This window comes from Cedecea sp. P7760 (genome assembly GCF_013386425.1).
Lineage (GTDB): Bacteria > Pseudomonadota > Gammaproteobacteria > Enterobacterales > Enterobacteriaceae > Cedecea > Cedecea selenatireducens.
The window spans coordinates 1-57,671 of sequence record NZ_JACARU010000010.1; the positions used below are offsets into that span (position 1 = coordinate 1).

General features: G+C 54.8%; 45 protein-coding genes (1 of these 45 running past the window's edge). 28 read left to right on the plus strand and 17 right to left on the minus strand.

All coding sequences use genetic code 11. The annotated features are described in order from the left end of the window. Positions 1-392: 392 nt before the first annotated feature. Positions 393-2,156 (minus strand): 30S ribosomal protein S12 methylthiotransferase accessory factor YcaO, encoded by a 1,764-nt coding sequence (gene ycaO, locus HX778_RS03875; RefSeq protein WP_038482815.1) that lies wholly within the window; start codon positions 2,154-2,156, stop codon positions 393-395. 307 nt (positions 2,157-2,463) lie between these two features. Between ycaO and serC the strand changes: the two genes are divergently transcribed. The 12 genes from serC to HX778_RS03935 all read left to right on the plus strand — a co-directional run bounded on the left by serC (position 2,464) and on the right by HX778_RS03935 (position 16,498). Then, complete coding sequence (serC, locus tag HX778_RS03880; protein WP_038474040.1) at positions 2,464-3,549, plus strand: 3-phosphoserine/phosphohydroxythreonine transaminase; 1,086 nt, start codon at positions 2,464-2,466, stop codon at positions 3,547-3,549. Between the two features lie 77 nt (positions 3,550-3,626). Further along, positions 3,627-4,910: a 3-phosphoshikimate 1-carboxyvinyltransferase gene (gene aroA / locus HX778_RS03885; protein WP_176981376.1), complete on the plus strand. Its 1,284-nt coding sequence runs from the start codon at positions 3,627-3,629 to the stop codon at positions 4,908-4,910. Between the two features lie 192 nt (positions 4,911-5,102). Then, complete coding sequence (cmk, locus tag HX778_RS03890) at positions 5,103-5,786, plus strand: (d)CMP kinase (protein ID WP_038474038.1); 684 nt, start codon at positions 5,103-5,105, stop codon at positions 5,784-5,786. Between the two features lie 123 nt (positions 5,787-5,909). Further along, positions 5,910-7,583, plus strand: a complete 1,674-nt coding sequence (rpsA, locus tag HX778_RS03895; RefSeq protein ID WP_038474035.1) for a 30S ribosomal protein S1 — start codon at positions 5,910-5,912, stop codon at positions 7,581-7,583. A gap of 115 nt (positions 7,584-7,698) precedes the next feature. Then, positions 7,699-7,983 (plus strand): integration host factor subunit beta, encoded by a 285-nt coding sequence (gene ihfB / locus HX778_RS03900; RefSeq protein ID WP_008461182.1) that lies wholly within the window; start codon positions 7,699-7,701, stop codon positions 7,981-7,983. A gap of 201 nt (positions 7,984-8,184) precedes the next feature. Continuing rightward, a complete protein-coding gene (locus tag HX778_RS03905; protein ID WP_176981331.1) occupies positions 8,185-10,452 on the plus strand; it encodes a ComEC family protein in 2,268 nt (755 codons plus the stop codon). Between the two features lie 37 nt (positions 10,453-10,489). Then, positions 10,490-12,238 (plus strand): lipid A ABC transporter ATP-binding protein/permease MsbA, encoded by a 1,749-nt coding sequence (gene msbA, locus HX778_RS03910; RefSeq protein WP_176981332.1) that lies wholly within the window; start codon positions 10,490-10,492, stop codon positions 12,236-12,238. Continuing rightward, positions 12,235-13,218 carry a tetraacyldisaccharide 4'-kinase gene (lpxK, locus tag HX778_RS03915; RefSeq protein WP_176981333.1) on the plus strand — a complete coding sequence of 328 codons (984 nt, stop codon included), beginning with the start codon at positions 12,235-12,237 and terminating at the stop codon, positions 13,216-13,218. The genes msbA and lpxK overlap by 4 nt, the downstream gene beginning before the upstream one ends. A 42-nt stretch (positions 13,219-13,260) precedes the next feature. Continuing rightward, positions 13,261-14,493, plus strand: coding sequence for a winged helix-turn-helix domain-containing protein (locus HX778_RS03920; RefSeq protein WP_176981334.1), 1,233 nt, complete (start codon positions 13,261-13,263; stop codon positions 14,491-14,493). Positions 14,494-14,541: 48 nt separating this feature from the next. Beyond that, a complete protein-coding gene (ycaR, locus tag HX778_RS03925; protein ID WP_008461191.1) occupies positions 14,542-14,724 on the plus strand; it encodes a protein YcaR in 183 nt (60 codons plus the stop codon). Further along, a complete protein-coding gene (gene kdsB / locus HX778_RS03930) occupies positions 14,721-15,467 on the plus strand; it encodes a 3-deoxy-manno-octulosonate cytidylyltransferase (RefSeq protein WP_176981335.1) in 747 nt (248 codons plus the stop codon). Before ycaR ends, kdsB begins: the two co-directional genes overlap by 4 nt. Positions 15,468-15,604: 137 nt before the next feature. Further along, positions 15,605-16,498 carry a YcbJ family phosphotransferase gene (locus HX778_RS03935; protein ID WP_038474019.1) on the plus strand — a complete coding sequence of 298 codons (894 nt, stop codon included), beginning with the start codon at positions 15,605-15,607 and terminating at the stop codon, positions 16,496-16,498. Here the strand turns inward: HX778_RS03935 and elyC are convergent. Further along, positions 16,478-17,254, minus strand: coding sequence for an envelope biogenesis factor ElyC (gene elyC, locus HX778_RS03940; protein WP_176981336.1), 777 nt, complete (start codon positions 17,252-17,254; stop codon positions 16,478-16,480). The genes HX778_RS03935 and elyC overlap by 21 nt on opposite strands. A 132-nt stretch (positions 17,255-17,386) precedes the next feature. Here elyC and cmoM point away from each other — a divergent pair, with 132 nt between their 5' ends. From cmoM to HX778_RS03975, 7 genes are all read left to right on the plus strand, one after another. Continuing rightward, positions 17,387-18,163 (plus strand): tRNA uridine 5-oxyacetic acid(34) methyltransferase CmoM, encoded by a 777-nt coding sequence (cmoM, locus tag HX778_RS03945; RefSeq protein ID WP_038474017.1) that lies wholly within the window; start codon positions 17,387-17,389, stop codon positions 18,161-18,163. Positions 18,164-18,166: 3 nt separating this feature from the next. Continuing rightward, on the plus strand, positions 18,167-19,489 hold the full coding sequence (gene mukF / locus HX778_RS03950; RefSeq protein WP_038474015.1) for a chromosome partition protein MukF: 1,323 nt from the start codon (positions 18,167-18,169) through the stop codon (positions 19,487-19,489). Further along, a complete protein-coding gene (gene mukE, locus HX778_RS03955) occupies positions 19,470-20,186 on the plus strand; it encodes a chromosome partition protein MukE (protein WP_038474013.1) in 717 nt (238 codons plus the stop codon). Before mukF ends, mukE begins: the two co-directional genes overlap by 20 nt. Next, positions 20,183-24,640 carry a chromosome partition protein MukB gene (gene mukB / locus HX778_RS03960; protein ID WP_176981337.1) on the plus strand — a complete coding sequence of 1,486 codons (4,458 nt, stop codon included), beginning with the start codon at positions 20,183-20,185 and terminating at the stop codon, positions 24,638-24,640. The genes mukE and mukB overlap by 4 nt, the downstream gene beginning before the upstream one ends. A gap of 184 nt (positions 24,641-24,824) precedes the next feature. Continuing rightward, on the plus strand, positions 24,825-26,660 hold the full coding sequence (gene ldtD, locus HX778_RS03965; protein WP_038474008.1) for a L,D-transpeptidase: 1,836 nt from the start codon (positions 24,825-24,827) through the stop codon (positions 26,658-26,660). 184 nt (positions 26,661-26,844) lie between these two features. After that, positions 26,845-27,393 (plus strand): YcbK family protein, encoded by a 549-nt coding sequence (locus HX778_RS03970; RefSeq protein WP_038474005.1) that lies wholly within the window; start codon positions 26,845-26,847, stop codon positions 27,391-27,393. Between the two features lie 39 nt (positions 27,394-27,432). Continuing rightward, a complete protein-coding gene (locus HX778_RS03975; RefSeq protein ID WP_176981338.1) occupies positions 27,433-28,080 on the plus strand; it encodes an MBL fold metallo-hydrolase in 648 nt (215 codons plus the stop codon). A gap of 64 nt (positions 28,081-28,144) precedes the next feature. Here HX778_RS03975 and HX778_RS03980 read toward each other — a convergent pair whose 3' ends face one another. From HX778_RS03980 to pncB, 4 genes are all read right to left on the minus strand, one after another. Beyond that, on the minus strand, positions 28,145-29,335 hold the full coding sequence (locus tag HX778_RS03980; RefSeq protein ID WP_038474000.1) for an amino acid aminotransferase: 1,191 nt from the start codon (positions 29,333-29,335) through the stop codon (positions 28,145-28,147). A 185-nt stretch (positions 29,336-29,520) separates the two neighbouring features. Then, positions 29,521-30,603, minus strand: a complete 1,083-nt coding sequence (ompF, locus tag HX778_RS03985) for a porin OmpF (protein WP_038473998.1) — start codon at positions 30,601-30,603, stop codon at positions 29,521-29,523. Positions 30,604-31,200: 597 nt separating this feature from the next. Continuing rightward, the gene (asnS, locus tag HX778_RS03990) at positions 31,201-32,601 is read right to left on the minus strand and encodes an asparagine--tRNA ligase (protein ID WP_176981339.1); all 1,401 of its coding nucleotides are present in this window, start codon (positions 32,599-32,601) and stop codon (positions 31,201-31,203) included. A gap of 177 nt (positions 32,602-32,778) precedes the next feature. Continuing rightward, positions 32,779-33,981: a nicotinate phosphoribosyltransferase gene (gene pncB / locus HX778_RS03995; RefSeq protein ID WP_038482803.1), complete on the minus strand. Its 1,203-nt coding sequence runs from the start codon at positions 33,979-33,981 to the stop codon at positions 32,779-32,781. Positions 33,982-34,360: 379 nt separating this feature from the next. On the opposite strand from pncB, the gene pepN reads away from it, so the two are divergent. Continuing rightward, a complete protein-coding gene (pepN, locus tag HX778_RS04000; protein ID WP_038473991.1) occupies positions 34,361-36,973 on the plus strand; it encodes an aminopeptidase N in 2,613 nt (870 codons plus the stop codon). Positions 36,974-37,009: 36 nt separating this feature from the next. Here the strand turns inward: pepN and ssuB are convergent, their stop codons facing one another. Genes ssuB through ssuE form a run of 5 tightly spaced genes read right to left on the minus strand, consistent with a single transcriptional unit; the run spans position 37,010 to position 41,265 of the window. Beyond that, positions 37,010-37,780: an aliphatic sulfonates ABC transporter ATP-binding protein gene (gene ssuB / locus HX778_RS04005; RefSeq protein WP_038473988.1), complete on the minus strand. Its 771-nt coding sequence runs from the start codon at positions 37,778-37,780 to the stop codon at positions 37,010-37,012. Next, on the minus strand, positions 37,777-38,568 hold the full coding sequence (ssuC, locus tag HX778_RS04010; RefSeq protein ID WP_038473986.1) for an aliphatic sulfonate ABC transporter permease SsuC: 792 nt from the start codon (positions 38,566-38,568) through the stop codon (positions 37,777-37,779). The genes ssuB and ssuC overlap by 4 nt, the downstream gene beginning before the upstream one ends. Positions 38,569-38,577: 9 nt before the next feature. Further along, positions 38,578-39,723 carry an FMNH2-dependent alkanesulfonate monooxygenase gene (gene ssuD / locus HX778_RS04015; RefSeq protein ID WP_038473983.1) on the minus strand — a complete coding sequence of 382 codons (1,146 nt, stop codon included), beginning with the start codon at positions 39,721-39,723 and terminating at the stop codon, positions 38,578-38,580. Continuing rightward, positions 39,720-40,697 carry a sulfonate ABC transporter substrate-binding protein gene (locus tag HX778_RS04020; RefSeq protein ID WP_038473980.1) on the minus strand — a complete coding sequence of 326 codons (978 nt, stop codon included), beginning with the start codon at positions 40,695-40,697 and terminating at the stop codon, positions 39,720-39,722. Before HX778_RS04020 ends, ssuD begins: the two co-directional genes overlap by 4 nt. Continuing rightward, positions 40,690-41,265 (minus strand): NADPH-dependent FMN reductase, encoded by a 576-nt coding sequence (gene ssuE, locus HX778_RS04025; RefSeq protein ID WP_038473977.1) that lies wholly within the window; start codon positions 41,263-41,265, stop codon positions 40,690-40,692. Before ssuE ends, HX778_RS04020 begins: the two co-directional genes overlap by 8 nt. A 248-nt stretch (positions 41,266-41,513) precedes the next feature. On the opposite strand from ssuE, the gene pyrD reads away from it, so the two are divergent. Continuing rightward, the gene (pyrD, locus tag HX778_RS04030; RefSeq protein WP_038473971.1) at positions 41,514-42,524 is read left to right on the plus strand and encodes a quinone-dependent dihydroorotate dehydrogenase; all 1,011 of its coding nucleotides are present in this window, start codon (positions 41,514-41,516) and stop codon (positions 42,522-42,524) included. Positions 42,525-42,677: 153 nt separating this feature from the next. Further along, a complete protein-coding gene (gene zapC / locus HX778_RS04035; RefSeq protein ID WP_038473969.1) occupies positions 42,678-43,220 on the plus strand; it encodes a cell division protein ZapC in 543 nt (180 codons plus the stop codon). Here the strand turns inward: zapC and HX778_RS04040 are convergent. Next, positions 43,217-44,332: a YcbX family protein gene (locus tag HX778_RS04040; protein WP_038473966.1), complete on the minus strand. Its 1,116-nt coding sequence runs from the start codon at positions 44,330-44,332 to the stop codon at positions 43,217-43,219. The genes zapC and HX778_RS04040 overlap by 4 nt on opposite strands. Before the next feature lie 102 nt (positions 44,333-44,434). Between HX778_RS04040 and rlmKL the strand changes: the two genes are divergently transcribed. From rlmKL to rmf, 6 genes are all read left to right on the plus strand, one after another. Continuing rightward, positions 44,435-46,558, plus strand: coding sequence for a bifunctional 23S rRNA (guanine(2069)-N(7))-methyltransferase RlmK/23S rRNA (guanine(2445)-N(2))-methyltransferase RlmL (rlmKL, locus tag HX778_RS04045; protein ID WP_038473963.1), 2,124 nt, complete (start codon positions 44,435-44,437; stop codon positions 46,556-46,558). A 5-nt stretch (positions 46,559-46,563) separates the two neighbouring features. Continuing rightward, positions 46,564-48,471, plus strand: a complete 1,908-nt coding sequence (locus HX778_RS04050; RefSeq protein WP_176981340.1) for an ABC transporter ATP-binding protein — start codon at positions 46,564-46,566, stop codon at positions 48,469-48,471. Between the two features lie 16 nt (positions 48,472-48,487). Next, positions 48,488-49,756: a membrane integrity-associated transporter subunit PqiA gene (gene pqiA, locus HX778_RS04055; protein WP_038473957.1), complete on the plus strand. Its 1,269-nt coding sequence runs from the start codon at positions 48,488-48,490 to the stop codon at positions 49,754-49,756. Beyond that, entirely contained in the window at positions 49,746-51,386 is a 1,641-nt protein-coding gene (gene pqiB / locus HX778_RS04060) for an intermembrane transport protein PqiB (RefSeq protein WP_038473954.1), read from the plus strand. The genes pqiA and pqiB overlap by 11 nt, the downstream gene beginning before the upstream one ends. Then, positions 51,383-51,949 carry a membrane integrity-associated transporter subunit PqiC gene (pqiC, locus tag HX778_RS04065; RefSeq protein ID WP_176981341.1) on the plus strand — a complete coding sequence of 189 codons (567 nt, stop codon included), beginning with the start codon at positions 51,383-51,385 and terminating at the stop codon, positions 51,947-51,949. Before pqiB ends, pqiC begins: the two co-directional genes overlap by 4 nt. Positions 51,950-52,208: 259 nt before the next feature. Then, a complete protein-coding gene (rmf, locus tag HX778_RS04070) occupies positions 52,209-52,376 on the plus strand; it encodes a ribosome modulation factor (protein ID WP_008461244.1) in 168 nt (55 codons plus the stop codon). A gap of 71 nt (positions 52,377-52,447) precedes the next feature. Here rmf and HX778_RS04075 read toward each other — a convergent pair whose 3' ends face one another. The 5 genes from HX778_RS04075 to HX778_RS04095 all read right to left on the minus strand — a co-directional run. Further along, positions 52,448-53,518: an ABC transporter ATP-binding protein gene (locus tag HX778_RS04075; protein ID WP_176981342.1), complete on the minus strand. Its 1,071-nt coding sequence runs from the start codon at positions 53,516-53,518 to the stop codon at positions 52,448-52,450. Then, the gene (locus tag HX778_RS04080; protein WP_176981343.1) at positions 53,511-55,280 is read right to left on the minus strand and encodes an iron ABC transporter permease; all 1,770 of its coding nucleotides are present in this window, start codon (positions 55,278-55,280) and stop codon (positions 53,511-53,513) included. The genes HX778_RS04075 and HX778_RS04080 overlap by 8 nt, the downstream gene beginning before the upstream one ends. Positions 55,281-55,368: 88 nt before the next feature. Next, positions 55,369-56,457 carry an ABC transporter substrate-binding protein gene (locus tag HX778_RS04085; RefSeq protein WP_176981344.1) on the minus strand — a complete coding sequence of 363 codons (1,089 nt, stop codon included), beginning with the start codon at positions 56,455-56,457 and terminating at the stop codon, positions 55,369-55,371. Between the two features lie 231 nt (positions 56,458-56,688). Then, positions 56,689-57,207: a bifunctional 3-hydroxydecanoyl-ACP dehydratase/trans-2-decenoyl-ACP isomerase gene (gene fabA / locus HX778_RS04090; protein WP_016535664.1), complete on the minus strand. Its 519-nt coding sequence runs from the start codon at positions 57,205-57,207 to the stop codon at positions 56,689-56,691. 68 nt (positions 57,208-57,275) lie between these two features. Then, a protein-coding gene (locus HX778_RS04095) for a Lon protease family protein (protein ID WP_176981345.1) crosses the window boundary here: on the minus strand, positions 57,276-57,671 show its final stretch. 1,359 nt of this gene lie beyond the right edge of the window; only the last 396 of its 1,755 coding nucleotides appear in the window; the start codon falls outside the window, past its right edge; it ends in the stop codon at positions 57,276-57,278.

Genomic DNA, 57,671 nt, shown 5'->3' on the forward strand with positions numbered 1-57,671 from the left:
CTCTTATTTAATTCGGCGAGGAGATACTAACAAAGCATTATAGAGTAAAAATTGATGTGGATCATATCTCGCCAAGCTAATAGGCACTGAAAAAGCAGGTCTTTATCTGTTTTTCAGCATAACTAATTGATTATACATGAAAAAATAAATTTTAATATTTATAGATAAAATTGAATCCAGCCCGTTCCTCGCACAAAAATGGTTAATTACAATGGGGTATTTTTATATTTCGATAACATTATTTCCGTTGTCGATAAATAATCATTTACCCTAAATTAACCAAAAGATTACATAGTAAAATATTATTGTTGCAATAATAAAATGGGGCGCAAAAAGCGCCCCACAATATAGCTCAGACCCGGTGCAGTGCGCACCTGTAAGTTGTCAGTAAATCACTTTACCTGCCAATATTTGGCTTTGGCACGCTGTAATTTTTCGTAAGCCTGCAACAAAGCCTGATGCGCCGGGAAGGCTTTCAGGTCTTTGTCGACCGGCTGCAGGCCGTAGAACGCTGCTTCACCGCTCAGCGCTGCGCTTGCGGCATCCACGGCTTCTGCACCGTACATGCGTACAAATGCGTTCAGGTATTGCAGTGGCTGGCGTTCTTCTTCCTGCGACAGCAGCAGCAGAGTCTGCAGGCAGCGGTAGTAGTTAGCGCGCTCCGGGCTAAAGATGGAGGCGTTAAACTCCATGGTCCACTCGGTCCAGATCAGCGCCTGCTCAAGGTCACCGCCGGCGAGCGCCAGCATGGCTTTCAGCTCGCCAATACGCAGCGTGTACCAGCCGTTATCTTTCCCGGTTGCCAGACCAAGTAATTCGCGCACGCGGGTGAAGTCATCGTGGCCTTCATCGTCCAGTTGAGAAATCAGATCCAGGTAGTCCTGCTGTTCCCATTCGCTGTCCGGCAGGGCAAGTATAGTTTCACGCAGGTGGCTGCCCATGCTGTTGTTGGCCAGCAGCAGGTCTTCTGCCGGATAAATATCTGACATGCCCGGGACGATAATACGGCAAGCGTAGACATCCAGGTGTTCGTAATCGGCGATATACACTTCTTTATCTTCAGACTTGAAGATAGCCATCAGCGTGGCGAATTCTTCTTCTGTTGTGCCGGCGAAGCTCCAGTCAGCAAACGGATAGTCCGCATCCTGCTTGAACATGTCCCAGGAGATCAGGCCGCTGGAATCAATGAAGTGAGTTTCCAGGTTAGCGTGTTCGGCCACCTCTTCATCATCGAAGGTTGGAGGCGTAAAGACATCCAGATCTTTCAGGCCACGGCCCTGCAGCAGCTCGGTAACGGTACGCTCCAGCGCTACGCCAAAATCAGGGTGTGCGCCAAATGAAGCAAAACAGGTTCCGTTTGCCGGGTTAAACAGCACCACGCAGATAACAGGGTATTTGCCGCCCAGAGAGCCGTCGTAAGCGAAGATAGGGAAACCTTCGTCTTCAAGCGTCTTAATGGATTCCACGACGCCAGGGTAGCGCGCCAGCACCTCTTGCGGGATTTCCGGCAGGCTGATGCTTTCGGCGATGATGCGGTTCTTAATATGACGCTCAAAGACCTCAGAGAGACCCTGGACGCGAGCTTCATTCGCCGTGTTACCCGCGGACATGCCGTTGGAAACATACAGATTGCCAATGATGTTCATTGGGATATAAACGGTTTGCAGATCTGACTGGCGGGTAAACGGCAGGGCACAGATACCGCGCTCTTCATTGCCGGACTGCAGATCGATAAGCATCCCCGCACCAACTTCATTCTCCGGATCGTAGAAAGCACGCAGGCGATCGTCGAGGATACCTTCAGGGAGTTGATCGTCTTCCGGCAGTGGGAACCACTTCTCATTCGGGTAATGAACGAATGGGCCGTTAGCGATGGTGTCGCCCAACCAGAAGTCCGCGAAGAAATAGTTAGTCGACAGACGTTCAAAATATTCACCCAGCGCGGATGCCAGCGCGGCTTTTTTGGTCGCGCCTTTGCCGTTGGTGAAGCACAGAGCGCTGTCTTTGTCGCGAATATGCACTGACCAAACGTTCGGTACCGGGTTAAGCCAGGAGGCTTCTTCGATATTGAAACCGAGGTCGGTCAGCTTTTTCTGGAAGCGGGCGATGGAGTCTTCCAGGGCGGCATCTTTGCCGGGGATAAATGTCTGGGTCATGGGGTTCACTTTAATGGTACGCGAAACGCGCAATGATACGGGTTTTACCGGTAGGACGCTATCTTCCGCCCGGCGCAGGCGACGCTAGCATAGCAGGCTCTGTGGCATTGCTGTAACCCGGTGAGGATGTGGTTTTTGGGTCTTACCGCCGGAAATCGGGCAATTTTTTCACCTGCCGGGAGATTGTGTTGTGTGATTTTGCGCACATTACTTCCCCGCACGGGATTAACCGTTGCAACACTGCGCCGCTGAATGATAAAACCGATAATGTAATAAAAACTTATTGCTCGAGGCGTGGTGAGGGGAAATGACACAGGTATACAATTTTAGTTCTGGTCCGGCAATGTTACCGGCTGAAGTACTTCGTCGTGCACAACAGGAGCTGTGCGACTGGCACGGTCTGGGCACTTCCGTAATGGAAATTAGCCACCGTGGCAAAGAGTTTATTCAGGTCGCGGAAGAGGCGGAAAAAGATTTTCGCGATCTGCTGCAAATCCCCTCCAACTATAAAGTTTTATTCTGCCACGGCGGCGGCCGCGGTCAGTTTGCTGGCGTACCGTTGAATATCCTCGGGGACAAAACCAGCGCGGATTACATCGACGGCGGCTACTGGGCGAACAGCGCGATAAAAGAAGCGAAAAAATACTGTCAGCCTGTTGCTCACGACGTGAAAATCACCGTGGACGGCAAGCGCGCCATCAAGCCGATGAGCGAGTGGCAGGTTTCTGACAACAGCGCGTTTCTGCACTATTGCCCGAATGAGACCATCGACGGCATCTCCATCGACGAAACGCCTGATTTTGGCGATACCGTAGTTGCCGCTGACTTCTCTTCCACCATTCTTTCTCGTCCTATCGACGTTAGCCGCTTCGGCGTGATTTATGCCGGTGCGCAGAAAAACATTGGTCCGGCTGGCCTGACGCTGGTTGTGGTGCGTGAAGACCTGCTGGGTAAAGCGCATAAAGCATGCCCGTCAATCATCGATTACACCGTGCTGAACGACAACGATTCCATGTTCAACACACCGCCAACCTTCGCATGGTATCTCGCGGGGCTGGTCTTCAAATGGCTGAAAGAGCAGGGTGGCGTGGCCGCAATGGATCGTATTAATCAGGCCAAAGCCGAGCTGCTGTATGGCGTGATTGATAACAGCGATTTCTATCGTAACGACGTGGCCGCTTCTAACCGTTCCCGGATGAACGTGCCGTTCCAGCTGGCAGATAGCGCGCTGGATAAAGTGTTCCTCGAAGAGTCCTTTGCGGCAGGCCTGCATTCGCTGAAAGGCCATCGTGTCGTAGGCGGCATGCGTGCCTCTATCTATAACGCCATGCCGCTTGATGGCGTAAAAGCGCTGACGGACTTCATGGTTGAGTTCGAACGCCGCCACGGTTAATGATTGCACTAGTATTTCGCCCCGCGGCTCGCCTGCGGGGTTTTTATTCTGTTTGAGTTGAGAGTATTTTTCCCATGCTGGAATCCCTGACGTTACAACCCATCGCGCTGGTCGACGGCACCATTAATCTGCCTGGTTCAAAAAGCGTTTCTAACCGTGCTCTGCTGTTGGCCGCGCTAGCCAAAGGGACGACGGTGCTGACCAATCTGCTGGATAGCGATGATGTCCGCCATATGCTTAACGCGCTGAAGGCGCTGGGCGTTAGCTATACGCTTTCGGCGGATCGCACCCGTTGTGAAGTCACCGGCGTGGCTGGGCCTTTGCAGGCAGAAGGCGAGCTTGAGCTCTTTTTAGGCAATGCGGGTACGGCAATGCGTCCTCTGGCCGCAGCGCTGTGCCTCGGCAGCAATAACATTGTGCTGACCGGCGAGCCGCGCATGAAAGAGCGTCCGATTGGTCACCTTGTTGATGCGCTGCGTCAGGGCGGGGCGGAGATTGATTATCTCGAGCAAGAGAATTACCCGCCGCTGCGCCTGCGTGGGGGCTTCAACGGCGGCAAGGTTGAGGTCGATGGCAGCGTGTCCAGCCAGTTCCTGACCGCGCTGCTGATGACGGCTCCTCTGGCGCCAAACGACACCGAAATCACTATTAAAGGCGAGCTGGTATCTAAACCTTATATTGATATCACGCTGCACCTGATGAAAACCTTTGGCGTCGAGGTGGAAAACCGCGACTACCGCAGCTTTGTCATCCGTGGTGCGCAGGAATATCAGTCGCCGGGAGCTTACCTGGTTGAAGGCGATGCCTCATCTGCCTCTTACTTCCTGGCTGCAGGTGCGGTTAAAGGCGGCGTGGTGAAGGTGACCGGCATTGGCCGTAACAGCGTTCAGGGCGATATCCGTTTTGCCGACGTACTGGAAAAGATGGGGGCGAAAGTGACCTGGGGCGATGACTTCATTAGCTGCGAGCGCGGCGAGCTGAACGCCATCGATATGGACATGAACCATATCCCTGATGCGGCAATGACTATTGCGACAGCGGCGCTGTTTGCTAAGGGCACGACCACGTTACGTAATATCTATAACTGGCGAGTAAAAGAGACCGATCGTCTTAGCGCGATGGCTACTGAACTACGAAAAGTGGGCGCAGAAGTCGAAGAGGGTGAGGATTATATTACCGTTACGCCTCCGGCTAAGCTGACGTTTGCTGAGATAGGTACCTATAACGATCACCGTATGGCGATGTGTTTCTCGCTGGTGGCTCTGTCCGATACGCCGGTGACTATCCTTGATCCTGGCTGTACGGCAAAAACTTTCCCTGACTACTTCGAGCAGCTGGCGCGTATCAGTACTCCGGCATAATCCCCTAAGAAACCGCATCACCTGATGCGGTTTTTCCGATCTCTACGATTCCTTACAACGCACGTTGCGCAATTCTTCTACACTCAGCCTGATTCCCGAGGATATTTGCCCGGAAAGATAACAGTCCTGGCGGTTGCGGCGTATAATGCGCGGCGTTTACAACCCGCGAATCCAGCGATAGAGGAGAAAACGATGACGGCATCCGCCCCGGTAATAACGATTGATGGCCCAAGTGGCGCCGGTAAAGGCACGCTTTGTAAGGCGATGGCCGAAGCGTTGCAGTGGCATCTGCTGGACTCTGGTGCGATTTATCGCGTCCTGGCGCTGGCCGCGCTGCATCACCATGTTGATGTCGCTTCCGAAGATGCGCTGGTTCCTCTTGCTGCACATCTGGACGTTCGTTTTGTCTCCACCGACGGCAATCTGGAAGTGATCCTTGAAGGGGAAGATGTGAGCGGTGAAATCCGCACTCAGGAAGTGGCAAACGCCGCCTCTCAGGTCGCCGCGTTCCCGCGCGTCCGCGAAGCTCTGCTGCGCCGCCAGCGCGCTTTCCGCGAAGCGCCGGGCCTGATTGCCGATGGCCGTGATATGGGCACCGTGGTGTTCCCGGATGCGCCAGTGAAAATTTTCCTTGATGCTTCCTCCGAAGAGCGTGCCCACAGGCGCATGCTACAGTTGCAGGAGAAGGGCTTTAGTGTTAACTTTGACCGCCTTTTGGCCGAGATAAAGGAACGCGACGATCGCGACCGCAATCGCTCTGTAGCGCCGCTGGTACCCGCTGCCGATGCTTTAGTACTGGATTCCACCAGTATGAGTATTGAGCAAGTGATTGAAAAAGCGCTACAATACGCCCGCCAAAAGCTGGCTGTTGCCTGATAAAGGCAGACAAGCCTCAGAATTAGTAGTACCCCCGCTGCAACGGAGTGTGAGCGGGTATGTAAAACAACCCCATCCGGCATGAGGCCAGATGGACGTTAATCTAACTTTTGAAGATTAAACATGACTGAATCTTTTGCTCAACTATTTGAAGAATCCCTTAAAACAATCGAAACCCGTCCGGGTTCCATCGTTCGTGGTGTTGTTGTTGCTATCGACAAAGACGTCGTTCTGGTTGATGCGGGCCTGAAATCTGAATCTGCAATCCCTGCAGAGCAGTTCAAAAACGCAGCCGGCGAACTGGAAATTCAGGTTGGCGACGAAGTTGACGTTGCACTGGACGCAGTAGAAGACGGCTTCGGTGAAACCCTGCTGTCCCGTGAGAAAGCTAAACGTCACGAAGCTTGGATCACGCTGGAAAAAGCTTACGAAGAAGCTGAAACTGTGGTCGGTGTTATTAACGGCAAAGTTAAAGGTGGCTTCACTGTTGAGCTGAACGGTATTCGTGCGTTCCTGCCAGGTTCCCTGGTTGACGTGCGTCCAGTTCGCGACACGCTGCACCTGGAAGGCAAAGAGCTTGAGTTCAAAGTTATCAAGCTTGACCAGAAGCGCAACAACGTTGTTGTTTCCCGTCGTGCGGTAATCGAGTCTGAGAACAGCGCAGAGCGCGATCAGCTGCTTGAAAACCTGCAAGAAGGCATGGAAGTTAAAGGTATCGTTAAGAACCTCACTGACTACGGCGCATTCGTTGACCTGGGTGGCGTTGATGGCCTGCTGCACATCACCGATATGGCATGGAAACGCGTTAAGCATCCAAGCGAAATCGTGAATGTTGGCGACGAAATCACCGTTAAAGTGCTGAAGTTCGACCGCGAGCGTACTCGTGTTTCCCTCGGCCTGAAACAGCTGGGCGAAGATCCATGGGTCGCTATCGCTAAGCGTTATCCAGAAGGTACCAAACTGACTGGTCGCGTGACCAACCTGACCGACTACGGCTGCTTCGTTGAAATCGAAGAAGGCGTTGAAGGCCTGGTTCACGTTTCCGAAATGGATTGGACCAACAAAAACATCCACCCATCCAAAGTTGTTAACGTTGGTGATGTAGTGGAAGTTATGGTTCTGGATATCGACGAAGAACGTCGTCGTATCTCCCTGGGTCTGAAGCAGTGCAAAAACAACCCATGGCAGCAGTTCGCTGAGACCCACAACAAAGGCGATCGCGTTGAAGGTAAAATCAAGTCTATCACTGACTTCGGTATCTTCATCGGCCTGGACGGCGGCATCGACGGCCTGGTTCACCTGTCTGACATCTCCTGGAACGTTGCAGGCGAAGAAGCAGTTCGTGAATACAAAAAAGGCGACGAAATTGCAGCCGTTGTTCTGCAGGTTGACGCAGAGCGTGAGCGTATCTCCCTGGGCGTTAAACAGCTCGCAGAAGATCCGTTCAACAACTACGTTGCGCTGAACAAGAAAGGCACTATCGTTACTGGTAAAGTAACGGCAGTTGACGCGAAAGGTGCTACAGTTGAATTAGCAGACGGCGTAGAAGGCTACCTGCGTGCTTCTGAAGCTTCCCGTGACCGCGTTGAAGATGCAACTCTGGTTCTGAACGTTGGCGACGATGTTGAAGCTAAATTCACCGGCGTTGATCGTAAAAACCGTGTAGTGAGCCTGTCTGTTCGTGCTAAAGACGAAGCTGACGAGAAAGATGCAATCGCGACTGTTAACAACAAACAGGAAGAAAGCAACTTCTCTAACGCAATGGCTGAAGCATTCAAAGCAGCTAAAGGCGAGTAATCGTCCGAGCGTTGTATCCCGGCTTCTGCCAGGGTATAAAATCAGGGCGGCTTCGGCCGCCCTTGTTCGATTGAGAGCTGTAAGCTAATTTTCCTGAATGGAAACCGGAGGAATCATGACCAAGTCAGAATTGATCGAAAGACTTGCAACCCAGCAATCTCACATCCCTGCAAAAGCGGTAGAAGATGCGGTGAAAGAAATGCTGGAGCATATGGCCTCTACGCTCGCCGAGGGTGAACGTATTGAAATCCGGGGTTTCGGCAGTTTCTCCTTACACTATCGCGCTCCTCGCACCGGACGTAACCCAAAAACCGGCGACAAAGTGGATCTGGAAGGTAAATACGTTCCGCACTTTAAGCCAGGTAAAGAGTTGCGTGACCGCGCCAATATTTATGGCTAATTCTTTAGATTTAGCAGAAATGGCACCTCATATGAGGTGCCATTTTTTTTGCCTGTACCGCTATTTTGCGAGCCGTTATCCACAACGGCAGCGCAACGTTGTTTACCTGGCGTAAGTTGCCCAACCTATCTCGTGTTCTCCTGATAACTTTCTGACTCTACAACAAGACTGGTGCACACTGCCTGCAACAAGGAGGTGGATGTGTTTTCAATACCCGCGGTTGCCGGCGCCGTTCTGTTTAGTTCTCTTCCTCTGCTATGGCTACCGGTTATCCCGGAAAGAGATGGCATTCTTTTACTTCTGGCTATTGCACTGGGGTTGGCCGGAATGTTTGGTCGCCTGCGCTGGGTACGTTATCTGGTGCTGTACCTTCTATTACTGAGCTGGAGCCTTCTGGCCGCGAGGCAAATGCTGGACGCGTTTGCTGATTTTGGGCAAAAACCGCTGACTGCCCAGGTGAGAATTACGCGCAGCGATGGTGAAAAACGGCATGAGATACAGATAGTGAAGCTGGACCAGCGCTATCTGTTTCCTGCGCCTGGCGTAGTATTAAGAAATAGCAATCTGCCTGAGTCCGCCTGCGAAGGGCAGATCTGGCAGATGACGCTAAGGCTTCGCCCGGTTCATTCGCAGCTTAACGAGGGTGGTTTTAATGGTCAGCGTTACGCGCTTTCACAGCTTCTGCCGTTTAACGGCAGCGTGCTGAAGGCCAACCTCTTATCCGAACGCTGTAATCTTCGCGGGAAATGGCTACAGCGAGCCAAAAACGCCACTGCGCATCTGCCATGGCAGGGCGTCATTATTGCCCTGGGGTTTGGTGAGCGGATAGACGTTAGCGATGATGTCAAAAAAATTATGCGTTACACCGGCACCGCGCATCTCATGGCAATTTCTGGCTTGCACATTGCGTTAGCCGGGGGCATTGGCTGGCTGTTTGCGCGGGCGCTACAGTTTTGCCTACCGACCTTCCTGATCGGCTATCGTTTTCCCCTGTTAATGAGCTTTAGCATCGCGCTATTTTATACCTGGCTGTCGGGCATGAATCCTCCTGCCGTAAGAACCCTGGTCGGTATGGGGATCTGGCTGGTGCTACGTCTTAGCGGCAGAAAGTGGTCCTCGTGGGAAGTCCTGCTTTGCTGTGTGGCCGGCATTGTGTTTAGTGAACCGCTGGCTATTTTGGCGGAGAGTTTTTGGCTGTCTGCTCTTGCGGTCTGCGGGCTTATCTTTTGGTATCAGTGGGTGCCGCTGCCGCGTATGGCCATCAATCGCTGGCTTCGGCCTTTTGTCGATCTGCTTTACCTACAAACGGGCGTCACGTTACTGCTTATTCCACTTCAGGTGGTTTTATTTCACGGCGTAAGCCTGACCTCGCTGGCAGCCAATCTCTTCGCCGTGCCTTTGATTACGTTCGTTAGCGTTCCTTTGATACTGGCTGGAATGGTATTTGGGGAGTTACCGGGGATTGGCGAGTGGATTTGGTCTCTGGCGGATAAATCGCTGGCAGGCGTATTTGCACTTTTGGTCGGTTTACCTCAAGGCTGGAGGGAGGTGGATCGCCGCTATCAATTTTTGGCGTTCATTGCCTGGTGGGCCGTGATGGTGTGGCGGACAGGCGTTTGGCGAAGTTCTTCTGTGACGGTGGCAACGGTGCTGCTTTTAATGACGTTTCCTTTTTGGCGTAAAAACGATGCCAATAGCTGGGCCGTTCATATGCTTGATGTCGGGCATGGACTCGCGGTTGTTATCGAACGAGAAGGGAAGGCATTACTTTACGACACGGGAAATGCATGGCCAGGCGGTGATGCGGCAAGAGCCGTGATTATTCCGTGGTTAAAATGGCGTAACCTGCAGCCTGAGCAGGTGATTGTCAGCCACGAACATCTTGACCATATTGGCGGACTAAAAAGCCTTCAGCAGCAGTGGCCGGCGCTAAGTATTCGTAGCCCTTTGCGCTGGAAAGGGCATGAACGCTGTTTTCGCCCCCAACAATGGCAGTGGCAGGGGATTCAGTTCGATGTTCTGTGGCCACCGGAAGGGTATGAGGGAACCGGAAATTATCGCTCCTGCGTAGTGAAGGTCAGCCTGGGTGGCTTTAGCCTGTTGCTGACGGGAGATATAGAGGCAAGTGCAGAATTGGCTATGCTAAGAAAGCGCTGGCAAACGTTAACAGCCGATGTTTTGCAGGTTCCTCATCACGGAAGCCGAACATCATCCAGCGGGCCGCTGCTCCGGGCGGTGTCCGGTAGCGTGGCGCTGGCTTCAACTTCGCGCTATAACGCCTGGAGGTTACCGTCGCCAAAGATAATCGATCTCTACCGAAAATACGGTTATCAATGGCACGACACCGCGCAGTCGGGGCAGCTGACAATTGAAATAAAGGGTGATAAATGGCAAATCTCTGGCTTTAGAGAACAAATATTGCGCCGTTGGTATCATCAGTGGTTTGGCGTCACCCGTGATAATGGGTAGAATATGCGGCTATTTCATAAAAGGCTGGTTCGACTTAATGCAGAACGATAAAGATCTCTCCACGTGGCAGACTTTCCGCCGGCTCTGGCCGATGATATCCCCATTTAGAACGGGTCTGATTGTGGCTGGGATTGCGTTAATCCTTAATGCTGCGAGCGATACCTACATGCTTTCGCTGCTTAAACCATTACTGGATGATGGTTTTGGTAAAACGGACTCGTCAGTGCTGATATGGATGCCGCTGGCCGTTATTGCCCTGATGGTGCTGCGTGGCATCACAAGCTATGTCTCCAGCTACTGCATTTCATGGGTATCGGGAATGGTGGTCATGAACATGCGTCGTCGTCTGTTCAGCCATATGATGGGCATGCCTGTCGCCTTCTTCGATCAGCAATCTACGGGGACGCTGCTGTCGCGCATTACCTACGATTCCGAACAGGTGGCTTCTTCTTCCTCAAGCGCGCTGATAACCGTGGTGCGTGAAGGCGCCTCTATCATCGGCCTGTTTGTGCTGATGTTCTGGTACAGCTGGCAGCTGTCGGTGATTTTAATCGTGCTGGCCCCAATCGTCTCGTTTGCTATTCGCTTTGTTTCTAAGCGCTTCCGCAATATCAGTAAAAATATGCAAAACACCATGGGGCAGGTAACAACCAGCGCCGAGCAGATGCTGAAGGGCCATAAAGAAGTGCTCATCTTCGGCGGCCAGCAGGTGGAAACCGATCGCTTCGACAAGGTCAGCAACCGCATGCGTAACCAGGGGATGAAGCTGGTTTCTGCTTCCTCTATTTCTGACCCGATTATTCAGCTGATTGCTTCATTCGCTTTAGCCTTTGTGCTGTATGCCGCAAGCTTCCCAAGCGTGATGGAAACGCTCACTGCAGGGACCATCACGGTCGTCTTCTCTTCCATGATTGCGCTGATGCGCCCGCTGAAGTCGCTGACTAACGTTAACGCCCAGTTCCAGCGCGGAATGGCCGCCTGCCAGACGCTGTTCTCTATCCTCGATTCCGAGCAGGAAAAAGACAGTGGCAAACTGGTTATCGAACGCTCTAAAGGCGATGTTGAATTCCGCGATGTTACTTTCACCTATCCAGGGCGTGATGTTCCTGCCCTGCGTGACATCAACCTGATCATTCCAGCAGGCAAAACCGTTGCTCTGGTTGGGCGTTCTGGCTCCGGTAAATCGACGATTGCCAGCCTGATCACCCGTTTCTACGAGCAGGAAAAAGGCAGTATTCTGATTGATGGTCAGGACATCCGCGAGTATACCCTTGCCTCGCTGCGTAACCAGGTTGCGTTAGTCTCCCAGAACGTTCATCTGTTCAATGACACTATCGCCAATAACATTGCCTACGCTCGCACCGAGCAGTTTTCGCGCGAAGATATCGAAAAGGCCGCACGTATGGCCTACGCCATGGACTTCATCAGCAAGATGGATAACGGGCTTGATACCGTGATTGGTGAAAACGGCGTGCTGCTTTCCGGCGGTCAGCGCCAGCGTATCGCTATCGCCCGTGCGCTGCTGCGTGATAGCCCAATCCTGATCCTTGATGAAGCGACCTCTGCGCTTGATACCGAGTCCGAACGCGCTATTCAGGCCGCTTTGGATGAACTGCAGAAAAACCGTACTTCACTGGTTATCGCCCACCGTCTGTCCACTATCGAGCAGGCGGACGAAATCGTGGTGGTGGAAGATGGCCGAATCGTTGAGCGTGGCCCTCACCAGGCGCTGCTGGCTCATCGCGGGGTTTACGCCCAGCTGCATAAGATGCAATTCGGCGAATGATAGAGCGTATCTGGTCGGGAAAATCGCCTCTCTACCTGCTGCTGTTGCCGCTTTCCTGGCTGTATGGCCTGGTCAGCGGCGCTATCCGCCTGTCTTATCGCATAGGCTTGCGTACCTCCTGGCGTGCTCCGGTGCCTGTTGTTGTGGTTGGGAACCTGACGGCGGGCGGCAACGGAAAAACGCCGGTCGTCATCTGGCTTGTAGAGCAACTGCAGCAGCGTGGCGTTCGCGTGGGCGTGGTGTCTCGTGGTTACGGTGGCAAAGCCGCCGCTTATCCTCTGGTGCTTAACGCACAAACTACACCTTTTGAAGCCGGAGATGAGCCAGTGCTTATCTTCCAGCGTACCGGTGCGCCCGTCGCCGTTGCCCCAAAACGCAGCGAGGCTGTGAAAGCCTTGCTGAAGTCTGCGGCTCCGCAAATTATTATCACCGACGATGGTTTGCAGCATTACGCCCTGGCTCGTGATAAAGAAATTGTTGTTATCGACGGCGTACGTCGTTTTGGTAACGGCTGGTGGTTACCCGCAGGGCCAATGCGCGAAAGAGCGGGGCGCCTGCGCAGCGTAGATGCCGTTATCGTTAACGGCGGTGAATCTCTGGCTGGTGAAATTGCCATGCGTCTTAAACCAGGGCTTGCCATTAACGTTCTCAGCGGTGAGCGTCGCCCGTTGGCGGATTTCAGCGACGTTGTGGCTATGGCCGGTATCGGCCATCCACCGCGTTTCTTTGCTACGCTGGAACAGGCCGGCATCACGCCGGTAAAAACCGTTGCGCTGGCCGATCACCAGGCGATTACCGAACAGGATATGCTGAATATTGCGCCGGCTAACCAAACGGTAATGATGACGGAAAAAGATGCGGTGAAATGCCGTGCCTTCGCCGAAGGGCATGCAAACTGGTGGTATTTGCCGGTTGATGCGCAGCTAGATTCACCCCTCGCTGAAACGCTGCTCAAGGAGTTATTGGGGCTGGTGCGTTAGTTTTGCGGCACCGGTTATTTGTTCGCTGATTACAGGTGTGCCATGACCGTTGTGCAACTTTCATTACGAGCAGCCCGGAATCTGCACCTTGCGGCCCAGGGGCTGCTGCAAAAACCTCGCCGCCGGGCGCGTCCCTCTGACGTTGCCGACGCTATCTCCCGCATGTCGCTGCTCCAGATTGATACCATCAATATCGTAGCCCGCAGTCCGTATCTGGTGTTATTCAGCCGCCTTGGGCACTTTGAACCCGGCTGGTTAGACGGGGCGCTGGCAAACGGCGAGCTGATTGAATACTGGGCCCATGAAGCCTGTTTCCTGCCGAAAAAAGATTTTTCGCTTATCCGCCACCGAATGCTGAGCCCTGAAAACATGGGTTGGAAATACCGTCCTGAGTGGATGAAAGAGCATGCGGAAGACATCAGGCAGTTACTCGCTTATATCGCAGAGAACGGCCCTGTACGCTCCGCCGACTTTGAACATCCGCGTAAAGGCGCAGGCGGCTGGTGGGAATGGAAGCCGCAGAAAAAACACCTCGAAGGGCTGTTTACCGCCGGGGAGGTTATGGTTACCGGGCGGCGAAACTTCCAGCGCGTTTATGATTTAACCCATCGGGTTATGCCGCACTGGGACGATGCCCTGCATCTTGTTAGCCAAGCTGAGGCTGAGCGACAGATGCTTGAAAACAGCGCCCGTAGCTTAGGGATCTTTCGCCCTGAATGGCTGGCGGATTACTATCGACTGAAAAATCTGGCCTTAAAGCCCCTGGTTGAAGCCTGGCTCTTATCGGGCAATGTTATTCGCGTTCAGGTTGATAAGCTGGGCGAGATGCTGGTGCATCATTCGCTGTTGCCACAGCTGGAGAAAGCGCAGCAAAATCAGCTTAATGCCACCCACAGCGCGGTGCTGTCACCGTTTGACCCGGTGGTTTGGGATCGCCGCAGAGCCGAGGCGCTGTTTAACTTTTCTTACCGCCTCGAATGTTATACCCCCGCGGAAAAACGCCGCTATGGCTACTTTGTTCTGCCGCTGCTGCATAAAGGTGTGCTGGTTGGCAGGATGGATGCCAAAATGCACCGCAAACAGGGCGAACTGGAGGTGATAAGCCTCTACCTTGAAGAGGGCATTAAGGTGACAGATTCTTTGCAGGCAGGCCTGCGTGGCGCGCTGAGCGATTTTGCACGCTGGCAATCGGCTACGCAGCTTACCTTCGGCGTCCTGCCTGCAGAACTGAGAGAAAGCTGGGGAACAGGCTGGGAAATGGCCCCGGCGGGCTAGTCATTTATGCTATTCTGGTGCCGTTGATGGCACTCATCTGGAGTAATTATGGAAAGTCGTTTACTTGAAATCATTGCCTGCCCGGTCTGTAACGGCAAGCTCTACTATAATCAGGAAAAGCAAGAACTTATCTGCAAGCCGGATGGCCTGGCCTACCCGCTGCGTGACGGTATTCCCGTTTTGCTGGAAAGTGAAGCCCGTACGCTGACTTCAGACGAGACCAATCCATGAGTTTTGTCGCCATTATTCCCGCACGCTATGCGTCCACGCGCCTGCCGGGTAAACCTTTAAAAGACATCAACGGTAAAGCGATGGTCCTGCATGTGCTGGATCGCGCTCGTGAATCCGGCGCTGAGCGTATTATCGTCGCGACCGATCATCCGGAAGTTGCTCGCGTTGTCGAAGCGGCAGGTGGAGAAGTTTGCCTGACCAGCCCCGATCACCAGTCCGGAACCGAACGTCTGGCTGAGGTTATCGAGAAATGTGGTTTCAGCGATGACACGGTTATTGTGAACGTGCAGGGTGACGAGCCAATGATCCCGCCGGTGATTATTCAGCAGGTTGCGAACAACGTCGCTAACAGTAAAGCCGGTATGGCGACGCTTGCGGTGCCAATTGAATCAGCGGAAGAAGCGTTTAACCCAAATGCGGTTAAGGTCGTCATGGATGCGCAGGGTTATGCGCTCTATTTTTCACGCGCCACCATTCCCTGGGATCGTGAACGCTTTGCCGCTTCCCGCGAACAGATTGGCGATACCTTCCTGCGTCACATCGGCATTTATGGCTACCGCGCCGGTTTTATCCGCCGCTATGTCAGCTGGGAGCCGAGCCAGCTCGAGCAAATCGAAATGCTTGAGCAGCTTCGCGTCTTGTGGAACGGCGAAAAAATTCACGTTGCCGTGGCGAAAGCCATCCCAAGTATTGGCGTGGATACCCCGGAAGATCTGGAGCGCGTTCGTCTCGCGATGCGTTAATTCACCTTCTGCGCGAAGCATAAAACCGGCTAAACAGGCCGGTTTTTCTTTTTCTGAAATCCAGTTGATCTGGAGTGGTGACAACTTCGCCTGGTGCGCTCATTATTAAATCAACAGTATTACCAGGGGAAATCGGTATGGAATTGCTGCGTAAGGAGTTAAGCCATCTGCTGGGTGAGAAGCTAAGCCGTATTGAGTGCATTAGCGAGCATGCGGAAACTGCGCTTTGGTCGCTCTACGACAGCGGCGGTCATGCCATGCCGTTACTGGCTAAAAGCTTTACCTCGCCGGGCCTGGCGGCACAGCTGGCGTGGAAAATGTCGATGCTGGCGCGTTCCGGTACGGTGAGAATGCCGGTGGTTTACGGCGTGCTCACTCACGAAGAACATCCTGGACCGGATGTTCTGCTGATGGAGCGTCTGCGCGGCGTTCCCGGCGAAGCACCAACCCGCACGCCCAATCGCTGGGAGCAGCTGAAAGATCAGATTGTTGAAGGCCTGCTTGCCTGGCATCGCGTGGACAGCAGCGGCTGTGTAGGCAATGTGGACAGTACACAGGAAAATATCTGGCCGCACTGGTATCGCCAGCGGGTAGAGGTGCTCTGGAGCACGCTCAATCAGTACCAGAACACGGGGTTAACGATGCAGGATAAACGCATCCTGTTTCGCACCCGCGAGTGCCTGCCGCGAATGTTCGAGGATTTTAGCGATAATTGCGTGCTGATCCACGGCAACTTCTCCCTTCGCAGCATGCTCAAGGATTCGCGTAGCGATCAGCTGCTGGCGATGGTGAACCCCGGCGTGATGCTATGGGCTCCGCGGGAATATGAACTGTTTCGCCTCGCTGAGCCGGGCCAGGCCGAGGGTTTGCTTTGGCACTACCTGCAGCGCGCGCCGGTAGCCGAGTCTTTCCTGTGGCGGCGCTGGCTGTATGTATTGTGGGATGAGGTGGCTCAGCTGTTGCAAACCGGCCGTTTGAACCGGCCGGTCTTTGATAATGCGTCGAAATCGCTACTGCCCTGGCTCTCCTGAGGAGCCTTTCAGCCATTGCCAGATGCGTCCCAGCGTTTCATAGCCCACGCGCTCGCTGTGCATCAGCCATACCGAGTCGGGGATAGCCTTCTCCCACGGATTAAGCGGAGAGGTTATCGCCAGCTGATTGGCCGGTGCCGGGAGCGGATGTAGCCCGGCTCGGGTGAAGAAGATCATCGCGCGTGGAAGATGCGAAGCGGATGTCACTAGGATAAACGGCTGCTGGCCTATCAGCTTCGCCACGGCGTGCGCTTCCTCTTCAGTATCTTTGGGGGAATCGAGGGTGATGATGTCCTCTCTGGAAATCCCAAGACTTTCCGCAACCCTGGCACCGGCCTCCGCCGTGCTAACGGCATTGGTCATCGCCCTGGCTCCGGTAAAGATAAGTTTTGCCCCTGGATTCAGCTGTTTCAGACGAATCGCTTCGGTGAGTCGCGGTAAACTGTTGTTGATCAGGTTGGAGCTGGGAGCCCAGTCCGGGTTCCACGTATAGCCGCCGCCCAGCACCACGATGTAGCGCGCGTTATCACCCTGCTGGCGAGTGGCGTAAGTGTCTTCAATAGGTTTTAACATCCAGTCGGCAACGGGCTGCAGGCTAATCAGGAAAAGCACCAGCCAGCTTGCGGTAAGTAATCCTTTGGCCGTTTTCTGCCAGCGGGTAAACCACAGCAGCGCCAGGCTAACGCCCATGGTCAACAGCAGGAAAGGCAGGGGCAGCAACATCCCGCCAATGATTTTTTTCAGTATAAAAAGCATGAATTTCGGATCCTTTTTAACCATCCGGCAGGTAAACGCCTGTGATATTACACCAGATGGGTTCATTCTCGTCCCGGCTGTGCCAAAATAGCGGTTTTGTCAGATGACCTCTTTTGCCACGGAGCTGTACCCATGGGTGACCGCAATTTTGACGATATTGCCGAGAAGTTTTCGCACAATATCTATGGCACAACCAAAGGCCAGTTGCGGCAGGCGATCCTCTGGCAGGATCTGGATGCTTTTCTTGCTACCCAACCTGCAGCCATAAGGGTGCTGGATGCCGGCGGTGGTGAAGGGCAAACGGCGACCCGATTTGCCGAGCGGGGTCATGAAGTTGTGCTTTGTGATGTGTCCGCCGGGATGATTGCACGTGCAAAAATGCTCGCCCAGGATAAAGGTGTGAGCGACAACATGCATTTTGTACAATCTGCCGCTCAGGATATGGCCCAACGTTTGGAAAGCCCGGTTGATCTGATATTGTTTCATGCGGTGCTCGAGTGGGTCACTGACCCTCAGGCCGTGCTAAAAGCGCTTTGGGATTGTTTGCGTCCCGGCGGCACTTTGTCGCTAATGTTCTACAATGCAAACGGCCTGCTGATGCGAAACATGTTCGTCGGGAACTTCGAATATGTGCTGCAGGGGATGAAAAAAAATAAGCGCAAAACCCTTTCGCCCGACAATCCGCTGCAGCCAGAACAGGTTTACCACTGGCTGGAGCAAATTGGCTGGCAAATTACCGGTAAAACCGGCGTGCGGGTGTTCCACGACTACCTGCGAGATAAACACAAACAACGAGATGGTTTTGACGATTTGCTGACGCTGGAGACGCGTTATTGCCGGCAGGAGCCGTTTATCAGTCTCGGCCGCTATATTCACGTAACCGCGTTTAAGCCGCAGAGCCAAGGATAAATTATGAGTGATTTTTCCCAGACAGTGCCTGAACTGGTTGCCTGGGCCAGGAAAAATGATTTTTCGATTTCGCTGCCCACCGAGCGCCTGACGTTTTTGCTGGCCGTTGCCACCTTAAACGGCGAGCGTCTTGACGGTGAGCTGAGCGAGGGAGAACTCATTGATGCGTTTCGCCACGTGAGCGACGGTTTTGAACAAACCAGCGAAACGATCAATGTGCGCGCCAATAACGCCATCAACGATATGGTACGCCAGCGCCTGCTTAACCGCTTCGTAAGCGAGCTAACCGAAGGCAACGCTATTTATCGCCTGACGCCGCTGGGTATCGGTATTACCGACTACTACATTCGCCAGCGCGAGTTTTCCACGCTGCGCCTGTCTATGCAGCTTTCTATCGTTGCGGGTGAGCTTAAACGCGCCGCTGACGCTGCGGATGAAAATGGCGACGAGTTCCACTGGCACCGTAACGTTTACGCGCCGCTGAAATATTCCGTGGCGGAGATCTTTGACAGCATCGATCTTACCCAACGCATCATGGACGAACAGCAGCAGCAGGTAAAAGATGACATTGCCCAACTGTTGAACAAAGACTGGCGTGCGGCCATTTCGAGCTGTGAGCTGCTGCTGTCGGAGACATCCGGCACGCTGCGTGAACTGCAGGATACGCTGGAGGCCGCAGGGGATAAGCTGCAGGCAAATCTGCTGCGAGTGCAGGACTCTACCCTGGGGCGCGACGACCTTCACTTTGTTGATCGCCTGGTGTTTGACCTGCAAAGCAAACTCGACCGCATTATCAGCTGGGGTCAGCAAGCTATCGACCTGTGGATAGGCTACGACCGCCACGTGCATAAATTTATCCGTACCGCTATCGATATGGATAAAAACCGCGTCTTTGCTCAACGCCTTCGCCAGTCGGTACAAAATTACTTCGATGCGCCATGGGCGCTGACCTATTCCAGCGCCGATCGTCTGCTGGATATGCGTGATGAAGAGATGGCGCTGCGTGATGAAGAAGTGACGGGCGAGTTGCCTAACGAGCTCGAGTTTGAAGAATTTAACGAAATTCGTGAACAGCTGGCGGCGCTGATTGAAGCGGCGCTGCAGGTCTACAAAACGAAGCAAGTGCCCCTCGATTTGGGGGTTGTAGTGCGTGACTACCTCGTGCAATACCCGCGCGCACGTCATTTCGACGTTGCACGTATTGTTGTAGACCAGGCGGTACGTCTGGGTGTAGCGGAAGCGGATTTCACAGGATTGCCGGCGAAGTGGCAAACCATTAACGATTACGGAGCCAAGGTACAGGCGCATGTCATCAACAAATATTGAACAAGTGATGCCGGTTAAACTGGCACAGGCGCTGGCCAATCCTCTCTTTCCTGCGCTCGACAGTCAGCTGCGCGCCGGGCGCCACATTGGCCTCGAAGAGCTGGACAATCACGCCTTTTTGATGGATTTCCAGGAATATCTGGAAGAGTTTTACGCGCGCTACAACGTTGAGTTGATTCGCGCGCCGGAAGGTTTTTTCTATCTGCGTCCTCGCTCCACCACGCTCATTCCGCGTTCGGTGCTCTCCGAGCTGGACATGATGGTCGGTAAAATCCTTTGTTATCTCTACCTCAGCCCGGAACGTCTGGCCAACGAAGGAATCTTTACTCAGCAGGAGCTGTACGACGAGTTGCTGACGCTAGCGGATGAAAACAAGCTGCTGAAGCTGGTGAATAACCGCTCTACGGGCTCCGATCTCGACCGTCAGAAACTGCAGGAGAAAGTCCGCGCCTCTCTGACCCGTTTGCGCCGCCTCGGCATGATCTGGTTTATGGGCCATGACAGCAGCAAATTCCGCATCACCGAGTCGGTCTTCCGCTTCGGCGCCGATGTGCGTAGCGGCGATGACCCGCGTGAAGCCCAGCTGCGCATGATTCGCGACGGCGAAGCCATGGCGGTGGAAAGCCGCCTGCAGCTCAACGATGAAAGCGATGAGCCACAACCAGGACTAGATAACGCGGAGGATGAACAGGAATGATTGAACGCGGAAAATTTCGCTCGCTGACGCTGGTTAACTGGAACGGTTTCTTCGCCCGCACCTTCGATCTCGACGAGCTGGTCACCACGCTTTCCGGCGGTAACGGCGCGGGTAAATCCACCACCATGGCGGCCTTCGTCACGGCGCTTATCCCGGATTTAACCCTGCTGCACTTCCGTAACACCACCGAAGCCGGTGCCACCTCGGGCTCTCGCGATAAAGGTCTGCACGGTAAGCTTAAAGCCGGCGTGTGTTACTCCACGCTGGACGTGATCAACTCCCGCCATCAGCGCGTTGTGGTAGGCGTTCGCCTGCAGCAGGTTGCCGGGCGCGATCGTAAAGTCGACATCAAACCTTTTGCTATTCAGGGCCTGCCGACCTCTATTCAGCCGACTCAACTGCTGACCGAAACGCTGAACGAGCGACAGGCTCGCGTGCTCAGCCTGCAGGAGCTGAAGGACAAAGTTGAAGCCATTGAAGGCGTGCAGTTCAAGCAGTTTAACTCCATCACCGACTACCACTCGCTGATGTTCGATCTGGGCATCGTGGCGCGTCGCCTGCGCAGTGCCGCAGACCGCAGTAAATACTATCGCCTGATTGAAGCCTCGCTGTACGGCGGGATTTCCAGCGCGATTACCCGCTCCCTGCGTGACTATCTGTTGCCGGAAAACGGCGGCGTGCGTAAAGCCTTCCAGGACATGGAGGCGGCGCTGCGTGAAAACCGCATGACGCTGGAAGCGATTCGCGTTACCCAGTCCGACCGCGACCTGTTCAAACACCTGATTTCGGAAGCGACGGATTACGTGGCAGCGGACTATATGCGCCACGCCAACGAACGGCGTATCCATCTGGATAAAGCGCTGGAGTTTCGCCGCGAACTGCTGACCAGCCGCCAGCAGCTGTCCGCCGAGCAGTATAAGCACGTTGATATGGCGCGTGAGCTGGGCGAGCACAGCGGGGCCGAAGGCGATCTTGAAACCGATTATCAGGCCGCAAGCGATCACCTGAACCTGGTGCAAACGGCGATTCGCCAGCAGGAGAAGATCGAGCGTTACGAAGCTGACCTCGACGAGCTGCAAATTCGCCTTGAAGAGCAAAACGAAATCGTGGCTGAAGCCCACGAGCAGCAGGAAGAAAATGAAGCCCGGGCCGAAGCCGCCGAGCTGGAAGTGGATGAGCTGAAAAGCCAGCTTGCCGATTACCAGCAGGCGCTGGACGTGCAGCAGACGCGTGCGATTCAGTATCAGCAGGCATTGCAGGCGTTAGAGCGCGCTCGTGAACTGTGTCATCTGCCGGATTTAACCGCCGACAGCGCCGACGAGTGGTTGGACACCTTCAAAGCGAAAGAGATTGAAGCGACAGACAAGCTGCTGTCTCTTGAGCAGAAAATGAGCGTGGCTCAGGCCGCTCATAGCCAGTTCGAACATGCTTATCAGCTGGTGACCGCGATAAGCGGCCCGGTTAGCCGTAGCGACGCGTGGGAAACGGCGCGTGAACTGCTGCGCGACAGCAGCAATCAGCGCCACCTGGCAGAGCAGGTTCAGCCGCTGCGTATGCGCCTTAATGAGCTTGAGCAGCGCCTGCGCGAGCAGCAAGAAGCCGAACGTCTGCTGGCTGATTTCTGCAAACGCCAGGGCAAACAGTTCGATCCTGAAGAGCTTGAAGCACTGCATGAAGAATTAGAAGAGCGGATTGGTGCGCTGCAGCAAACCGTTGCCGATGCCAGCGAGCAGCGTATGGCGCTGCGTCAGGAGCTTGAGCAGCTGCAGGCGAGTATTAAAACGCTGAACCTGCGTGCCCCAAGATGGATTGCCGCCCAAACCAGCCTTTCCCAGCTGTGCGAGCAAAGCGGTGAGCAGTTCGAAGCCAGCCAGCAGGTTACTGAGTACATGCAGCAGCTGCTGGAGCGTGAACGTGAATCTACCGTTGAGCGTGATGAAGTCGGGGCGCGTAAACGTGCCGTGGATGACGAAATCGAACGCCTCAGCCAGCCTGGCGGTGCAGAAGATCCGCGCCTCAACGCGCTGGCCGAACGCTTTGGCGGCGTCCTGCTGTCTGAAATTTACGATGACATCGGCCTCGAAGATGCGCCGTACTTCTCCGCGCTCTACGGGCCATCCCGCCACGCTATCGTGGTGCCGGATCTTTCCCTGGTGCGCGAGCAGCTGGAAAATCTGGAAGACTGCCCGGAAGATCTTTACCTGATTGAAGGGGATCCGTCTTCGTTCGATGACAGCGTGTTCACCGTTGAAGATATGGGCGCGGCGGTACTTGTCAAAACCGCTGAACGCCAGTGGCGCTATTCGCGCCTGCCGGAGCTGCCGCTGTTTGGCCGTGCCGCGCGTGAAAACCGTCTTGAAGCGCTGCACAACGAGCGGGAGTCACTTGCTGAACGTTTTGCCACGCTCTCTTTTGACGTGCAGAAAAACCAGCGCCTGCACCAGTCCTTTAGCCGCTTTATCGGCCAGCATCTGGGCGTGGCGTTTGAAGACGATCCGGAAGCTGAAATTCGCCACCTCAACAGCCGTCGTGGCGAAATTGAGCGGGCGATCAACAACCACGAAAATGACAATCAGCAGCAGCGTCAGCAGTTCGACCAGGCGAAAGAGGGCGTGGCCCAGCTTAACCGCCTGCTGCCGCGCATTAGCCTGCTGAATGACGAAACGCTGGCCGACCGCTGCGACGAAATTCAGGAGCGCCTGGACGAAGCCGAAGAGTCTGCCCGCTTTATTCAGCAGCACGGCAATCAGCTTATTAAGCTGGAAGGTATCGTCAACGTTCTGCAGAGCGATCCTGAACAGTTCGAGCAGCTGAAGGACGATTATGCCCACGCGCAGCAAATTCAACGTGACGCCCGCCAGCGTGCCTTTGCGCTGACCGAAGTCGTGCAGCGTCGCGCTCACTTCAGCTACAGCGATTCTGCGGCCATGCTGGACGGTAACAGTGACCTGAACGAGAAGCTGCGCCAGCGTCTGGAACAGGCTGAAGTCGAGCGTACGCGTTCCCGTGAAGCGCTGCGTCAGCATGCTCAGCAGCTAGGCCAGTACAGCCAGCTAATGGCGTCGCTGAAAAGTTCGTTTGATACCAAGAAAGAGCTGCTGACCGATCTGCACAAAGAGCTGCAGGATATCGGGGTTCGTGCCGATGCCGGGGCAGAAGAAAGGGCTCGTGCGCGCCGGGATGAGCTGCATACTGCGCTTAGCAACAACCGTTCACGCCGTAATCAGCTTGAGAAACAGCTGACCTATTGCGAAGCGGAGATGAATAACCTCACCCGCAAACTGAAGCAGCTTGAGCGTAACTACTTTGAGATGCGCGAGCAGGTTGTGACCGCGAAAGCGGGCTGGTGCGCGGTGATGCGTATGGTGAAAGACAACGGCGTTGAGCGCCGCCTGCACCGTCGTGAACTGGCCTATCTCTCCGGGGACGATCTGCGTTCCATGTCGGATAAAGCGTTGGGTGCCCTGCGCCTGGCCGTTGCGGACAACGAACATCTGCGCGATGTACTGCGTATGTCAGAAGATCCGAAGCGCCCTGAGCGTAAGATTCAGTTCTTCGTTGCTGTTTACCAGCATCTGCGCGAGCGTATCCGTCAGGATATCATCCGTACCGACGACCCGGTTGAAGCCATCGAGCAGATGGAAATTGAGCTGGGACGCCTGACGGAAGAGCTGACCTCGCGCGAGCAGAAGTTGGCTATCAGCTCCCGAAGCGTGGCGAACATTATTCGCAAGACTATTCAGCGTGAGCAGAACCGTATTCGCATGCTTAACCAGGGGCTGCAAAGCGTCTCCTTTGGTCAGGTGAAGAGCGTTCGCCTTAACGTTAACGTGCGAGAGGCGCATGCTACGCTGCTGAACGTCCTTTCCGAGCAGCATGAGCAGCATCAGGATCTGTTTAACAGCAACCGCCTGACCTTCTCAGAAGCGCTGGCGAAGCTTTATCAGCGCCTGAACCCGCAGATAGACATGGGCCAGCGCACGCCGCAGACCATTGGCGAAGAGCTGCTGGATTACCGTAACTACCTGGAAATGGAAGTTGAGGTAAACCGTGGCTCGGACGGCTGGCTGCGTGCGGAGAGTGGGGCGCTGTCTACCGGGGAAGCTATCGGGACCGGGATGTCTATCCTGGTGATGGTTGTGCAGAGCTGGGAAGACGAGTCTCAGCGCCTGCGTGGGAAAGACATTTCCCCTTGTCGCCTGCTGTTCCTTGATGAAGCCGCACGTCTGGATGCCAAGTCCATCGCCACGCTGTTTGAGCTGTGTGAACGACTGGAAATGCAATTGATTATTGCGGCGCCAGAAAACATCAGCCCGGAAAAAGGCACCACCTACAAGCTGGTGCGTAAGGTGTTCCAGAACAGCGAACACGTTCACGTTGTTGGCCTGCGTGGCTTTGCGGCCCCGGTACTGCCAGAACCACAGCCGGGTTCGGAAACGGCAGACGCGTCGTAAAAATCAGCAATCCAGGTTGTCAATTTATCAAGCGGGCCCCGGCCCGCTTTTTCTTTGCCACGAACAGTCTTAATCTTTAATTTTCTTTACATTTTGTCAGGCAAATGGTTTTTACTGTTTATATACTAGTGATGAATACTTCCCGCCTTTGACGGTGAGCACAGTAATAAACAGGGGGCAAGGGATGTTGCTTAGAAAAGGTAAAGATTTTCGATTGTCAGCAGTCGGTTACTGCCTGGCGCTCAGTTTCGCTCCACTGTTTGCGGCGCAGGCCGACGAGCCTGCCGTGGTTCCCTCCGACAGCTCTGCTTTTCAGACCGATCGGCCCACGGAACTCAATCAGCCTTTGGCGCAGTCTACGGCAACGGCCACAATGGCCGGTACGTTGCCAACCAACACTTCCACCATGTCTGCCGCGCAAAGCCGCTCGCAGCTTATTGCTGGATTGCCTGCGGGCTACACGCCGGTTTACCTCAACGCGCTGTCGGCCTTTTACGCCGCGCGAGACATGAAGCCAATGTGGGAAAATCGCGATGCGGTAAAAGCCTTTCAGCAGCAGCTGGCGGAAGTCGCCATTGCCGGTATCCAGCCACAGTTTAGCCAATGGGTTGAACTGCTGACCGATCCTGGCGTGAGCGGTATGGCGCGTGATGTGGTGCTGTCCGATGCCATGATGGGCTACCTGCAGTTTGTCTCCGGCATCCCGATTGACGGCAATCGCTGGCTTTACAGCAGCACGCCTTATAAGTTAAAAACGCCGCCGCTTTCGGTGATTAACCAGTGGCAGGTTGCCGTCGACCAGGGTTCACTGGTGAACTTTATTGACAGCCTTGCGCCACAGCATCCGCAATATGCTCAGCTTCACCAGTCCCTGATTCATCTGTTGGGTGATACTCGTCCGTGGCCGCAAATAACCGGTAAAGAGACGCTGAGACCGGGGCAGTGGAGTAATGATGTTGGCGCGCTGCGCGAGATCCTTGCCCGCACAGGTATGCTCCAGGATAAAGCCTCGGGTTCTACCACCGTTGCCGATGTCACGGTAAGCCCGTCAGCGATTAACGTTGAAGATATTCCCGCGTCAGCCGGCAAAAAGCAGCAGGCCGCCGCGCGCGGGGTTTACGGCCGCGACCTTGTTGACGGCGTAAAACGCTTCCAGCAGTGGCAAGGGCTAGGCCCGGACGGCGCGATTGGCCAGCTGACGCGCGACTGGCTTAACGTGACGCCCCAGCAGCGTGCGGCGCTGATAGCGTTGAACATTCAGCGCCTGCGGCTGCTGCCGGACAAACTCGATACCGGCATTATGGTGAACATTCCTAACTATTCGCTGGTTTACTACCTTAACGGCAATGAAGCGCTGGCTTCACGCGTTATCGTTGGGCGTCCGGATCGTAAAACCCCGATGATGAGCAGCGCGTTAAATAACGTGGTGGTTAATCCGCCCTGGAACGTGCCGCCGACGCTTGCCCGAAAAGATCTTTTGCCAAAGGTCCGCCAGAACCCAGGCTACCTCGAGCAGCACGGCTATAGCGTGATCCGCGGCTGGAGCAATAACGCTGAGACAATTGACCCGTGGCGCGTTGACTGGTCGACGATTACCGAGAACAACCTGCCGTTCCGCTTCCAGCAAAAACCAGGCACGCAGAACTCGCTTGGGCGCTACAAGTTTAATATGCCAAGTTCAGATGCCATCTATTTGCACGACACGCCTAACCATAACCTCTTCCAGAAGGATGCAAGGGCGCTGAGTTCCGGCTGTGTGCGCGTGAATAAAGCCTCGGAGCTTGCGAACATGTTACTGCAGGATGCCGGGTGGAATGACTCACGTATTTCCAGTACGTTGCAGGAAGGGAATACCAAATACGTGAATATCCGCCATAACATTCCGGTTAATCTCTACTATCTGACGGCGTTTGTCGGGAAAGAGGGGCGAACCGAGTTTCGTACAGATATTTACAATTATGATCTCACCGCGCGATCTGGCGCACAAAACCTCGCAAAAGCCGGGTTATTAATCCGCTAAACGCAACATTTCTAATGAATTAGTGGTCGTAGAAAATGTAAAACCCAGCCGGGCCCGTTGCAGGGCCCGCCGTTGCTGGGTTTTATCGTGCCTTGACTCCCCGGATTCGGGCAGCTATGGTGCGATGGCAGTGCGCAAAAGTGCATATTAAACCATCATTTTATTACCTGTAGACCTGGATATCATGGACAAATTTGACGCTAATCGCCGCAAGCTACTGGCTTTGGGGGGCGTGGCTTTCGGTGCCGCTCTCATGCCTTTGCCGTCGTTTGCCACCCTCTCGACACCACGCCCGCGTATTTTGACTCTCAATAACCTGCATACCGGAGAGTCACTGAAAGCCGAGTTTTTTGATGGCAGAGGCTATATTCAGGATGAATTAGCAAGACTTAATCACTTCTTCCGGGATTACCGGGCGAACAAGATTAAATCCATCGATCCTTCACTGTTTGACCAACTCTATCGCCTGCAGGGGCTGTTGGGTACCAACAAACCGGTGCAGCTGATTTCTGGCTACCGCTCCATCGACACCAATAACGAACTTCGCGCTCACAGCCGCGGCGTAGCGAAAAAAAGCTACCACACCAAAGGCCAGGCGATGGATTTTCATATTGAAGGGGTTTCGTTAAGCAATATTCGCAAAGCGGCATTATCTATGCGCGCAGGTGGTGTAGGATACTACCCCAGCAGCGACTTTGTGCATATTGATACCGGGCCGGTAAGGCACTGGTAAAACAACGGAATCCGGCTTTGTTGCCGGTAATGGAGCAGCATGAACTATCACATTATTCCGGTCACGGCTTTTGCCCAGAACTGTTCTCTTATTTGGTGCGAGGAAACGCAGCAGGCGGCGCTGGTGGATCCCGGCGGCGATGCGGCGCGTATCAAGCAGGAAGTGGCGCAGAAAGGCGTAAAGGTTAGCCAAATTTTGCTGACGCACGGTCATCTCGATCACGTTGGCGCGGCGGCCGAGCTGGCGGCACATTACGGCGCGCCGGTTGTAGGTCCGGAAAAAGAAGATGAGTTCTGGCTGCAGGGCTTGCCGCAGCAAAGCCGAATGTTTGGCCTCGACGAGTGTCAGCCTCTGACGCCGGATCGCTGGTTAAACGAAGGGGAAAGTGTCGCCGTAGGGAATGTGACTTTACAGGTGTTGCATTGTCCGGGGCATACGCCTGGCCATATCGTCTTCTTCGATGAGGCCTCTCGTTTGCTGGTTTCTGGTGATGTCATCTTTAAAGGCGGAGTGGGGCGCAGCGATTTTCCACGTGGTGACCACGCGGCGTTGATTGATTCAATCAAGCGTAAATTGCTGCCGCTGGGGGATGATGTGACCTTTATTCCCGGCCACGGGCCGATGTCTACCCTGGGCTACGAACGTCTGCATAATCCGTTCTTACAGGACGAGCAGCCGGTCTGGTAAATATGTTTTCGAGTAAAAAAAAGAGCCGCTTATGCGGCTCTTTTGCTTTTTGCTGGCTGTAGTTTTACAGCACGGCCACGATGGCTTCACACAGCGGCGCCATGTTATCCGGGGTCATGCCCGCCACGTTGACGCGGCCGGATGCCACGGCGTAAACGCCAAACTCTTCGCGCAGGCGCAGCACCTGTTCTTTGGTCAGGCCGCTGAACGAGAACATCCCGTTTTGATTGATGATGAAGCTGAAGTCGCGGTTGGCGCCTTTCTCCTGCAGGGTATTCACAAACAGCTGACGCATACGGTGAATGCGCTGGCGCATGTCGGTCAGCTCTTGTTCCCACATGGTACGCAGCGCGTCATTGCTGAGAATGGTTGCCACGACGGAGGCACCGTGCGCAGGTGGGTTAGAATAGTTGGCGCGAATAACCGATTTCACCTGGCTGAATGAACGGTCAGCGGTGTCGGCATCGGTGGCAACCAGCGTGAAAGCGCCTACGCGTTCGTTGTACAGGCCGAAGTTCTTGGAATAGGAACTCGCCACCAGCAGCTCTTTGTGGCCGGCAGCAAAAATACGCAGGCCTTCCGCATCCTCTTCCAGACCGCGGGCAAAGCCCTGGTAGGCGAAGTCAAACAGCGGCAGCCAGCCTTTGGCCAGTGACATTTCTGCCAGCGTTTTCCACTGTTCGGCGGTAGGATCGATCCCGGTAGGGTTATGGCAGCAGCCGTGGAACAGCACCACGTCACCGGCTTCGGCAGCCTGCAGGCTGGCAACCAGACCATCAAAGTCCAGGCTGTGATTTTCCGCATCATAGTAGGCGTACTCTTTCACTTCCAGACCGGCGGCGTTAAACACGCTTTTGTGGTTAGGCCAGCTTGGGTTGCTTACCCAAACGCGTTTCGCTGAGGTATTTTTTGCCAGGAAGTCAGCGGCCACGCGCAGCGCACCGGTACCGCCTGGGGTTTGCGCGGTACGAGCACGTTTGTCGGCAATCAGGGCATTGCCTTTACCGAACAGCAGCTCTTGCGTGCAGCGGCCAAATTCTGGAATACCATCAATACCCAGATAGTTCTTGGTGGTCTCATTTTCCAGCAGATACAGCTCGGCTTTCTTAACGCTGGTCAGTACCGGCGTTTTACCGGTCTCGTCCTTATAGACCCCGATGCCGAGGTTGATTTTGGTTGGACGATCGTCGGCGCGAAACAGGTCGGCCAGACCAAGAATAGGATCGGCAGGGGCAGCGGTAATGTTCTCAAACATGACGGGTTCCATTAGTGATATCGGGGGAAATCGCTTTCAGGTTAACTGCTGTTTTACGAATTGCCAACCGTTTGCGACAAAAAGAGACGGTTAGCGATAACATCGGGTTTATTCTACTTTTTTGCCATAAAAAAACAGGGCCGAAGCCCTGTTTTTAAACATTTCAGACAAACAAATGGCTGAAATTAGAACTGGTAAACGATACCAACAGCAACGGTGTCGTCTGCACCCACGCCCAGCTTGTTGTTTTTATCGATCTGGTTGATCTGATAGTCAACATAGGTGGACATGTTTTTGTTGAAGTAGTAAGTCGCGCCGATATCAATGTAGTTGAGGTAATCTTCGCTGCCGATACCTTCAACATTTTTCGCTTTAGATTTGTAGTAAGCGATGGATGGACGCAGACCGAAATCGAACTGGTACTGTGCTACAACGGAGAAGTCCTGAGTTTTGTTCAGGAAGCCATCGGTACCGTTGATGGTCAGACGGGTAGCGTTGCGGCTTTCACCGTACAGCGCGGCCAGGTAGATGTTGTTCGCATCATATTTCAGGCCGGTAGCCCACTGCTCTGCTTTAGCGCCGTGACCGTATGTCAGGGCTTGCTGATCGTTAGTGCGGTCAGCCGCGCCGTAAGCACCTACGATGCCGAAGCCATCAACGGTGTAGCTTGCGGAGCTTGCCCAGCCGTCACCGTTAGAGCGGGTTGCGTTGCCAGCACGATCGTTTTTGCCCAGGTACTGAACGCCGAAGTCCAGACCGTCAACCAGGCCGAAGAAACCGCTGTTACGGTAAGTTGCGAGACCACCGTTACGGCCGGAGAAGAAGTTGTCGCTGTTGCCGGTGTCACCGCCGAACTCTGGCAGCATGTCGGTTACGCCGATTGCGTCGTAAACCAGACCGTAGTTACGACCGTAGTCGAAGGAGCCAGCATCACCGAATTTCAGACCCGCGAAGGCCAGACGGGTTTTGTTCCCTTTCTGAGCGTCAGCACCTTCAGAGTTGTTACCCTGGAAGTTGTATTCCCACTGGCCGTAACCGGTCAGTTGGCTGTTAATTTGAGTTTCGCCTTTGAAGCCAAGACGGGCGTAAGTTTTGTCGCCGTTACCCTGAGCGTTCGCACCGTTATCTTTAGCGAAGTAATGCAGACCTACCGCTTTACCGTACAGGTCTACTTTGTTGCCGTCTTTGTTATAAATTTCTGCAGCGTTTGCTGCACCGGCTACCAGCAGAGCAGGGATTACCACTGCCAGAATATTGCGCTTCATCATTATTTATTACCCTCATTGTGGTTTTTATGGACACCTGCCACTGCCGTCAATAATTCTTTACGGAACTATTGAGGATAGTTTGGTGTCTTTCTGTATCTGTCTGGCATCTTTCCATCCATGAAACCGTTTCGCTAGCCTGAAAGTGCTACAAATGTCTAAACTGAGTTTCAAAAGGAAAATATGTGTAACTAAATGTTAATATCAGGGAACTTTGTGAACCATTTCAAATTTCGCTCTTAATGCAACCCGAATGCGCAATTTCTAATCATATATATATGAATTACTTATGTTTAATCCGCATAAAGCTATTTGGTGAATGTTTCTTGTTCACAATTGTTCATTTTTTGACTTGTTTTTAGATGGCTGGATGGCTGTGTGAAAAATGTACAAATGTGCTATGCCCATCACTATTTGAAAGCGCGAGCAAACTTAAGCGCAATTTTTGTTAAAGAATGTGAGGCAGAAATAGTTGGTAACGGGGTTGTCGGGAAAGAGGGTTGAAATTGACGTTTGTTTAACGAGCGTTGAAGAAAATAGACCTTTTATGCTGAAACGTAAAAAAGGCCAGCGGAAGCTGGCCTTTTGGTTTTCTCTGGCTTAGAAGCTGGCGTTACGCGGCGTACGTGGGAACGGAATCACATCGCGCACGTTCTGAACGCCGGTGACATAGGCGATCAGACGCTCAAAGCCCAGGCCAAAACCTGAATGCGGTACGGTGCCGTAGCGACGCAGGTCGCGGTACCACCAGTAATCTTCTTTATTCAGGCCCATTTCAGCCATGCGCGCGTCCAGCACATCCAGGCGCTCTTCACGCTGGGAGCCACCGATGATTTCGCCGATGCCCGGGGCCAGAACGTCCATAGCGGCAACGGTTTTACCGTCTTCGTTAAGGCGCATATAGAAAGCTTTAATGTCTTTCGGGTAGTTTTTCACCACCACCGGTGCCTTGAAGTGCTGCTCGGCCAGGTAACGTTCGTGCTCGGATGAAAGATCGACCCCCCAGTAAACCGGGTTTTCGAACTTGTGGCCGCAGTTCAGCAGGATTTCAACCGCGTCGGTGTAGTCCACCTGGGCGAAGTCTGCGGAGATGAAGCGTTCCAGACGCTCAATCGCTTCTTTGTCGACGCGTTCAGCAAAGAACTTCATGTCGTTCATGCGTTCATCCAGTACGGCCTTAAAGACGTACTTCAGCATCGCTTCTGCCAGTCCGGCCACATCGTCCAGGTCGGCAAAGGCCACTTCTGGCTCCAGCATCCAGAACTCGGCCAGGTGGCGGCTGGTGTTGGAGTTTTCTGCGCGGAAGGTTGGCCCGAAGGTATAAACCTTGGACAGCGCGCTCGCGTACGTTTCGCCGTTCAGCTGGCCGGAAACGGTCAGGAAGGCTTCTTTACCGAAGAAGTCTTTGTCGAAGTCGACTTTGCCTTCCGGAGTGCGAGGCAGGTTTTCCAGATCCAGCGTGGAGACGCGGAACATCTCGCCGGCACCTTCGGTATCCGAAGCGGTGATCAGCGGGGTGGATACCCAGAAATAACCATTTTCGTGGAAGAAGCGGTGCAGCGCCTGAGCCAGCGTGTGACGAACGCGGGCAACGGCACCAATCATGTTGGTGCGCGGGCGCAGGTGAGCCACTTCGCGGAGGTATTCGATGCTGTGGCGTTTGGCCGCCATCGGATAGGTATCCGGATCGTCAACCCAGCCGGTAACTTCAACTTTGGTTGCCTGGAGTTCGAACGCCTGGCCCTGGCCCTGAGATTCGACCACAACGCCGGTAACAATCACCGAACAGCCGGTGGTCAGGCGCAGAACGTCTTCATTGTAATTGGGCAGAGAATTATTAATGACGGCCTGTACAGGATCAAAGCAGGAACCGTCATAGACGGCGAGGAAGGAGATACCAGCTTTTGAATCTCTTCGAGTACGCACCCATCCGCGCACGGTGACTTCGCTGTCAACGGCGGCACGGCCCTGGAGTACGTCGGCTACAGGCACAACGCTCATAGTTTTCTCTCTATTAAATGGTCAATGACAAAAAAAATAGTAACCCACAGATGGGGGTTATCTATGTTACCTGTCACGCGCCATCAGACAAGCAGAATTCGCGTTGCTTATGAAGAAATAAAGGAAAGAGAGAAGCGCGGTGAATAGCAAAGCCTCTATTCACCGATTATCGCTGAATCAGCTGGCTTTTTTGACCAGCGGAAGGTCGAAGGCTTTGCGTAATGCTCGCACAAAGGCTTTATCGTGGCAGATGGTTTTACCCGGGCTGTCTGAAAGCTTGGCGACCGGCTTGCCGTTACACTCTACAAGCTTAATCACGATGTTCAGCGGCTTGACCTGTGGGATGTCGCAGGTCAGGCGGGTGCCAATACCAAAGCTGAGGTTAACCCGGGATGAGAAGCGGCGGTAAAGTTCCACGGCCTTGTTCAAATCCAGGTTGTCAGAAAACACCAGCACCTTGCTCAGTGGGTCGATGCCAAGTTTTTGATAGTGGGCAATGGCTTTTTCACCCCACTCGATCGGGTCACCCGAGTCGTGGCGCAGCCCCTGATAGCGGGTAGCAAATTCCTGCCCGAAGTCACGCAGGAAAGCGTCCATGGTAATACAGTCGGTCAGGGCAATCCCTAACTGGTCAGGATACTCGTCCAGCCAGGCCTGCAGCGCCGCGCGCTGGCTATTCGCCAGATCGGGGCTTATCTGTTGATGTGCCTGGAACCATTCGTGAGCCTGCGTGCCCATCGGCGTCAGGTCAAGACGGCGGGCCAGATCGTAGTTGCTGGTGCCGATGAACCACGGCTCCTGCTTAAGACGCTGAACGATAGCCTGCTGTACTTCGCGAGAGAAGCGGCGGCGAGTGCCGAAGTCCATCAATCGGAAATGGGAAAGATCGACCCCCGCGGTCAGCGCGTTAAATTCCTGAAGCTTGGTTTCCAGGTGGTCCAGAGCCATTTGGGGCGTAACGCCCGGGGCGCGATGCTGGTGAACGACTTCACTTATAACTGCCAGCAGGGGAACTTCCCACATGATGACTTCCCGCCACGGTCCGCTGAGGCGGATATCTAAATGACCGTGATTATTGGTCACCTGGACCTGCGAAGGGTCATAGCGGAAGTCGCGCAGCCAGTCGAGATAATCGGCTTTGAAAAAAGGCAGGCTTTTAAGCCAGTGAAATTCTTCATCGCTGAGGTGAAGGTGCTGCATAGCCGCTACCTGCTCACGAATGGCGTCGGCATGAATGCCCAGCAGATCGTCGCCGCGGCAGCGGAATTCCGCTGCGACGTTAACGTCGTAATAGCGGTGGTAAACCGCTTGCTGCATATGAAGCTTATAGGCGTCAGTATCCAGAAGCGTTTGCAAAATCGGGGAAGCGTGTCGTGTCATGGCGCGTTTCAGCATCCTCTCACAGGAGCGTTTCCATCAGTCCGGGCAAATAAAGACGCGGGAGTATACCTTGATTATCCGTTTATTGAAGCAAGATCACAACATTAGGGGGGGCGGGGGGAAAGGGCAATTTGTGCCATAACGGGGTTATGCACAAAGCAACACGTTGATATGATTATGTTTAGAGTACTAAACAAAATGTGCGATTACGCCCTGATAGTCGCGTCTTCTCTAAGGTGCATGGTCACCAAAGTACTACGCTGAGCCGCTAAAATTTTTTGGCCGCAGATGGCCAAAGATGAAGATTCTGCGTAGCAACATTCCGGCAACAGGAATAGACTGAAGTCCATTATCTTACGGACGATGTATAAGGTTTTTTATGACACAACAGCCACAAGCCAAATATCGCCACGACTATCGCGCGGCGGATTATACGATAACCGATATCGATTTGACCTTTGACCTTGATGCCACAAAAACGCAGGTTACCGCGGTCAGCAAAATTGTCCGTCAGGGCGAGGCTGGCGCGGCGCTGCATCTTGATGGTGAAGACCTGACGCTGGTCTCCATCGCCGTAAACGGGACCCCGTGGCAGCATTATCGTCAGCAGGACGGCGCGCTCATTCTGGAGCAACTGCCGGACACCTTTACGCTGACGATTGTTAACGAAATCAGCCCGGCGACCAATACGGCGCTCGAAGGGCTGTATCAGTCCGGTGAAGCGCTGTGTACCCAATGTGAAGCAGAAGGCTTCCACCATATTACCTGGTATCTGGACCGCCCGGACGTGCTGGCGCGCTTCACGACCAAAGTCATCGCCGACAAAAGCAAATACCCGTATTTACTGGCTAACGGTAACCGCATTGCCGAAGGCGAGCTGGAAAATGGCCGTCACTGGGTGCAGTGGCAGGACCCATTCCCAAAACCTTGCTACCTGTTTGCGCTGGTAGCGGGCGATTTTGACGTCCTGCGTGACAGCTTCAAAACCCGCTCCGGGCGTGATGTTGCGCTGGAACTGTTTGTTGACCGCGGCAACCTCGATCGTGCTGACTGGGCGATGACCTCGCTGAAGGCCTCAATGAAGTGGGATGAAACCCGTTTCGGCCTGGAATATGACCTCGACATCTATATGATAGTCGCCGTCGACTTCTTTAATATGGGCGCGATGGAAAACAAAGGGCTGAATATCTTCAACTCTAAATATGTCCTGGCCCGCGCCGAAACCGCGACCGACAAAGATTACCTCGACATCGAACGCGTTATCGGCCACGAATACTTCCACAACTGGACCGGTAACCGCGTCACCTGCCGCGACTGGTTCCAGCTGAGCCTGAAAGAAGGCCTGACCGTGTTCCGTGACCAGGAGTTCAGCTCTGACCTGGGTTCTCGTGCGGTAAACCGTATTCAGAACGTGCGCACCATGCGTGCCATGCAGTTCGCCGAAGACGCCAGCCCGATGGCGCACCCGATTCGCCCGGACAAAGTTATCGAAATGAACAACTTCTATACCTTAACGGTGTATGAGAAGGGGTCAGAAGTTATTCGCATGCTGCACACGCTGCTGGGTGAAGAGAACTTCCAGAAGGGTATGCAGCTTTATTTTGAACGCCACGACGGCAGCGCGGCAACCTGCGATGACTTCGTGCAGGCGATGGAAGATGCGTCCAACGTCGATCTGTCTCATTTCCGCCGCTGGTATAGCCAGGCCGGTACGCCGGTGGTAACCGTTCGTGACGACTACAACCCGGAAACCGAGCAGTACACGCTTACCATCAGCCAGATGACGCCGCCGACCGCCGAGCAGCAGGAAAAACACCCGCTGCATATCCCGTTTGATATCGAGCTGTACGATAACGAAGGGAAGGTCATTCCGCTGCAGAAGGATGGCCACCCGGTGCATCACGTGCTAAACGTGACTCAGGCAGAGCAGACCTTCGTCTTCGATAACGTCTACTTCCAGCCTGTTCCGTCCCTGCTGCGTGAATTCTCCGCGCCGGTGAAGCTTGACTATAAATGGAGCGATCAGCAGCTGACGTTCCTGATGCGCCACGCGCGGAACGACTTCTCCCGCTGGGATGCGGCGCAGAGCCTGCTGGCAAACTACATTAAAATCAACGTGAACCGCAGCCAGCAAGGGCAGCCGCTCTCACTGCCGCTGCACGTGGCTGACGCATTCCGCGCTATCCTGCTGGATGAGAAAATCGATCCGGCGCTGGCCGCTGAGATCCTGACGCTTCCTTCGCAGAATGAAATTGCCGAGCTGTTCCAGACTATCGATCCGATCGCCATTGCCGAAGTGCACGGCGCGCTGACTCGTACCCTGGCGGCAGAGCTGGCCGACGAGTTCCTGGCAATCTACAACGCCAACAAGCTCGACGGCTATCGTGTGGATCATGGTGACATCGGTAAACGTGCGCTGCGCAATACTTGCCTGCGTTATCTGGCGTTTGGCGACGTTGAACTTGCCGGGCAGCTGGTGCGCGAGCAGTATCAGCAGGCTGACAATATGACCGATTCCATTGCCGCACTGTCCGCCGCGGTGGCTGCACAGCTGCCATGCCGTGAAGCGCTGCTGGCCGAGTACGATGAAAAGTGGCACAAAGATGGCCTGGTTATGGATAAGTGGTTTGTCCTGCAGGCGACCAGTCCGGCAAGCAACACGCTGGCTAAAGTGCGTGAACTGCTTAATCACCGTTCCTTCAGCCTGGGCAACCCGAACCGCGTTCGCTCCCTGATTGGGGCATTTGCCTCAAGCAACCCGGCAGCGTTTCACGCCAAAGACGGCAGCGGCTACCAGTTTATGGTGGAAATGCTGACCGAGCTGAACAGCCGTAACCCACAGATCGCTTCTCGTCTGGTTGAGCCGCTGATTCGCCTGAAGCGTTACGACGCGGAACGTCAGGCTAAGATGCGCGCCGCGCTGGAGCAGTTGAAAGGGCTGGAAAACCTGTCCGGGGATCTGTTCGAGAAAATTGCCAAGGCTTTGGCATAAGTTCTGCCCCTCACCCGAAGGGGTGAGGGTATAAACTCAGCCGGTACGCACCGTGCGTGCCGGCTCTTCTAAACCTCGTTTCATCACTCTGGCCAGCACCTCAGCCTCCAGTTCGGCCAGCTTCGCCGATCCCAACCGACGCGGGCGCGGTAAATCGACCGTCAGATCCAGGCCAATTTTTCCTTCTTCTATAAGCAGCACGCGATCGGCCATGGCGACCGCCTCGCTGACGTCATGCGTCACTAAAAGCACCGTGAAGCCGTGCTCCTGCCACAGCGAAACAATCAGCTCCTGCATTTCGATTCGCGTCAGGGCATCCAGCGCGCCGAGCGGTTCATCGAGTAATAGCAGGCGTGGGCGATGGATGAGCGCCCTGGCCAGCGCAACGCGCTGCTTTTGCCCGCCGGAAAGCGCGGCCGGCCACTCGCTGGCTCGATTTTCAAGGCCAACGGCTGTCAGCGCCTTGAGAGCCGCATCTCGCCAGCTGTTTTTCAGCCCAAGCCCGACGTTGTCTATCACCGTTTTCCACGGCAGCAGCCTGTCGTCCTGGAACATCAGCCTCGTGTCATCCTGGCTCTCACGTAGCGGCGCGCTGCCGGCGTATAGCGCGCCGTGATTTGGGTTTTCCAGCCCGGCAAGCAGGCGGAGCAGCGTACTTTTGCCGCCGCCGCTGCGGCCAACCACCGCCACAAACTGCCCGGCAGGAATGCGCAGCTCAAGTTGATCGAGAATGACTTTATCGCCATAGCGTTTGCCGACGTTATTAAGCCACAGCGGCGTACCCTGATTCAGACGAGCAGTTGTCATACCGTCTCCTCCTTTAATTGATAAGCCGGATGCCAGCGTAACCAGACGCGTTCCAGCAGGCGGGCGCTGACGTCGGCGAGTTTGCCCAACAGCGCATACAGCACGATGGCCACCACCACCACGTCGGTTTGCAGGAACTCCCTGGCATTCATCGCCAGATAGCCAATCCCGGAATTCGCAGAAATGGTTTCCGCCACGATAAGCGTCAGCCACATCAGGCCCAGGGCAAAACGCACGCCGACCATAATGGACGGTAATGCGCCCGGCAGAATGACGTGCACAAACAGGCTGAAACCGGAAAGCCCGTAGCTGCGGGCCATCTCCAGCAGGCCGCGATCGATATTACGGATGCCGTGCCAGGTATTGATATAAATCGGGAACAGGGTGCCGAGCGCGACCAAAAAGATCTTGGCCGTTTCGTCAATGCCAAACCAAAGGATCACCAACGGGATCAGCGCCAGGTGTGGGACGTTGCGTAGCATTTGAATGGAGCTGTCGAGCAGGCGTTCTCCCCAGCGTGACAGGCCGCTTATCAAACCTAAGATCAGACCCAGCGATCCGCCGATGCTAAAACCGATCGCCGCCCGCCACGAGCTGATCGCCAGGTGCTGCCAGAGTTCTCCGCTGGCAGAAAGGCTCCAGAACGCCAGCACTACGCCCTCCGGAGAGGGCAAAATGCGCGTCGAAAGCCAGCCCGTGGACGAAGCCAGCTGCCAGACAAGTACGATGCCCACCGGCAGTGCCCAGGGCGCCAGGCGCAGCAAGACTTTATGGATGGATGCGTTCATTCTGCCTCTCTAGCTTTGCGCCACTTTACGCGGGATAAAGTCATTGGCGACAACTTCCCCTTTTTCATGAACCTGCCGTGGCTGAGGAATTTCAGGAATAGCGACATCAAGGTGAGGGAACAGCAGTTCACCCACGCGGTATGCTTCTTCCAGGTGTGGATAGCCGGAGAGAATAAAGCTGTCGATACCCAGGTCGGCGTATTCATGAATACGGGCTGCGACGGTCGGCCCGTCGCCCACCAGCGCCGTGCCTGCGCCGCCGCGAACCAGTCCGACGCCAGCCCATAGATTTGGGCTGATCTCCAGCTTGTCTCGCTTGCCGCCGTGCAGGGCAGCCATGCGCTGCTGGCCGACCGAGTCGCTGCGGGCAAAGGCTGCCTGTGCTTTAGCGATGGTGATGTCATCGAGGTGCGAAATAAGCCGGTTTGCAGCCTGCCAGGCTTCTTCGTTAGTTTCCCGCACGATGACGTGCAGGCGGATACCAAAGCGGACTTCACGCCCCTGAGCTGCCGCTTTCGCCCGAACCTGATCTATTTTCTCCTTCACCAGATGCGGGGGTTCACCCCAGGTCAGGTAAAGGTCAACCTGCTCGGCCGCCAGATCCTGTGCTGCATCGGACGATCCGCCAAAATAAAGCGGGGGGCGCGGCTGCTGCACCGGAGGGTAAAGCAGCTTCGCACCTTTCACTTTTATGTGTTTGCCATCGTAGTCGACGGTTTCGCCTTCGAGCACACGCCGCCAGATGCGGGTAAACTCCGCCGAAGCCTCATAGCGTTCTTCATGATCGAGAAATACCCCTTCGGCAGCCAGCTCCTCGGCGTCGCCGCCGGTCACCAGGTTGAACAATGCCCGCCCGTTGGAAAGACGGTCAAGCGTGGCGGCCTGGCGTGCGGCAAGAGTAGGGGATACGACGCTCGGGCGCAGCGCGACCAAAAATTTAAGCCGCTGGGTGACAGGGATCATCGAGGCGGCAACCAGCCAGGCATCCTCGCAGGATCGCCCGGTTGGAATAAGCACGCCGGTAAAACCGATGCGATCGGCTGCCTGTGCGATTTGCTGCAGATAACCATGGTCAACCGGGCGGGCGCCTGTCTCGCTGCCGAGATAGTGACCATCACCGTGGGTGGGTAAAAACCAGAACAGATTCAGGCTCATGACTTAGCTCCTTGTGTCGCGCCAGCGGGTTGCCAGATGCGGGTACGAATATCGACCTTCTTCGGCACGAGGCGGTTTTCATAAAACAGATCCGCAGTGTTTTGCTGCTTGCCTGCGGTAGCTTCGCTTACCGGCGTAATTTCTGAAGGAGGGCGATGGTCAAAGTAAGTGGCGATCACCGCTTCAGGCAGGCCCATCGTTTTGGCTAGCAGCGTTACGCTTTCCGCCCGCTGCGTGCGGGTGAGCGCGTCGGCATCGCTGAAGGTTTTCAGCACCTGCTGGAGGAATACGCCATTGGCCTGCGCGTAAGGACGAGAGGCTAAATAGAAAGATCCGGTTTGATTAAGTTCGCTGCCGTCAGTCAGGACGCGAACGCCGCCGTTTAACAGCGCCGCCGAATAATACGGATCCCAGATGGCCCAGGCGTCTACGTTACCCTGCTGGAAAGCCGCCCGCGCATCGGCAGGAGTCAGGTATGCAGGCTGAATATCGGAAAACTTCAGCCCGGCTTTCTGCAGCGCTCGCAGCACCAGATTGTGCGAGCTGGAGCCCTTCTGGAAGGCTATCTTATGGCCTTTTAAATCAGCCACCGTTTTCAGCGGGCTATTCTCCGGCACCAGGATCACCTCTGCTTTCGGTTTGGGCGGCTCGGCGCCCACGTACAGCAGATCTGCGCCAGCGGCCTGCGCGAAGATCGGCGGAATATCTCCGGTGCTGCCCAAATCAATACTGCCGACGTTCAGCGCCTCAAGCATCTGCGGCCCGGCAGGAAATTCAATCCATGAAACTTTGGTCTTCGGATACTGCTTTTCCAGTAGCTGGTGGCTTTTGGCCAGCACCATGCTGACCGACCCCTTTTGATAGCCAATGCGCAGCTGTTCCGGGCCGCTGTCTGAGGCGTTGCTGTAGGTCGAAAAGGCGAGCAGGCCAGCAAAGGCAAGCCAGGGACTGCGGCGTTTAAGCAGATTAAACATGGCTGACTCCCCGAGCGTTAAACGGCGAAGGCACCACAAAGTCACGGCGATGAAGCGCCTGCCAGAAAGTTTCCAGCGATTCATCAAGGCGTTTTTGCAGATTTGGCGTGAACTGAGGTTTGTGCTGGTAATCGGTAACCTGGCCGTCGTCGGCGAACACGCCGTGCAGAATTTCCTGAGCCTTCAGCGCGTTCAGCACCGGCTTAAGGGCATAGTCCACGGCGAGCATATGGGCGACGGTGCCGCCGGTCGCGAGAGGCAGAACAACCTTTTTCTCTAACGCGCGTTCAGGGAGCAAATCGAGCAGCGTTTTTAGCGCGCCTGAAAACGAGGCTTTATAGACCGGCGTGGCGATAATCAGGCCGTCGGCGGTGCTGAGCTGTTCAATGAGCGTCAGTAAAGCGGGGCTGTCGAACCGCGCATACAGCAGGTCTTCCGGCGCAAAGTTCTGCAGGTGCCAGTGATAGACTTCGACATCCAGGGCGCTCAGTTTTTCCCTTGCATACTCCAGCAGAGAGCTGGAACGAGAAGGGTAGCGAGGGCTTCCGGCCAGGGTAATCACACGCATCATGACTCCTTATAACTAATTGTTTGCTTTTATCTAACATTGATAACAATTAGCGTGATACTGGCAGAGATGATTTCTTCAACTAAGTGATTTTTCCGGGATAGATTTGCGAAAAAGCGCATATCGCACGCCGGGAAAAGAAAACGTTTGCTTCTATTCAGGCTTTTTTGCGGCAGGTCAATTCCAATCATCGCCCGGATCGTGAATAATAGCGCCCCGGTCTGCACACCGGGAATCCAGGAGAGTTCATGTACTACCCCTTCGTTCGTAAAGCCCTTTTTCAGCTCGATCCAGAGCGCGCTCATGAGTTAACTTTTCAGCAATTACGCTTTGTCACCGGTACGCCGCTTGAGTGGCTGGTTCGTCAGAACGTGCCGTCAAAACCGGTGACCTGCATGGGGTTAACGTTCAAGAATCCGCTGGGCTTAGCCGCAGGCCTGGATAAAAACGGGGAATGTATTGATGCCTTCGGGGCGATGGGCTTCGGTTCCATCGAGGTGGGCACCGTAACGCCTCGTCCTCAGCCGGGGAACGATAAACCACGAATCTTCCGCCTGGTGGAGGCCGAGGGGCTTATTAACCGCATGGGGTTTAATAATCTTGGGGTAGATAACCTGGTCGAAAATGTAAAAAAAGCGCATTTCGACGGCGTGCTCGGGATTAATATTGGCAAGAACAAAGACACCCCCGTTGAACAGGGGAAAGATGATTATTTGGTCTGTATGGATAAAATCTATCCGTATGCTGGCTATATTGCGATCAATATCTCATCACCGAATACGCCAGGATTACGTACGTTGCAATATGGTGAAGCGCTGGACGATCTTTTAAGCGCCATTAAAAATAAGCAGCAGGCGCTGCAAGCGATCCATCATAAATATGTTCCCGTGGCGGTGAAGATCGCGCCGGATCTTTCTGAAGAAGAATTGATCCAGGTAGCGGACAGTTTAGTTCGCCATAATATTGATGGGGTGATTGCCACCAACACCACTTTGGACCGGAGCCTCGTTCAGGGCATGAAGCACTGCGACGAAACCGGTGGCTTAAGCGGCCGTCCGGTACAATTAAAAAGCACGGAAATTATTCGTCGCTTGTCTCAGGAATTAAATGGTCGACTACCGATTATCGGCGTCGGCGGTATTGATTCAGTTATCGCTGCTCGCGAGAAGATCGCGGCGGGAGCTTCACTGGTTCAAATATACTCCGGCTTCATTTTTAAAGGCCCACCGTTGATTAAAGAAATCGTTACTCATCTCTGATCATTTACGCTTTGCAAACAACCAGGGCTTTATTTTCGGCTCTGGTTGTTTTATATTCCGCTACTGTTGCTTATTTAAACATATTGGTCTTTTATTAATATGGTAAGAATCTGAGTGGCAATTCAGCAGCGGGATAAATGAAGGGTAAGCATTATGCGGATAAAACCGGACGATAACTGGCGTTGGTATTTCGATGAAGAGCACGATCGAATGATGCTCGATTTGGCCAATGGCATGCTATTCCGTTCGCGCTTTCCGCGCAAAATGCTGACCCCGGATGCCTTTGAAAACTCAGGTTTTTGTGTTGACGATGCGGCGCTCTTTTTCTCCTTTGAAGAAAAATGTCGTGATTTACCGTTGGGTAAAGAGCAGCGTGCCGAGCTGGTGCTTAACGCGCTGGTGGCGATTCGTTTCCTCAAACCGCAAATGCCGAAAAGCTGGCATTTTGTCTCTCACGGTGACTGTTGGCAGCCGGGGATCGGGGACGGGGCCTGCGTGTGGCTAAGCGAGAATATGCAGCAGGTGAACCTGCTGGTGGTAGAAACCGGTGATAATGCCGCGCTTTGCCTGCTCGCTCAGCAGGGGCTAACGTTAGCCGGCCGCACTATGCAGCTGGGTGATGCTATCAAAGTCATGAATGACCGACTGAAACCGCAGCCTTTGAGCAGCGGCCTCAGCCTGGATCAGGCCGTTTAACGCGGCGCGACGCTCACGTTTCCGGCAGGAACACAGCTGCAGCACAAAATTGTGCCATCGGCGCCAATCGCACCTTTCTTTAACGCCTTCACTTCGCCGTCCAGCAACCGAATTCGACAGCTTCCGCAAATTCCGGCCCGGCAAGAATAGGGCACGCGAATCCCTTTGTTTTCCAGCTGCTCCAGCAGAATTTGCTGGTTATTGCCCTGGAACGTTGTGCCTTCCCAGTCGATATTAACGCTGCTTTCAGGCTGGCTTTGCGGCTCGAGGCTTTCGACCACTTCACCCGGGCCATAAACATTGGCCGGTTTGTGGGCGAGCACTTCCAGCTCATCGCCAACGCGAATAACGCCGCTGTTGCGGGCAATTAAATTCTGGCCGAAATCCACGGCACCGCTGTTATCCTGCGCGGTGCGGAAGCCCTGCAGCGTTTTTAACGGTTCGCCGCTGGGATGTTTCAGGCCACGTTCCGGGCTTACGGTGGTAAAGATGCAGCGGCTACAGGGTTTGACTACATCAAAGGTGACGCCACCGATGCGCACCACTTTCCAGGTGTCTTCTGCCCACGCTGGCACCCCGGTGACCACCATATTGGGGCGGAACTGGGCCATTTTGACGCTGGCCGGGCAGCGGTTTTGCAGGTCGCGCAGCGAGGCTTCGTTGGTCAGCAAATAAGGGAAACCGTCGGCAAACGAAAGCGGCACTTCTTCGTGGCGCTTCACCCGGCGGGTAGGCTCCTCGCCAACCCAGCGAAGCTGCACCGGGCGCGAGAAGAAGCCGCTTAGCCATTGATTAATTTCGTCAGGGGCAATAAGCGCGGTAAAGTGCGAACCCCAGACTTCAGTTGGCGCAGGCGCCTCGGCAAAATCCGCAAAGCGAATGCTGGCCGAGCTGCCGTCCGGGGCTGATAAATAAAGGCCGTCATGCAGGAACGCCGGGGTGAACAATACCATCTGCGGATGCTGGCGGGCGGTAATAAAGGTGCCATCCAGTTCGGTAATCATAAAGATGCGATCGAAGGCCAGCCCGCTGGTGGTTGCCTGCGCGTGGGAGAGCGCCAGACCGCGCATGGATTTTACCGGGTGAATAAAGAGTTGAGACAAAGTAATCACGGCGCCCTCCGTGGGAAATAAATTAAGAGGGCAACTTTATGACATGCGTTGCGGATTAGCTATAATGCGCCACAATTTTCTTTTTACCTGATAAGTGACGATATGAATTCTCTGTTTGCCAGTACGGCGCGTGGGCTTGAAGAGCTGTTAAAAACTGAACTAGAAAACCTGGGGGCCCAGGGCTGCCAGGTCGTTCAGGGCGGCGTACATTTCCAGGGGGATACTCGTCTACTCTATCAAAGCCTGATGTGGAGCCGCCTGGCTTCGCGTATTTTGCTGCCGCTCAGCGAATGCAAAGTTTACAGCGATCTCGATCTGTACCTCGGCGTGATGGCTATCGACTGGCCGGCGCTGTTCGGGCCGGGCGCAACGTTTGCCGTGCACTTCAGCGGCCTGAACGAAACCATCCGCAACAGCCAGTACGGCGCGCTGAAGGTGAAGGATGCGATTGTTGACTCCTTTACCCGCAAGAATTTGCCGCGTCCGGATGTCGATCGTGAGCAGCCAGACCTGCGTATTAACGTCTGGCTGAACAAAGATACCGCCAGTATCGCGCTGGATCTCAGCGGTGAAGGCCTGCATCAGCGTGGCTACCGTGATGCAACCGGTGCCGCTCCTATAAAAGAAACCCTGGCTGCGGCCATCGTGATGCGTTCCGGCTGGCAGCATGGTACGCCGCTGCTGGATCCGATGTGCGGTTCCGGCACGCTGCTGATTGAAGGCGCGATGATCGCTACCGATCGCGCGCCGGGCCTGCATCGTAAGCGCTGGGGCTTCCTGAACTGGGCGAAGCATGATGCGGACGTCTGGAAAGAGGTGGTGACCGAGGCACAGGTTCGCGCTCGCCGTGGCCTGACTGAATATCCGTCTCGCTTCTATGGTTCAGATAACGACAGCCGCGTCATTGAACGCGCCCGCGCCAACGCCCGTCGTGCAGGTCTTGGCGAGGTTATCAGTTTTGACGTTAAGGACGTCGCTAAGCTGACCAACCCGCTGCCGGAAGGCCCTGCGGGTACGGTGGTCAGTAACCCACCTTATGGTGAGCGTCTGGAAAGCGAGCCTGCGCTGATTGCCCTGCACAGCCTGCTGGGTCGCCATCTGAAAAATCAGTTCGGCGGCTGGAATCTGTCGCTGTTCAGCGCTTCCCCAGAGCTGCTGAGCTGCCTGCAGCTGCGCGCCGATCGCCAGTTTAAGGCCAAAAACGGCCCGCTGGACTGCGTGCAGAAAAACTATCAGCTGGCGGTTAGCCCTGCTGGCGTCGCCGCGGCAAGCGGTCAGATTGCTGAAGATTATGCCAACCGCCTGCGCAAAAACGTCAAAAAGCTTGATAAGTGGGCCCGTCAGGAGGGGATTGAATGCTATCGCCTGTACGACGGCGACCTGCCTGACTACAACGTTGCGGTTGACCGCTACGGCGACTGGGTCGTGGTGCAGGAATATGCGCCCCCGAAAACCATCGATCCGAACAAAGCCCGCCAGCGCCTGTTTGACGTCATCGCGGCAACGCTTGCGGTTCTTGAGCTGCCAACCAACAAGCTGGTGCTAAAAACCCGCGAGCGTCAGAAAGGGAAAAGTCAGTACCAGAAGATGGGCGAGAAGGGCGATTTCATGGAAGTCAGCGAGTTTGACGCGCGCCTGTGGGTTAACCTTACCGACTACCTGGATACCGGCCTGTTCCTTGACCACCGCATCGCTCGCCGCATGCTGGGCCAGATGAGCAAAGGGAAAGACTTCCTGAATCTGTTCGCTTATACCGGTACCGCAACGGTACACGCGGGTCTCGGCGGGGCGAAAAGCACCACCACGGTGGATATGTCGCGTACCTACCTTGAGTGGGCGGAGCGTAACCTGCGCCTGAACGGTTTGACCGGCCGCGCCCATCGCCTGGTCCAGGCTGATTGCCTTGGCTGGCTGCGCGATAGCGATGAGCAGTTTGACCTGATCTTCATCGACCCGCCGACGTTCTCCAACTCCAAGCGCATGGAAGATTCTTTCGACGTGCAGCGTGACCATATTGCGCTGATGAAGGATCTGAAGCGCCTGCTGCGTCGCGGCGGTACCATTATGTTCTCCAACAATAAACGTGGCTTCAAAATGGACTTCGCCGGCCTGGCGGAGCTTGGCCTGGTTGCACAGGAAATTACACAAAAAACGCAGTCGCAGGACTTTGCGCGCAACCGCCAGATCCATAACTGCTGGTTAGTCACTCACGAATCCCGGGATTAATAGTCATGTCATTAATTAGTATGCACGGTGCCTGGCTGTCGTTTAGCGACGCGCCGCTGTTAGATAACACCGAATTACACATCGAAGAAAACGAACGCGTCTGTCTGGTTGGCCGTAACGGCGCGGGCAAATCAACGCTGATGAAGATCCTCAACCGCGAGCTGCCGCTGGACGATGGGCGCATGGTGTATGAACAGGATCTGATCGTGGCACGTTTGCAGCAGGATCCGCCGCGTAACGTTGCGGGCACGGTGTATGACTTTGTGGCGGAAGGCGTGGAAGAGCAGGCCGAATACCTCAAGGCCTACCACGACATCTCCCATAAAGTGATGACCGACCCAAGCGACAAAAATCTTAATGAGATGGCGCGCATTCAGGAGATCCTCGATCATCAGGGCCTGTGGCAGCTCGACAGCCGCATTAACGAAGTGCTCGAGCAGCTTGGTCTGGAAGCGGATACCGAGCTTTCCGCGCTGTCCGGCGGCTGGCTGCGTAAAGCCGCGCTGGGCCGGGCATTGGTCAGCTCCCCGCGCGTGCTGCTGCTTGATGAACCGACTAACCACCTTGATATCGAAACCATCGACTGGCTGGAAGGCTTCCTGAAGGAGTTCCAGGGCAGCATTATCTTTATCTCCCACGACCGTTCCTTTATTCGCAATATGGCGACTCGTATTGTCGACCTGGATCGCGGCAAGCTGGTTTCTTACCCTGGCGACTACGACCAGTATCTGCTGGCGAAAGAAGAAGCCCTGCGCGTGGAAGAGTTACAGAACGCCGAGTTTGACCGCAAGCTGGCGCAGGAAGAAGTGTGGATCCGTCAGGGCATCAAAGCGCGTCGTACCCGTAACGAAGGGCGCGTTCGTGCCCTGAAAGCGATGCGCCGCGAGCGCGGTGAACGCCGTGAAGTGATGGGCAGCGCGAAGATGCAGGTCGAAGAGGCGAGCCGCTCAGGCAAAATCGTCTTCGAGATGGAAGACGTTAATTACCAGGTTGCCGGCAAAACGCTGGTGCGTGATTTCTCCGCTCAGGTTCAGCGTGGCGATAAAATTGCGCTGGTGGGGGCGAACGGTTGCGGTAAGACTACGCTGCTTAAGCTGATGCTTAGCCAGCTACAGGCCGACAGCGGCCGCGTGCACTGCGGTACCAAGCTGGAAGTGGCCTACTTCGACCAGCACCGCGCCGAGCTGGATCCTGATCGCACGGTGATGGATAACCTGGCGGAAGGGAAGCAGGAAGTAATGGTGAACGGCAAGCCGCGCCACGTGCTGGGCTACCTGCAGGACTTCTTGTTCCATCCAAAACGCGCCATGACCCCGGTGCGTGCGCTTTCCGGCGGGGAAAGAAACCGCCTGCTGCTGGCCCGTTTATTCTTAAAACCTAGCAACCTGCTGATTCTCGATGAACCAACCAACGACCTGGACGTCGAAACGCTGGAGCTGCTGGAAGAACTGATTGATGGTTACCAGGGCACGGTTATGCTGGTTAGCCACGACCGTCAGTTTGTCGATAATACCGTCACCGAGTGCTGGATCTTCGAAGGCCAGGGCAAAATCGGTCGCTATGTCGGCGGCTACCATGATGCCAAAGGCCAGCAGGGTTCCGCCCAGCCTTTGCGTCAGGCGGCTGTGGTTAAAACCGAGAAGGCCGAGGCGCAAAAAGCAGAACCTGTTAAACGTGCCAATAGCAAACTAAGCTATAACCTGCAGCGCGAACTGGAGCAGCTGCCTCAACGACTTGAGCAGCTTGAGGCCGATTTAGGCGTGCTGCAGGCAAAAGTCGGCGATGCGGATTTCTTTAACCAACCGCACGATACGACCCAGAAAGTCCTCGCGGAAATGTCCGCAGCGGAGCTGGCACTGGAAGAGGCATTCGAGCGCTGGGAGTATCTCGAAGCGCTGAAAAACGGCTCGTAATCTAAGGAGAGTTACGATGTGTGCCACACACCACCATCGCTCGCATATTTTGTGTCGACAATGTGATTTGCTGGTGGCATTGCCGGAGCTGCAGGATGGCCACAAAGCCTCCTGCCCGCGCTGTGGCACACCGTTGGTCACGCAGTGGTATTTACCGCGCCAGCGGCCGACGGCTTACGCTTTGGCGGGGCTGTTTATGCTGCTGCTGGCCAACCTGTTTCCTTTCATCAATATGAAGGTGGCCGGGATCAGCAGCGAAGTCACGCTGATGCAAATCCCCGGCGTGATGTTTTCTGAGGATTACGCCAGCCTCGGCACCTTCTTTCTGCTTTTTGTCCAGGCGGTGCCGGCCTTCTGCCTGATAACCATCCTGCTGTTAGTCAACCAGGCGAAGCTACCTTTCGGGCTTAAACGCTGGCTGGCGCGAGTCCTGTTCCAGCTGAAAAGCTGGGGCATGGCGGAAATCTTCCTCGCCGGCGTGCTGGTCAGCTTCGTTAAGCTTATGGCCTATGGCGATATTGGCGTGGGCAGCAGTTTTATACCCTGGTGCCTGTTCTGTATTTTGCAGCTTAGGGCCTTCCAGTGCGTCGACAGACGCTGGCTTTGGGACGATATTGCGCCCATGCCGCCGGTGCATCAGCCGCTAAAAGTTGGCGTATCGGGTATCAAGCAGGGGCTGCGTTCCTGCTCCTGCTGTACGGCAATTGTTGAGGCTGACACGCTGGTTTGCCCGCGCTGTGGGACACACGGTCACGTACGCCGCAGACACAGCCTGCAATGGACGCTGGCGCTGCTGATCACTTCTATCATGCTCTACCTGCCAGCAAACATTATGCCGATCATGGTCACCGAGATGCTGGGCAGCAAATATCCCTCCACGATTTTAGCCGGGGTGATCCTGCTCTGGAGCGAGGGATCTTATCCGGTGGCGATGGTGATTTTCATCGCCAGTATTATGGTGCCGACGCTGAAAATGATCGCCATTGCCTGGCTGTGCTGGGATGCAAAAGGGCACGGCAGGCGTGACAGCGAACGTATGCATCTGATTTATGAAGTTGTCGAATTTGTTGGCCGCTGGTCGATGATCGACGTGTTCGTGATTGCCGTCCTTTCTGCGCTGGTGCGTATGGGCGGGTTGATGAATATCTACCCGGCTATGGGAGCATTAATGTTTGCTTTTGTGGTTATTTTGACGATGTTTGCAGCGATGACCTTTGACCCTCGCTTGTCCTGGGATCGAGCAGACGATGTAACTGATGAGGAGTCTTCCGAGCATGGAAAATAAGAGCGGCGAGGCGAAAGTACAGAAGGTAAAAAACTGGTCGCCGGTTTGGATCTTTCCCATCGTAACGGCGCTGATTGGCGCCTGGATCCTGTTTTACCACTACAGCCATCAGGGGCCGGAAGTGACCCTGATTACCGCCAATGCTGAAGGCATTGAAGGCGGAAAAACCACCATTAAAAGCCGCAGCGTGGACGTGGGCATCGTCGAGAGCGCGCAGCTTACCGACGATTTACACCACGTGGAAATTAAGGCCCGGCTCAATTCCGGCATGGAAAAGCTGCTGCATAAAGATTCCGTCTTCTGGGTGGTAAAACCGCAGGTTGGGCGGGAAGGGATTTCCGGACTTGGGACGCTGCTGTCTGGCGCCTACATTGAGCTCCAGCCGGGTACCAAAGGCGAGCAGCCGGAAAACTATGCTTTGCTGGATGCGCCACCGCTTGCGCCGCCGGACGCCAAAGGTATTCGCATCACGCTCGACAGCAAAAAAGCAGGTCAGCTCACCCCGGGAGACCCGGTGTTGTTCCGCGGCTATCGCGTGGGCTCGGTGGAAACCAGCACCTTTGATACCAATAAACGTGCTATCAGCTACCAGCTGTTTATCGCCGCGCCGAACGACAGGTTGATTACCAGCAACGTTCGCTTCTGGAAAGACAGCGGCATTGCCGTGGATATGTCTTCCCAGGGCATGCGTGTTGAAATGGGCTCGCTGACCACGCTGTTTAGCGGCGGCGTGAGCTTCGACGTGCCTGACGGGTGGGAGTGGGGCAAGCCGGTTGAGTCCGGCACCGACTTCCAGCTGTTTGACGATCAGAAAAGCATTCAGGATTCGCTGTTTACCGATCATATCGACTACCTGATGTTCTTCAAAGATTCTATTCGCGGCCTGCAGCCGGGCGCGCCGGTAGAGTTCCGGGGCATTCGTCTGGGTACCGTCGCTCAGGTGCCGTTCTTCAACGAGAGCATGCGTCAGAAGCTGAACGACGATTTCCGTATTCCGGTGCTGATCCGTATTGAGCCGGAACGCCTGAAAAATATGGTAGGGAATGAGGCGGATATTCCATCGAATATGAAGGCGCTGATTCAGCGCGGGCTGCGTGCCTCGATGAAAACCGGCAATCTGATTACCGGGGCGCTGTATATCGATCTCGATTTCTATCCGAATGAGAAAACGGTGACAGAAATTCCGAGCATCAGCGGTTATCCGGTGATCCCAACCATGAGCGGCGGCCTGGCGCAAATTCAGCAGAAGCTGCTGGAAACGCTGAATAAGATCAACAATCTGCCGATTTCGCCGATGCTGGAACAGGCGACGAACACGCTGGGTGAAAGTCAGAAAACCATGCGTCATCTGCAACAGACGCTGGATAACCTGAATAAGATAACCGCCAGCCAGTCGATGCAGCAGCTGCCGGAAGATATGCAGAAAACGCTTCGCGAGCTGAACCGCAGCATGCAGGGCTTCCAGCCTGGCTCCGCGGCCTACAACAAGATGGTGGCGGATATGCAGCGTCTTGATCAGGTGCTGCGTGAGCTGCAGCCGGTATTGCGCACGCTGAACGACAAGAGCAATTCGCTGATATTTGAAGCGAAGGATAAAAAGGATCCGCAGCCGAAGAGGGCACAACCATGAAAAAGTGGCTCACGCTAGCCGCCGTATTGACGCTGTCTGCCTGTAGCGGCAGCGATAACGGCAAGACGTACTATCAGCTGCCGCAAAGCTCACAGCCTGTTATGCAGGCCGTGAGCCAGCCTGGAAGCCACTTACTGTGGGTCGATCAGATTACGGTCCCTGATTTCCTGGCGGGCACCGGGGTGGTTTACCAGACGACCGATGTGCAGTACGTCATTGCAACCAGTAATCTGTGGGCCAGCCCGCTGGACCAGCAGCTACGTAATACGCTGGTGAGTAACCTCAGCAGCGCGCTGCCGGGCTGGGTTGTTGCTTCCCAGCCTTTAGGTAACGATCAGGAAGCGCTAAGCGTGAACGTGACCGGCTTCCACGGCCGCTACGACGGCAAGGTAATTGTCAGCGGAGAGTGGCTGCTGAAGCGCCAGGGCGAGATAATCAAACGTCCGTTCCATATCGAACTGAAGCAGCAGGATGATGGCTACGATGCGATGGTGAAAACCCTGGCTCAGGGCTGGCAGCAGGAAGCGAAGAGTATCGCTTCGGAGCTCACACGCCTTAATTAATAGGTAAAATGATTGGTACAAAAAAGCTGCGATTTTCACCGTCGGGTGGTCGCAGCTTTTCTTTTTTTGTGAACCGGTTAGCCGCAGGATAGCCTGACTTTTTGCCGAAAAGATAACCAGAATAGCGCAGGAATATGACATTGGCGTGAATTTTGCGCATTGACGCTCTTCGGATTTCGCGTTATTGCTTATCCGTGGTTGCACATTTTGTAATCACTGTTTTCTTTTCCACCAGACAATGTAATGAGGGAAACGAGGCATGAAGAGACAAAAACGAGATCGCCTGGAACGGGCACATCAACGTGGTTATCAGGCAGGCATCGCCGGACGCTCAAAAGAGATTTGTCCATATCAGACTCTGAATCAGAGGTCCTACTGGATGGGAGGCTGGCGAGAAGCCATGGAAGACAGGGCGGTTACTGCGTAATCACTGTCTCTTTAGAAAAAGAAACCTCCGCCATGCGGAGGTTTCGCCTTTTTGGACCCTTGTAAAATCAATCAGGGTTTGGGGAAAATCCAGACGTGCTGTTCGGGCAGCTGTAGATGATGAGGTTGAGCGTCACGCATTTCATTGCCGTAGGCGCGGATAACGAAATCATCCCCGGCGGTGCGGAATAAATACTCCCAGCGGTCACCCAAATACATGCTGGTCAATAGCGGCAGCGTCATGCCGTTTTCTCCCGGCTGGTCTGCAATACGCACGCGCTCAACGCGAATCACCGCCGTGGCTTCCTGCCCGGCCACTACGCCGGCGCCTGCTTTGCCCCAGAGCGCCCAGTCGCTGCCTTCGATACGCGCTTTGCCGTCGCGAACCTCGGTCACCTTGCCGTTCAGGCGGTTGTTGCTGCCCATAAACTCGGCGGTAAAGAGCGTTTGCGGCGAGCCATACATTTCCTGCGGCGTACCCTGCTGTTCGATTTTGCCGTTATTCAGCAGCAGGATACGGTCGGAAATTGCCATCGCTTCGTTCTGGTCGTGGGTAACCATCAGCGCTGACAGGCCGAGCTTGATAATCAGTTCACGCAGGAAGACGCGAGCCTCTTCGCGCAGCTTCGCATCCAGGTTGGAAAGCGGCTCATCCAGCAAAATCACCGGTGGGTTATAAACCAGCGCCCGGCCAATCGCCACGCGCTGCTGCTGCCCGCCGGAAAGCTGATAAGGATGGCGCTGGCCGAGGTGACCCAGGCCCAGCTGATCCAAAACCGCCTGCACCCGCTGATTGATTTCCGCCGTCGCCACTTTACGCAGCTTTAGCGGATAGGCGACGTTTTCGAATACCGTTTTGTGTGGCCACAGGGCATAAGACTGGAATACCAGCCCCAGGTTACGTTCCTCCGCCGGGATCTCTTTGCGTGACGCACCGTCGTAAACGTTGCTTTTGCCGATAACAATAGTGCCCTGTGTGGGCTTTTCCAGCCCGGCGACGGCGCGCAGTAGCGTGGTTTTGCCGCTGCCCGAAGGACCAAGCAGCGAGACGACCTCACCGCGTTTGAGATCCATGGAAACGCCTTTCAGCACAGGGTTGTCGCCGTAGGTTAAGTGCAGGTTCTCGACCGATAACTCAATCATGTAATTTCACTCCAAAACGAAGGGCAATGCCGAGCCCTAACACCACGAACAGAATATTGATAAACGAAAGTGCGGCGACGATATCAATGGCGCCCGCTGCCCACAGCGAAACCAGCATTGAGCCGATGGTTTCGGTGCCGGGTGAAAGCAGATAGACGCCGGTGGAATATTCACGCTCGAAGATCAGGAACATCAGCAGCCATGAGCCAATCAGGCCGTAGCGCGACAGCGGTATAGTGACGTGGCGGGTGATTTGCCCTCGGGTTGCCCCGGTGCTGCGAGCGGCCTCCTCCAGCTCCGGCCCAACCTGCAGAAGAGTGGAGGAGATAAGGCGCAGGCCATAGGCCATCCACACGACAGTATAGGCCAGCCAGACGCTGAATATCGTGCTGCGCAGTGAACGCAACCAGACGATGAGATTATCCCGCAGCCACTGGGACCACGGCATGCCGGAAAGCCAGCCGGATTTCAGCGCGTTATCGAGCCACATTGGCAGGAATAAGAACACCCACAGGAAGGCCAGGCCGGCCAGCAGGCCAGGCACTGCACGTGGCACCAGTACGCTGTAGTCGAGGAAGCGGGTGACGTTATCCGGCTTTCTGTGCATGGCGATGCCGATAAACAGGTAGCAGACCACCGCCAGCGCACCGCCGATGACGCCAATCGCCATAGAGTTGACGATGGCTCGCAGCAGGTTGGGCTGTTCCCAGATGGTACGGAAGGTGTTCAGCGACAGTTCATCCCACAGCGAAACGCCCACGCCCCAGTTGGAAATAAAGGCGCGCAGGATGACGCCAATCAGCGGCACGCCGATGGTGACGGTCAGCCAGAAAGCCACGACTGCACCTGCGACCCAACGCCATTTCCCGAGCGGCAAGGCTCGCGCCTGGGAGGCTTTGCCTTTGACGGTCACAAAGCGGTTCGCGGTGCGCATCAGGCGGCGCTGCAGCATCACCAGCGGGATGGTGATACAAATCAGCACCACGGCGACGGCGGCCATCAGGTGATAAGACGGCGTGCCGAGCTTATTGGTGAGCTTGTAGAGGTAAGTTGCCAGCACCATGTTGCCTTCCGGGTCGCCCAGGACGAGCATCAGGCCGAAAACTTCCAGCCCAAGAAAGAACAGCAGCACGGTTGCGTAAAGCATCGCCGGGCGCACCATCGGCAGGCTGACGGCGGTCATGACCTGAAGCGGTGATGCGCCTGCGGTACGGGCCGCTTCTTCCACATCAGACCCTACGCTACGCAGCGCCGAGGAGATGTAGAGATAAGCGTGGGGAACGTGCGTCAGGCCGGCAATCACCACGATGCTCGACATGTCGTAGATATTCCACGGCACGAAGCCGAGCAGCGACTGAGCCCACAGAGAGAAGAAACCGACCGGGCCTGCGGCCACCACGTAGCCGAATCCCAGCACCATAGGAGATACGAAGATAGGCACCAGAATCAGCGGCTCAATGATCCGCCTGCCGGGCAGGTCGGTACGAACCATCAGGAAAGCCAGAATGCCGCCCAGCGGGATGGCAATAATCACCAGGCCAAAAGCCAGAATAAAACCGCTTTTCAGCGCCAGGTAAAAATCAGAGTCGGTGAAAATAAACTCAAAAGATTCGAGGCTCCACTCTTTCGACGGCGAGAAGAACGGGGCCGAGAGAAAACTCTGTATAACGATAAACGACAGCGGAATATAGATAACCAGCGCCGTTATCAGCACCACGATGCCGCGCGGCAGGCTCTGCCACTTTCTGCGTAATGCATCCATGTAACGATCCCTCAGGTCAGTAAGCCTGAATAGCCTAATGTGTTCGGGTTAAGCGAGGCGCAGCCGGATGGTGCGCCTCATCAAAGGATTATTTCGCGGCGGCTTCGCGCCACTGCTTGATGTAGTCCAGACGTTTTTTCTGCTGCAGGTATTCCAGCAGGGTTTCATCAACAGGGATTGGTTTAAGCGCGTTACCGAGCTTCTTAGTCATACCGTCGATGTCGTTGTCACCGTCGATATCATTGCGAATGGACGGAATGTCAGCCTGGTTGGCGAGAATATTTTGCCCTTTCTCTGACAGCACGTAGTCAATCCACAGCTTCGCCGCGTTGCTGTTTTTGGCTTCACTGCTGATAAACGATACGCGTGACAGCACCAGGGTATAGTCCTTCGGATAAGCAATGCCGAGGGAGGTGTCCGTTTTGGCGCGTGCTTCTGCGTAGGAGCCCAGGATGTTGAAACCAATCAGGTTCTCGCCAGAGGAAACGCGCTCCATCATCGTCCCGGTTGAGGACTGGACCGAAAGACCACCTTTCGCCACAGCGGCCAGAGTTTTGAAGTAGTTTGGGTCGGCCTTGTAGTCCTGAACGGAAAGCATAAAGCCAAGACCGGATTTTTCGATATCGTAAGTGGTGACTTTTTTGCTGAATTTATCCGGCTGGCTGGCGATGAGTTTCGCCAGCGCCTCGTGGCTCTCAGGTACTTCGTTGGCCGGGATCAGGCGTTTGTTATAGATAAAAATAACCGGCTCGTAGGTGGTGCCGTACGCCTTGTCTTTCCATACCGCCCACTTAGGCAACTGACCTTGTTCGGGGGATTTGTACTCCTGGGCATAGTCGGTGGCGAGCTTCAGAGCGGTGTCCATCGAAGAGCTCCAGACTACGTCCCCGCTGGTACCGCCTGCGGCCTGCTCGCTGATATAACGGTTATACAGCTCGGTGCTGTTCATGTCGTTATATTCCACCTTGATACCCGGATAAGCGGCCTCAAAGCCTTGAATCAGCGGCGAGGCGGTTTTGGTGTCGGTGGTGGAGTAGAGCACCACTTTGCCTTCTTTGGTCGCGGCATCAATGATTTTCTGATAATCAGCCGGATAGCCCTGCGGCACGGCAGAAAACGCGGAGGTAGAGAACAGCACGGCAGAAGCAAGGAGAGAGACACGTAACTTATTCGACATTATTGTTAACCCCTAGTTACATTTGAGAAACTAAAAATCAACATAACGCATAACGTTTTTCAGGCAAGAGGGTGAGTTTTCTATCTTCGCGATTTGTGATTTCGAACGTTGTTTAAGCAATTAACACCATAAAAACCACGACGGAAATTTAACGATCTGCCTCAACAAAAAACAAAAAGGCACCCAGTGCGAACAATGGATGCCTTAGAGGTAAAGCTTAGTAATGGCGTATTAGAAAGCAGTCGTGTCTTTGAACAGACCCACTTTCATGTCGGTGGCGGTGTAGATCACGCGGCCATCAACCAGCACTTCGCCATCGGCCATGCCCATGATCAGGCGACGGTTGATAACGCGCTTAAAGTGAATGCGGTAGCTGACTTTTTTCGCCGTTGGCAGGATTTGCCCTGCCAGTTTGACTTCACCTACGCCCAGCGCACGGCCTTTACCTTCGCCGCCGAGCCAGCCGAGGTAGAACCCAACCAGCTGCCACATGGCATCCAGGCCCAGGCAGCCAGGCATCACCGGATCGCCAATAAAGTGGCAAGCAAAGAACCACAGGTCAGGGGTGATATCTAATTCTGCTTCAACGTAACCTTTATCGAAGTTACCGCCGTCTTCGGTCATTTTGACCACGCGGTCCATCATCAGCATTGGAGGCGCGGGTAACCGTGGGCCTTCAGCGCCAAACAGTTCGCCACGACCAGAGGCAAGAAGATCTTCTTTCGTATAGGATTCGCGTTTATCTACCATGTCTACAGTAAGCCTTTTTATAATGAAGCACGCAGGTTAGCTAACACGTGTACGCTCAACAAGTCCGATCAGTTGTGGTTGAACCAGTTGAGCCAGCGTAGCGGCCACGGAAAGCGTTGACGAACATCCGGCGCCGAAGCCTGAGCAATACGCTCCTGCACCGCACGCATCAGGGTGTTTTGCCCTTCGCCATCCCACGGGAGATTGGTCAATAACGGCAGGGCATCGGCCACGTCGTCAATAGCCCAAATCGAGAATTTATTTTGCTCGACGGCCTCCAGAACATCTTTATGCAGCGACAGGTGGCGTACGTTCGCCAACGGAATAATTACGCCCTGAGCTCCATTGAACTCACGCTGCTGGCAAATGCGGAAGAACCCTTCGATTTTTTCGTTCAGTCCGCCAACAGGTTGAACGCGGCCAAACTGATCGACCGAGCCGGTTATCGCGATGTGCTGATAAAT

Bases quoted from the DNA above. Each gene is read 5' to 3' on its own strand.
- ycaO (WP_038482815.1), bottom strand. From the start codon at position 2,156: ATGACCCAGACATTTATCCCCGGCAAAGATGCCGCCCTGGAAGACTCC.
- serC (WP_038474040.1), top strand. From the start codon at position 2,464: ATGACACAGGTATACAATTTTAGTTCTGGTCCGGCAATGTTACCGGCT.
- cmk (WP_038474038.1), top strand. From the start codon at position 5,103: ATGACGGCATCCGCCCCGGTAATAACGATTGATGGCCCAAGTGGCGCC.
- rpsA (WP_038474035.1), top strand. From the start codon at position 5,910: ATGACTGAATCTTTTGCTCAACTATTTGAAGAATCCCTTAAAACAATC.
- ihfB (WP_008461182.1), top strand. From the start codon at position 7,699: ATGACCAAGTCAGAATTGATCGAAAGACTTGCAACCCAGCAATCTCAC.
- msbA (WP_176981332.1), top strand. From the start codon at position 10,490: ATGCAGAACGATAAAGATCTCTCCACGTGGCAGACTTTCCGCCGGCTC.
- lpxK (WP_176981333.1), top strand. From the start codon at position 12,235: ATGATAGAGCGTATCTGGTCGGGAAAATCGCCTCTCTACCTGCTGCTG.
- HX778_RS03920 (WP_176981334.1), top strand. From the start codon at position 13,261: ATGACCGTTGTGCAACTTTCATTACGAGCAGCCCGGAATCTGCACCTT.
- ycaR (WP_008461191.1), top strand. From the start codon at position 14,542: ATGGAAAGTCGTTTACTTGAAATCATTGCCTGCCCGGTCTGTAACGGC.
- kdsB (WP_176981335.1), top strand. From the start codon at position 14,721: ATGAGTTTTGTCGCCATTATTCCCGCACGCTATGCGTCCACGCGCCTG.
- HX778_RS03935 (WP_038474019.1), top strand. From the start codon at position 15,605: ATGGAATTGCTGCGTAAGGAGTTAAGCCATCTGCTGGGTGAGAAGCTA.
- elyC (WP_176981336.1), bottom strand. From the start codon at position 17,254: ATGCTTTTTATACTGAAAAAAATCATTGGCGGGATGTTGCTGCCCCTG.
- cmoM (WP_038474017.1), top strand. From the start codon at position 17,387: ATGGGTGACCGCAATTTTGACGATATTGCCGAGAAGTTTTCGCACAAT.
- mukF (WP_038474015.1), top strand. From the start codon at position 18,167: ATGAGTGATTTTTCCCAGACAGTGCCTGAACTGGTTGCCTGGGCCAGG.
- mukE (WP_038474013.1), top strand. From the start codon at position 19,470: ATGTCATCAACAAATATTGAACAAGTGATGCCGGTTAAACTGGCACAG.
- mukB (WP_176981337.1), top strand. From the start codon at position 20,183: ATGATTGAACGCGGAAAATTTCGCTCGCTGACGCTGGTTAACTGGAAC.
- ldtD (WP_038474008.1), top strand. From the start codon at position 24,825: ATGTTGCTTAGAAAAGGTAAAGATTTTCGATTGTCAGCAGTCGGTTAC.
- HX778_RS03970 (WP_038474005.1), top strand. From the start codon at position 26,845: ATGGACAAATTTGACGCTAATCGCCGCAAGCTACTGGCTTTGGGGGGC.
- HX778_RS03975 (WP_176981338.1), top strand. From the start codon at position 27,433: ATGAACTATCACATTATTCCGGTCACGGCTTTTGCCCAGAACTGTTCT.
- HX778_RS03980 (WP_038474000.1), bottom strand. From the start codon at position 29,335: ATGTTTGAGAACATTACCGCTGCCCCTGCCGATCCTATTCTTGGTCTG.
- ompF (WP_038473998.1), bottom strand. From the start codon at position 30,603: ATGATGAAGCGCAATATTCTGGCAGTGGTAATCCCTGCTCTGCTGGTA.
- asnS (WP_176981339.1), bottom strand. From the start codon at position 32,601: ATGAGCGTTGTGCCTGTAGCCGACGTACTCCAGGGCCGTGCCGCCGTT.
- pncB (WP_038482803.1), bottom strand. From the start codon at position 33,981: ATGACACGACACGCTTCCCCGATTTTGCAAACGCTTCTGGATACTGAC.
- pepN (WP_038473991.1), top strand. From the start codon at position 34,361: ATGACACAACAGCCACAAGCCAAATATCGCCACGACTATCGCGCGGCG.
- ssuB (WP_038473988.1), bottom strand. From the start codon at position 37,780: ATGACAACTGCTCGTCTGAATCAGGGTACGCCGCTGTGGCTTAATAAC.
- ssuC (WP_038473986.1), bottom strand. From the start codon at position 38,568: ATGAACGCATCCATCCATAAAGTCTTGCTGCGCCTGGCGCCCTGGGCA.
- ssuD (WP_038473983.1), bottom strand. From the start codon at position 39,723: ATGAGCCTGAATCTGTTCTGGTTTTTACCCACCCACGGTGATGGTCAC.
- HX778_RS04020 (WP_038473980.1), bottom strand. From the start codon at position 40,697: ATGTTTAATCTGCTTAAACGCCGCAGTCCCTGGCTTGCCTTTGCTGGC.
- ssuE (WP_038473977.1), bottom strand. From the start codon at position 41,265: ATGCGTGTGATTACCCTGGCCGGAAGCCCTCGCTACCCTTCTCGTTCC.
- pyrD (WP_038473971.1), top strand. From the start codon at position 41,514: ATGTACTACCCCTTCGTTCGTAAAGCCCTTTTTCAGCTCGATCCAGAG.
- zapC (WP_038473969.1), top strand. From the start codon at position 42,678: ATGCGGATAAAACCGGACGATAACTGGCGTTGGTATTTCGATGAAGAG.
- rlmKL (WP_038473963.1), top strand. From the start codon at position 44,435: ATGAATTCTCTGTTTGCCAGTACGGCGCGTGGGCTTGAAGAGCTGTTA.
- HX778_RS04050 (WP_176981340.1), top strand. From the start codon at position 46,564: ATGTCATTAATTAGTATGCACGGTGCCTGGCTGTCGTTTAGCGACGCG.
- pqiA (WP_038473957.1), top strand. From the start codon at position 48,488: ATGTGTGCCACACACCACCATCGCTCGCATATTTTGTGTCGACAATGT.
- pqiB (WP_038473954.1), top strand. From the start codon at position 49,746: ATGGAAAATAAGAGCGGCGAGGCGAAAGTACAGAAGGTAAAAAACTGG.
- pqiC (WP_176981341.1), top strand. From the start codon at position 51,383: ATGAAAAAGTGGCTCACGCTAGCCGCCGTATTGACGCTGTCTGCCTGT.
- rmf (WP_008461244.1), top strand. From the start codon at position 52,209: ATGAAGAGACAAAAACGAGATCGCCTGGAACGGGCACATCAACGTGGT.
- HX778_RS04075 (WP_176981342.1), bottom strand. From the start codon at position 53,518: ATGATTGAGTTATCGGTCGAGAACCTGCACTTAACCTACGGCGACAAC.
- HX778_RS04080 (WP_176981343.1), bottom strand. From the start codon at position 55,280: ATGGATGCATTACGCAGAAAGTGGCAGAGCCTGCCGCGCGGCATCGTG.
- HX778_RS04085 (WP_176981344.1), bottom strand. From the start codon at position 56,457: ATGTCGAATAAGTTACGTGTCTCTCTCCTTGCTTCTGCCGTGCTGTTC.
- fabA (WP_016535664.1), bottom strand. From the start codon at position 57,207: ATGGTAGATAAACGCGAATCCTATACGAAAGAAGATCTTCTTGCCTCT.